The sequence below is a fragment of the Cytophagaceae bacterium ABcell3 genome (assembly GCA_030913385.1).
GTDB lineage: Bacteria > Bacteroidota > Bacteroidia > Cytophagales > Cytophagaceae > ABcell3.
This window is the reverse complement of sequence record CP133159.1, coordinates 1,906,272-1,963,942: the sequence shown is the minus strand read 5'-3', so window position 1 is coordinate 1,963,942 and position 57,671 is coordinate 1,906,272. Positions and strand designations below refer to the sequence as shown.

The window sequence follows — 57,671 nt, the reverse complement described above, 5'->3', positions numbered from 1 at the left end:
ATTGCCTCTCTGAGACTACATTATCCTTCTTCGACCTCACGAATCTCATACCTAACCGTAAACTTTTTTGGGTGCGCCTCATAATGGAAATATTGAATGTAATTTTTAATAAAGCAAATCCCATAATATAAAATAAATGAGCAGTAGAATATAAAGAGAAACAGTAAAGCCAATGAACTTGAAGCACCATATATGTCATCAATCTGACTATCAATTAAAAGTTGTCCTAAAATAAATTGACCGATAGAAAACAAAACAGCCGCTAAAAAAGCCCCAACCCATACTGGTTTCCAGGGAATAGCTATATCGGGCAAGAATTTGTAGACGCAAGCAAACCATACAGTAAATATACCCAAGGAAATAACTTGATTAAATATCCTCAAAGCCCATACTCCTACTGTTGGCAAACCTTCTACAAGTTCACTTCCTATAAAAGCCATAACAATATCAGACAAAAGAGCCAAAAGAAATAAAATGCCCGTCAAAAGAATAATGACCAAAGCTATCCCCCTGCTTTTTAGAACAAATTTAAAACGACGAGACTCTTTGGGTTTAATTTTCCATATTTGATTGAAAGAATTTAAGACGACAATAAATAAAGTAGAAGCAATAAACATTAAAAATATAAAAAAACCTATCGTTACGACCGTTTCAGCTTTAAGCTCTTGTATGTTCATCAGAATATTTTGGATTTGCTCTGCAGTATCTCCCCCTACCATACTTTCTAAGGCTTCAAATAACTCTCCTGTCACCATTTCCTCATCAAGGATAAGCCCAAGCAAGTTGATTAATAAAACAATAGCAGGAGTCAGAGAAAACGTAGCAATAAAAGCGGTAGCAGCCGCAAGCCTCAAAGGATCATTTTCTTTCAGATCTTGAAAGCTACCTTTCAACAAGCGCCCAAAAATAATAATTTGATTGGCCATTTAAATTCGTTTCCAATAAAAACTTTTTAGTATTAGCTTTGTTCGCACATTCTAAAAACCATAAGGAACAAGTCGAGTTAATTTATAAGAAGACGCTTTTTTTTTGGACTAAATGAAATCATACCCATTCTCTATAAAAATTACAGTATATCTATTATTTGTCATACTGGCCATTTTTGCACTTATACAGGCAAGAAACTTTCTATATCCAATATTTATAGCCATTTTAGTTGCATATTTATTGTTCCCTATAGCTAAACGGCTAGAAAGGCTTAAGATACCCCGTATACTGGCGAACTTTATCAGCATTATACTAGCTTTCGGGGTGATTTTTGCAGGGTTTTATTTACTATATCAACAGCTTATCGTATTTGCGGAAGATATTCCTACTTTTCGAGAACAGGCGATAAACAATATAAACCGAATAGAAGAAACAGCAATAGAACTTCTAAATATGGAACACCGGCCTGAAGAAGGCCTACTTAAGAAACACTTACTAGGTTTTCTAGAAGCCAGTGGATATTTTCTGGAAACAGCTTTAACTGCCACTGCTGGCACAATTGCCAAATTAGCTTTGGTCCCTGTCTATGTTTTTTTCATGCTTTATTACAGAAACAAATTTCATGATTTTATTTTATTGGTGACCCCATCGGAAAAGCATGTGAGAATGCAGACTGTAATACGGGAAATAAGCAATGTGACAAAAAGGTACATGGGTGGGATAGTCATTGTTGTATTGCTGCTATGTATACTCAATAGTATTGGATTAATGATAGTGGGCATCCAGTACCCTATTCTTTTTGGAATCCTTTCGGCACTCATGAATTTTATTCCATATTTCGGAACACTGATTGGCGGAGCTATTCCATTCTTGTTTGCCTTATTGACCGAAGAGTCACCGGGTTATGCATTAGGCGTAGTGATACTGTTCCTTATAATACAGTTTACCGAAAACAATATCCTTACCCCCAATATCGTAGGAGGGAAACTTAATATAAACCCGCTCTTCATTATATTAACTATTGTTATAGGAGGGGTTATATGGGGCTTACCTGGCATGATAGTTTCCGTACCATTTGTCGGAATGTTCAAAATATTTTGCGACAACATGGAATCTCTCAAGCCATATTCTTTTTTGCTCAGCTCGCAAGGTACAGAAAAGCATGCGATAACTATAAAAAAGTTAAAGCAAGTTTTTAAATCCAAAAAGCAAAAAGACAGTTCCTCAAAATAATTAATTGTATATTGAGTTTTAGTTTTTTTAAGATTTTATTGGGATGGCATATTTAAAAATAGCAGGCGCAGCTTTGAACCAAACTCCCCTGGATTGGGAAAACAACACCAAGAATATTCTTACAGCTATTGATGAAGCAAAAAATAAGCATGTAGAAATTCTGTGCCTACCAGAGCTATGCATTACAGGATACGGATGTGAAGACATGTTCCTCAGCGAATGGGTCCCCGAAAAAGCACTTGACATACTTATATCTATTATACCTCATACAGAAAACATTACAGTAAGCGTAGGTTTACCAGTAAAAATAAAAAACAACTTATATAATGCAGCCTGCTTATTAAGTAACGGAAAAATTTTAGGGATATCTGCGAAACAGTTTCTGGCAAATGATGGTGTCCACTATGAACCTCGTTGGTTTACGGAGTGGGAGGCAGGAAAAACAACCCATTTCAACTATAAAACTATTTCATGCGAATTTGGGGATTTAGTATACAAAACCCATGGAATAACGCTGGCCTATGAAATATGCGAGGATGCCTGGCGCTGTGACACAGAAAGACCTGCATGCAGACATGTTCTTAAAAATACCGACCTAATACTTAACCCAAGTGCAAGCCATTTTGCATTGGGAAAATCTGATTTTCGTTACCACCTAATAAGTTCTAGCTCAAAAACATTTAATTGCACATACTTATATTCAAACCTTCTAGGAAATGAAGCCGGAAGAATGATATATGACGGCGAAGTACTCATTGCAAAAGATGGGAAACTGTTACAAAGAAACAATCGCTTTTCTTTCAACAATGTAGACCTGGTCAGTTGCGAAATCGACTTCCAAACAGGAAAGGTCAAAGAAAATGCCCTAAACCCAGATTATAGAGAAAAAGAGTTTGAGTTTAGAGAAGCTATTACATTGGCACTATTTGACTATCTGAGGAAAAGCAAAAGCCAGGGTTTTGTTTTATCATTAAGTGGTGGAGCCGATTCTTCTGCCTGTGCAGTGGCCGTAGCTGAAATGATCAGGAAAGGCTGCAAAGAACTGGGAACAGAAAAATTCCTTATTAAAACAGGGAAACAGAACTTATATGCGCAGGTAAAAAACGAACCTAAAGATAAACAGCTACAATTGATCACTGCTCACTTTCTGACTTGTGTTTATCAAAGTACAAGAAATTCAGGAGAGGAAACTTTGGAGGCAGCCAAAGAACTGGCACTTTCTATTGGTGCTGTGTTTCATCATTGGAGTGTTGACGAAGAAGTAGAAGGATATAAGAAAAAAACTGAAATCGCCCTAGGGAGAAGCTTGTCTTGGGAAACAGATGATTTGGCCTTACAAAATATACAAGCCAGAACACGTGCGCCTGGCATCTGGATGTTAGCAAACATCAAACGGGCTTTATTGATTACTACCTCCAACAGAAGTGAAGGAGATGTTGGCTATGCGACCATGGACGGAGACACGGCAGGGAGTATAGCACCTATTGCCGGTGTGGACAAACCTTTTATAAGAAGCTGGCTATCGTGGGCCGAAAGGAATTTACATTATCCTGGACTTAAGTATGTCAATAGCTTGGCACCAACAGCAGAACTACGTCCACCTGAAGAAACCCAAACAGACGAAGCTGATTTAATGCCCTACCCTATTTTAAGAGAAATTGAGGTTTTAGGAATTGCAGAAAAACATTCGCCCCTAGAAGTACACCAAAGACTTAAAGAAAAACTTGACATAGAAGACTCGTTGTTGGCAAAATACATCATAAAGTTTTTCAAGCTTTGGTCCATCAATCAGTGGAAAAGAGAGCGTACAGCACCATCTTTTCACATCGACGCATTTAATATAGACCCTCGTTCATGGTGTCGATTTCCTATATTAAATGGAGGTTTTTCAGAAGAATTGGAACAGCTAAAGAAAAAATACATTACCAATAAAGTACATTAATGTGGAAGAAATAGGGTCAGCACAAAAAGTCAATCAAAACAGATTCACATAAAGATGTACTGAAAATACTTCGAATGTGAGGCCACAACCTGTCCTCTTCAATCTGTACCTTATGAAAATATATCAAAATGAATATTTCAGTATTTTCATTGCGTCCTAAACAATAGAAACTTTATTACCTGCAATAGAGTTTAGCTTTTTGTCTCCTCTTTTATATCTTTGAAAAATAATTAAAAAGAATTCATGTTAAACTTTATACTTTGGGAGGTTTCTCCTGAGCTCTTTCCTGACGGTTGGCTTCCCATTAGATGGTACGGGCTACTTTTTGCTACCGGTTTTCTTCTGGGACAACAAATTCTCATCAGAATATACAAAGGTGAGGGAAAATCTGAAAAACATGTAGAGACGCTTACAGTCTATATGGTTATTGCTACCGTCATAGGAGCACGTTTAGGCCATTGCTTATTTTATGAACCTGACCACTACCTAAGAAACCCTATTGATATTCTCAAAATTTGGGAAGGAGGACTAGCTAGCCATGGTGCGGCCTTGGGCATATTAATAGCAATTTGGCTTTATTCCAGAAGGGAAGTCGGACAAAGCTATTTTTATGTGCTGGACAGATTGGTGATTGTTATTGCACTTGCAGGAGCTTTGATCCGTACAGGAAACCTGATGAACCATGAAATCATTGGCCGGGAAACAGATGTTCCTTGGGCTTTCATTTTTACGGAAGAACCTAAAAACACCATTCTTGCCGTAGCGCAGGAAGGTAGGCCAAACAGCAGGTGGACTGCCTCTGCTATTGACTTAGATTTTAGGCACCGAGATACAACTTCGCACCACCATGACATTCTGTTGGCTGGATTAGAAATGGACATTCAGTTTAACAGGCAAGTCTCAGATGAAGAACTTCCTCAACTGCTTAACCAAGACCTGCGAAGGGTTTTCTACGATTACACGAGTGTGAGGGAACATTTAGTCTTCCCTTTGACAGAAGTTCAATATACTGCCAGAGAAACAGAACATGGCACCTTGGTAACGCTCAACATCTTTGGCATTCCCCGACATCCAGCGCAGTTATATGAAGCCCTATCCAGTTTTATACTCTTTTTGGCCTTGCTGTGGATGTATAGTAGAAAGAAAGGGAAAACCCCAGAAGGCCGTTTGCTAGGCTTGTTCATCATAGTCATATTCTCTCTGAGGTTCTTATACGAGTTCTTTAAAGAAGCACAAGTACCTTTTGAGGAAGATATGATGTTTAACATGGGGCAAATACTGAGTATTCCTTTAGTAATTATAGGCCTGTTTATTTTCTTACGTTCTTTCAGAAAAAAGAATGAAATAAACTAGCTAGAAACAACTAAATGCAAAAAGGGGAGGAACGGCATAATCGCGTTCTTCCCTTTTTTTGTGCTTAAATAAAAAATTCTCATCTATCAAATGCGTGGGTGCTTAGCGACTTATTTTTATTTCTTTGCTACAAAATAGAAAGTTCTATTGCATAAATAGCTTATCCAAGCTACATCCTTAACAACCTGCAAAATTAAGGTACTGGATCATGCCCACACCCACCCCATGGATGGCACCGAGCTATCCTTTTTATACCTAGCCATCCCCCTTTAAATATACCATGCTTATGCACCGCACCTATAAAATATGTTGAGCAAGTAGGTGTATACCGGCAAGAAGCTGGCAATATGGGCGATATGGCATATTTATAAAAATATACAGGCACTAGAAATAGAAACTTAAAAACTTTACGCATTATAACCTTCCTGCTTTAATCTCATCTACAACCCCTGGATCTACCAAAGTAGAAGTATCTCCTAAGTTAGAGGTATCTCCTTCTGCAATTTTCCTCAGTACCCTTCTCATGATTTTACCAGACCTAGTCTTTGGCAGTCCACTTACAATCTGGATTTTATCAGGTTTTGCAATAGGGCCAATCAGTTTTGTTATCAACCCTAATATTTCATTTCTAAGAAAATCTTCATCTTCAATCTTCCGGTCGCAAATAACATAAGCATAAATTCCTTGCCCTTTTATGTCATGCGGGTATCCTACTACAGCAGATTCCATTACTTGCGGGTGCTCATCTATGGCATTCTCAATTTCAGCTGTACCCATTCTATGTCCAGAAACATTTAGTACATCGTCTACCCTACCTAAAATCCTATAATTGCCTTTATCATCACGTTTACAACCATCGCCGGTAAAGTACTTATTTTTATAGGTCGAAAAATAGGTATTTTTACACCTTTCATGGTCTCCCCAAATAGTCCTGATGATAGAAGGCCATGGAAATTTAATACAAAGATTCCCTTCCACCCCATTTTCTGTAATTTCATTTCCTTCATTATCAACCAAAATAGGTTGGATACCCGGCAAAGGTAGAGTGGCAAAAGAAGGTTTGGCAGGCGTTATACCAGCAAGTGGTGCTATCATGATTCCAGCAGTTTCAGTTTGCCACCAGGTATCCACTACAGGGCATTTCTCCTTACCTATGTTTTTATGATACCAGTGCCAAGCCTCCTCATTAATAGGTTCTCCTACAGAACCAAGTACTTTTAAGGAGTCCAATTTATAAGGCTTTACAAAGTCAAGGCCACTTCCCATCAATGCCCGTATAGCTGTTGGGGCTGTATAGAAAATATTAACTTTATGTTTGTCTACCACTTGCCAGAACCTACCTGCGTCCGGATAGGTAGGTACCCCTTCAAACATAACAGTAGTGGCACCTGACAGTAATGGCCCATAAATTAAATAGGTATGCCCTGTAATCCAGCCAATATCAGCAGTACACCAGTAGATATCACCCTCCTCGTACTGAAAAACATTTTGAAAAGTATAACCGGCATAAACCATATACCCCCCACAAGAATGAACAACCCCTTTGGGTTTGCCGGTAGAGCCAGAGGTGTATAGGATAAACAGTGGGTTTTCAGCATCCATTTCAACGGCAAAGTTCTCCTCAGACACAGAAGACATCTCCTCATGCCACCACATATCCCTTCCCGGCTTCATTTCTACCTTCTCACCAGTCCTCTGGTATACCACAACACTTGATGTACATTGGCATTTTTCCAAGGCTTGGTCTACTACTTCTTTTACAGGAAGGTTTTTTGCGCCTCTATAGCCACCATCGGTGGTTATAACCATTTTAGCAGAAGCATCATTGATCCGTTCGGCAAGCGCATTGGCAGAAAACCCAGCAAAAACAACTGAATGTATAGCCCCTACCCTGGCACAAGCCAATACAGCAATGGCCAACTCAGGCACCATAGGCATGTACAAGCAAACCCTGTCCCCTTTTCCAATGCCATTTTTTATCAATACATTAGAAAACTTGGAAACTTCAAAAAGCAGCTCTTTGTATGTCAAAGTTCGAGAAGCTTCCTTTGGATTGTTTGCTTCCCATATTATAGCTGGCTTATCTGCTCTCTTATGCAGGTGACGTTCCAGACAGTTTTCGGTTATATTCAATTTACCATTCAAAAACCAGCGGACATCAGGCGTTTCAAAATCCCACTCCAGCACTTTGTCCCACTTGTGGCGCCATAAAAAATGAGAGGCCTTTTCATCCCAAAACTGTTCTGGGTTATTTATGCTTTTATTATATTCCTCTTGATACTCTTGAAAACTGGAAATTTTATATGGCATAGCGTTACAACTTTAAAAATTAATTAGAATGAAAAAACATATGCCTACATTTGGCTATTATTTAAACTAAAATATACCATGGTAGGCTGTATTAAGTTTATATTATTGTTTAATAATTAAAAACCCGGACTTTCCATAAGTTCTTCATCAATGGCAAAAGAAGCACCTGATACTGTATGCAAATACTGTTTAAACATTCGTACAGTTGATTGATGATTCTATAGCCACAAAAAGTTAGGTTTAAATCTACATAAAAAACACTTTCTTTTAAAAACGAAGCATGCCCCTTTTAATTATTTTATTACTTTTCCTATCATTTCCAGCAGTATCAGGGGGCACTGCAGAAGAGGGACCATATATCGTCATACAAGAAATTGTCATTGAAGGTAACAAAAGGACAAGAGACAAAATCATAAGACGGGAGCTGGATATTAGTGTTGGGGACACCATTCAAGCCCAACATATCCACCAACACTTTTTAACCAACAAAAACCGTGTATTCAACACCGGTTTATTTTTAGAAGTGGAAGTTTATATGCGAGGGAAATCTCCCATTGAAAAAGCGCTGGTGGTAGAGGTAAAAGAGCGTTGGTATACATACCCTATCCCCATTCTCGAACTAGCCGACAGAAACTTCAATGAATGGTGGGAAGTTCGAGACAGAGATATTAGAAGGACAAACCTAGGCATTGATTTCCGGCAGAAAAATATGCGAGGAATGAATGAGACCCTCAAGATTAAACTGCAAGGAGGTTTTGACAATAAAGCCGAAATGTTTTATGTCATCCCATATTTGGACAGTGCCCAGCAGTTTGGCTTAAACATGTACGTCTCTTATATAACCAACAAGCAAATTGCCTACCGTACTACCAACCATATGCTGGCCTTTCATGAAGACGAACGCTTTATAAAGCACCGTTTCAGCACAGGATTTATGTTTACCTATAGAAGAAAGTTCTACGAAACCCACCAATTAGGGCTTTCCTTCTATCACTCTTCCGTAGGAGACACTGTTGCAGTCCTTAACCCTGACTACTTTCTCGATGGCCGAACATCACAAACCATGTTGGCCCTGAAGTACGCATGGATAAACGACCGAAGAGATATTGTTTACTACCCATTAAAGGGGCACCTAATGATGGCAGAGGCTGAAAAACTTGGGCTAGGTTTGTTCAACGACATTAACCAGCTAGACCTACGTGGAGAATTTTCCTTATATAGGCCATTAGGGAAAAACTGGTTTTGGGCTGGTACTATTAGGCAAAAGCTATCCTTTCCTGGCCGCCAGCCTTACTTCAACATAAGGGGCTTAGGCTACCTGACCGATGTCGTAAGCGGCTATGAACTATATGTGATAGATGGGCAGCATTACTCTTTAGGTAAAATAAACCTAAAAAAGCGGATTTTTTACACAGAAAAAAAGGTCAATGCAATGCCCAACCAGAAATTTAAATCTATCCCTATTGGCCTATATCTTAAAGCCCATGCAGACGCAGGTTATGTCCACCACCCTTTTCCCGAACCTGACAACCTCCGTTTGACCAATACTTTACTCTACGGTGCCGGCATGGGATTGGACTTTGTAACTTACTATGACATAGTCGTTCGGCTCGAATATTCTCTAAACCGTATGATGGAAAGCGGATTTTTTGTACATTTCAAGGCATCAATCTGATAAAGCTATATAATGAGACCTGGAACTAAAGTAAGATTATTACATGGAAAAGAACAAGGGATTGTCAGAAACATAAAAGAAGGCAACTTGGTCGAAGTAGAAATTGAGGATGGCTTCATTATCCCTGTAATGAAAAAAGAGCTCGTCGTTGTTTCTGAAGAAGAGTCAGTTTCTTTTTCGGCAAGAGACGAAGACGTAACGATACCTGATACCCCAAGTGGACATGACGAAGGTATATACTTGGCATATATCCCTTTCAATGATAGAGTTTTCCATCAATACATTATCAACAATACAGGACATGAAATTCTGTTTACGCTTCATGAGCAAAACGGGTTCAAGTTTAATGGAAGCTACTCAGGACTAATAAGCAGAAAGTCTTCTATAAAAACCGGTGAAAGAGATGTTAGCCGCTTTGATGAATGGCCAACTATGATTTTCCAAGCGTTGTTTTATAATGTAAAACCAGGCATTGTCAATGAGCCACTGGTCAAGAAACTTCAACCAACAGCCAAATCATTTTATAAGCATAAAAGGCTATCGCCTATCTTAAACAAGGAAGGACATGTATTCCAAATAGACGAATCGGTTAAAGAGGTTGATCCAAACAAATTAAAAGAAGCACTCTCTGAAAAACAGCAACAGGAAAAGATCAGAACAGAGCGTCCTCCCTCAGAAGTAGACCTTCATATTGACCAACTGTTAAAAAAACCGGGCGTAACTACCGGAGTCAGTATTCTTGACATCCAATTGCGGGAGTTCGAAAAGTACCTTGAAAATGCTATCGCATCAGAAATGAAGCAAATCACTTTTATCCATGGAGTTGGCAATGGAACCCTAAAAAACAAGATCCATAATCATTTAAAAAAACATAAGCAGGTAAAGTCTTTTTCAGAAGCCCGCCCTGACAAATTTGGGTATGGAGCCACATTGGTTATATTTTACTGAACCTGACGAAACGATGAAATGTTAAAATAAAGGTTTATATTTAAAGCAACGAATGCAGGCCGTCTTATCGCTGCGGCATAATATTTGCCGGAGAGGAAAGTCCGGGCAACGCAGAGCACCATACTTCCTAACGGGAAGGGTTCCGTTTTTAACGGGATACAGCCAGTGCCACAGAAAATAACCGCCACCCTCAGCAATGAGGAGGTAAGGGTGAAAAAGTGAGGTAAGAGCTCACTCGTGGTCCCGGTGACGGGCCATTGGGGTAAACCTTATGGGTTGAAAGACCAAATAAACCCCACTTTCGACCGGTTTTGCCGGTGTAGACAGGGCTGCTCGTCCTGAGTTCTTCAATGAAATAGTGGGGAGGGTAGGTCGTTAGAACCCCGAAGTGATTCGGGGGCTAGATAAATGATAAGACTTCCGCTTCGGCGGCAGACAGAACCCGGCTTATAGGCCTGCATTCGTTTTTTTATTTATTTTTAAATTAACCGCTATATGTCAAAAATCCTCATTATTGATGACGAAAAAAGCATCAGAAGTACTTTAAAAGAAATTCTTGAATACGAAAGCTATCAGGTAGAAGAAGCAAAAGACGGAGAGGAAGGCTTGGGCATGTTAAAGAAAAACGATTACGACGTTGTTTTGTGTGATGTTAAAATGCCCAAAATGGATGGTATTGAAGTACTTGACAAAGCTCAAGAACTCGGAAAAGATGTACAGTTCATTATGATTTCTGCCCATGGCACCATTGACACTGCTGTAGATGCTACCAAAAAAGGAGCTTATGATTTTCTACAAAAGCCACCAGACTTAAACAGACTTTTGCTTACCGTAAAAAATGCACTGGACAAATCTTCGCTAGTAACAGAAACAAAGACACTAAAAAAGAAAATCAACAAAACCAGTGATATACTAGGCGAATCTGACGCCATAAAACAAGTACTAAAAACTATTGATAAAGTTGCTCCTACAGACGCAAGGGTTTTCATTACCGGCCCCAATGGTTCTGGTAAGGAACTGGTCGCAAGATGGCTACATTACAAAAGCGAACGTGCTAACGGTCCTTTAATAGAGGTAAACTGTGCAGCCATTCCTTCAGAGCTTATAGAGAGTGAGCTATTTGGACATGAAAAAGGCGCTTTTACCTCTGCGGTTAAGCAACGTATAGGGAAGTTTGAGCAAGCCAATGGCGGAACCCTTTTTCTTGATGAAATCGGTGACATGAGCCTTTCTGCCCAGGCAAAAGTCCTCAGGGCCTTACAAGAAAATAAAATAACAAGGGTTGGTGGCGACAAGGACATAAAAGTTGATGTGCGAATTGTAGCGGCTACCAATAAAGACATTAAAGAGGAAATTAAGGAAAACAGGTTCAGAGAAGACCTTTTTCACCGGATTGGGGTGATTCTTATTCACGTACCTCCGCTCAACGAAAGAAGAGACGATATTCCATCACTTATTGATAAGTTTTTGACTGATATTGCTGGAGAATATGGCAAACCAGTCAAGGAAATAGAGCCTGATGCAGTAAAATACCTGCAAGGGCTAAACTGGCCTGGCAATATCAGGGAATTAAAGAATGTGGTAGAGCGCTTGGTAATCATGAGCGACAAAACCATTACCCTAAGTGACGCAAAGGCATATACTGCGTTTAACAGATAGGCACAGTAAAAAGTCCTAAGAATCTTAGTTCTTAGGACTTTTTTATTTACGTTCACATCAATCTTCCTAAACCTGAAATATGCATTAGAACTTTCTATTAAGTGATGAAATCCATCGCATAATTTTAGGTTAAACCGTAGAAACCTTTGGGTGAAAATAGTTTTCTACCATTTTTACCACCCATTTATTTGGAAATAGCTTACTAAAATAAGCTCCAAGCGTATTACTAGTACCGGGAACAATTTCAGCAACTTTCTCTAAGGTTCCTTGAATGGCAGTTTCTGCGACTTCTTCTGGCGACATTTTAACCTCCTTAGAGTTAACCGGCAAACCAGCTAATCCAGATTTTTCGAAAAAATCGGTTGCTGTAGGCCCAGGGCAAACACAAGAAACATATACATTTTCCCCTTTTAACTCATTACGAATACCTAAACTAAAAGACTGCAGAAAGGCCTGAGTAGCCGCATAAACGCTCATATAAGGAATTGCTTGGTAACATGCCGTACTAGCCATATTTAAAATATAAGCCCGACCCTGTTCTTTAAGCATTGGCAGGAACGTATAGGTGAGATTTACTGTGGTATTGATGTTTAGGTTTACCACAGACATTTGTTCATCGTATGAAAGGTCATCAAATTTACCATAACAGGCTACACCTGCATTGTTGACCAGCATATTCACATCATAATCCTGAGCTTTGCACCAATGGAATAGGTCTTTTACACGTCCTGGGGAGGTAAGGTCTGCGGCAAAAGTTTTAATATCAACCTGGTGTTCATCCACAATTTCCTTGGACACTTTTTCCAGAGCCTCTGCCGACCTTGCCACCAATATGAGATTCATATTTGCCGATGCACAATATCTTGCTATTGCCTCACCTATCCCTCTGCTCGCTCCGGTTATCAACGTGTACTTCATCACAACACCACCCTTTCTTTAAAAATCCAACATCCCACATGTGGTTAGCTTTGTAAAGAAGCTTCCCTGTTTGAATAACCAGTGGAGAAGGAATATTGTTGTGATAAAGTTGCCCCGTCCCAAGGCCCTGAGGCATTTCCACATTAAACTGAGAAGTAAATTGAGCAATGGCATTTAAGCCAATATTGGACTCTAAAGCAGAAGTAATCCACCAACCTATACCGAATTTCTCGGCGCAACTGATCCAAGTTTCAGATGCCTGCATTCCTCCTAACAAGGTAGGTTTAAGAATAATAAACTGAGGCCTTATTCTATCCAACACCTCTTCCTCCCTCCCAGCCATGCCTATAAGTTCCTCGTCAAGCGCTACGGGCACAGGTGAATGTTTACACACTTCGTGCATTTTCTCAAACTGTCCTTGCTTGATAGGCTGTTCTATAGAGTGGAGGTCATAGACAGCCAGTCGATCCAGCTTTTTCAATGCATCATCCGGATCAAAGGCTCCATTGGCATCAACTCGAATTTCCATCTCACGGGCAGAATACTGAGATCGTATAAACTGAAGAAGGCGGCATTCAGCTTCAAAATCAATAGCCCCAATTTTAATTTTTATACATGCATACCCCTGTGCCAGCTTGTCCTTTAGCTGTTCAGCCATAAACTCCTCCGCCCCCATCCATATCAGGCCATTGATAGGTATACCTTCTTTCCCTTGAGAAAAAGAAGTATCAACAATCGTTTTCTTACCTCCGTTTTCCAAATCAGCAAGGGCTGTTTCCAAAGCAAATGCGATAGAAGGGAACTCATTGAAATTAATAGATGGCAAAGGTTGGCCTTCGTTAATCAACTGGCAAATAGTTGACAACTGCGTCTCAAAGTCTGGCCTATCATCTACACTCAACCCCTTCAATGGTCCAGCCTCTCCGAACCCAAACACCTCGGGGTTTTCAGGATGGTACAGTTTAACAAACCAAGTATTTTTATCCTTCAAGACCCCTCTTGAGGTACCTGCATCAAATTTAAACTTTAGATTATATTTCTGGTAAGAAGCTCGTAATTTCATAGTTAAAAAGATAGGGTTACCCACTTAAATATCTTATGTGTTATTAGCTTATTTAGGCTCGCTAAGTTACTTTTTGCCTCGCCGGCAGGGCCTTACTTTTTTTCTTAGACAAAAAAAGTAAGCAAAAAAGTCAAGGCCCTGAAATTTGCTAAACTTTATAACCATTACGCTATTCCGATAACTATCGGAATGAAACTCACCCTCCTTGCGTCGGGCTCAAACAGCAAATTTTTTGGCCGCTTCATGCTTATTAAGTTCTTAACCTGCCTTCGGCAGGCAGGCGCAATTTCATCAATGGCCGCCTTATTTTCTAACAATGGCACATATCGCCATTTAAAAAAGCAGTTTAAGGCATTTATTGTGTCGTACAAAAAAACATTACTTCCTGGAGACTTAAATGGGTAACCCTTTAAAAAGATTTAACCCTACCACCATCTACAGGAATACTGGTTCCGTTTACGTATGCAGCAGCAGGTGTTGCTAAAAAGGCCACAAGCGCTGCCACCTCTTCAGGGTCAGCAAAACGATTGGCAGGTGTTTCCCCCTTCATTTCTGTCTTAACCTCTTCTATGCTTTTCCCGGTTTTATCAGCTTTTGCCTTGATCAGGGACTGTAACCTAGGGGTAAAAGTATAGCCAGGCAAAACATTATTGACAGTAATGCCATCTGTCGCAAGTTCTCCAGATAAAGTTTTGGCCCATCCAGCCACTGCTGCACGGATGGTATTGGAAACCCCCAAATTAGGAAGCGGCTCTTTAACTGAAGTAGAAACAATATTAATTACCCTCCCATACCCTGCGCTCCTCATGCTTGGCACTAAAGCTTGAACAAGCAAATGATTGCATATTAAATGAGCGGAAAAAGCATTCTCAAACTCCTGAGTAGCAGCCTCAAAAATAGGCCCTCCTGCTGGGCCGCCAGTATTGTTCACAAGAATTTCTATTTGACAAGCCTCATCTGCCAAAAAATCATCCACTGTGTTTTTAACTCCTGCCGGATCGTTGAAATCGGCCACAAGGTACTTATGTTTTCGACCCGTCAGGTCTTTAAGTTCCTCCGCAAACAAACGAAGTTTGCTTTCATTTCTGGCTACAAGCACAATTTCTGCTCCCAACAAAGCCAGCTCTACTGCAGCAGCCTTTCCTATGCCACTGGTACTGCCGCATACCATGGCTCTTTTTCCCGATAGACTAAGATTCATGATTCTTATATTTTACACTTGCAATTTAGCCATTTCAAACATTCATCATAAATTCTGGTTCATTAAAAATATGAGAGGAGTATTATCATTTTTCTTTTTATTGATTTTTTCCTTTACCATTTTTTCCTGCTATAGGACCAAATCGTCTGATGGAGGCGGAAATATTAGCAAGGTCAAAGAAAGAACAATTAATACCGAAGACATTGCACTACCAGAAGGTTACCAAATTGAAGCAGTAGCCACTGGATTAACCTTTCCTACAGGTATTGCCCAAGACGAACAAGGGCTTTTATATGTGGTAGAGTCAGGATATGCTTATGGCGAAGTATGGACAGAACCTAGGCTTTTGAGAGTAACTCCTGACGGAGAAAAAACAGTAATGGTAACAGGTAATGACAATGGCCCTTGGAATGGCATAGATTATTATAATGGCCAATTTTATATAGCAGAGGGTGGTCAACTCGGAGGCGGAAAAATACTAAGAGTAGACTATGAAGGAATGATAGATACATTATTGTCAGATTTACCAAGTGTAGGCGACCACCACACCAATGGCCCAAAAGTCCACGATGGCTATATATATTTCTCGCAAGGAACAGCTACAAATTCGGCCATAGTAGGAAAAGACAACCAAGAATTTGGGTGGCTAGACCGACAGCCACACTTTCACGACATTCCATGTAAAGACATTACCCTAACAGGTCAAAACTTTGAAACGGATTATGTATTGTCCGCCAATGAAGATGACCGCGCACGTACAGGAGCCTTTGTCCCGTTTAACACCACCACCTCCCCTGGTGAAGTAATAGAAGGAAGCATACCGTGCACAGGTGCTATTTTAAGAATGCCCTTAGAAGGAGGCGAGCCAGAGCTAGTAGCCTGGGGACTTAGGAATGCTTATGGCATGGCATTTACTGACAACGGCCAATTATATGCTACCGAAAATGCGTATGACAACAGAGGCAGTAGGCCAGTTTGGGGCGCTGGTGATGTATTGTGGGAAATAATTGATGACCACTGGTATGGATTCCCGGATTTTTCTGCAGGAAAGCCCATAGATGATGATGAATTTAAAGCTCCGGGAGAACCTGCACCTGCACCACTTCTACAAGAAGTGCCCACGATCATTCCACAACCGACCGCTATATTGGGCGTCCACTCGTCTTCGAATGGGTTAGACTTTTCCAAAAATGATGAGTTTGGGTATAAAGGACAAGCTTTTATAGCCCAATTTGGGGACATGGCACCTCAAGTAGGCAAGGTAATGGCTCCGGTGGGTTTTAAAGTAGTAAGAGTAGACCCCGGGACAGGCCAGGTTTCAGACTTTGTTGTGAATAAAGGTAGAAAAAACGGCCCTGCCTCTTGGCAAGAGCATGGAGGCATAGAACGGCCAAATGACATTCTGTTCAGTGCAGATGGCCAAGCCATGTATATTGTAGATTTTGGGATAGTAAAAACGACAGACGACGGCCCTGAACCTCAAAAAGAAACAGGAGTAATATGGAAAGTTTCAAGAAAGCCTTGATCCTATTTACTGTCATAGGGCTCTGGCAAGCATGTGCGCCCAGAAAAAGTGAGCCTATTGCAAGCCCATTGGAGATAAAATCAGAAGAAGTTCTGGAAGGGCAAAAGCTTTTTATGCACTATTGCCATAAGTGCCACCCTCATGGAGAAGCTGGGTTAGGTACTGCCATAAACAACAACCCATCACCGCAATTTATGAAAAGGTTTCAGGTCAGACACGGCTTAGGTGTCATGCCATCTTTTGACACTGAAAAAATTTCCAGAGAAGAACTACGAAATATTTCCGCCTATCTACGTGCCTTACAACGCAATTAAAACAGTTTGTTATGAAGTTTTCCAAAGTTAAAAACTAATTTGCTATAAGGCTTTACAAAACGTATCCTCCATCCACATTGATAACAGATCCTGTTATATAGGAGGCTAAGTCAGAAATAAGAAACAGGTAAGCATTGGCAACATCCTCCGGTTTTCCCAGTCGCCCCACCGGAATTTTGTTTTTAATTGTTTTTAGGCTTTTCTCAGGCACCTGATGCATGTCTTTGGTTTCTATAAAGCCGGGCGCAATTACATTTACAGTAATATTATGCTTGCTAAGTTCTCTAGCCCACACTTTTGTAATTCCTATAACTCCTGATTTCGTGGCAGAGTAATTTGTTTGTCCCACACTTCCATATATCCCAGCCAAAGAACAAACATTGATAATCCTTCCAAATTCACCTTGAACCATATAAGAAGCAACCACTTTGGTACAATTGAACACGCCTGTTAAATTGACATCGATGATTTGCTGCCACTGTTCAGTAGTCATTTTTGTCAATGTAGCACAACGTGTAATGCCCGCATTGTTTATCAAAACATCTATGCGACCAAACTTACCAAAGACCACCTTGGCGGCTTCCTCCACCGAAACATATTTAGTCGTATCAACATGACAAAACATCACATTATCCTTTCCCAGCTCTTCGGCAAGTTTTTGGCCTTTTTCCTCATCTATGTCCCAAATCACTACTTTATCACAGCTTCCGGCAAGAAACTCAACAGCTTTTTTACCAATACCATCAGCCCCACCGGTAACTATTGCAATCTTTCCAGCTAAGTTTTTCAAATCTGCGGACATATTACCCAATAACTATTTTACTTATACTAAATAAAGAAAAATTAAATAAAAAACCATTGTCTAGGAAGCCATCTTAGCCAGCAAACAAAAAACCGGCACTAAAAATAAGTACGAAAAAGAAAGTAGAAATTGCTAACTGGCGCAAATAAGGATCTAGCTTGCCCCCTTTCTTATATTTGACAGCAGCCAAAATATTTTTAATAAACAAAGGCGTGGCCAATACAAACAGCCATTGCCAATAAGAGTACCCAACCATTCCAACAAAAACAATACTTAAAATAACCCCAAGTGAAATAAGGGTAACATGATAAGCAACTGATTTTTCAGGCCCCAGCCTCACAGGAATAGTCTTTTTACCTACAGGCTCATCAGACTCTGCATCCCTCATATTATTCAAATTCAACACCCCTACAGCAAATAAGCCACAAGAAGCTGCCGGGAGCAGAATCAGCCATGTAACATAGCCGGAATGAAGGAAAAATGTACCCAAAACTCCTGCTATACCAAAAAAACAAAATACAGAGATATCTCCTAGCCCAGCGTACCCATAAGGCTTTTTGCCAGCAGTATACTTAATAGCCGCTGCAATAGCCAGCAAACCGATCATTAGCATAATCAAAAAAGATATAGACAATGACAGGCTGACAAGCAACAAGGAAATACCTGAAACAAGAGACAGAAGTGCAAAAACAAAAATACCTTTTTTCATAGCGCCTGGCGAGATGCTTCCACTTTGGACTGCCCGTGCAGGCCCTACCCTACTTGTATTATCTGCTCCGTGTTGATAATCGCCATAGTCATTTGCGAGATTAGACAAAACTTGCAAAAAAACCGTAGTCAAAAGCGCCAACGTAAAAACACTTCCGCTAAAACTACCGTAAAACCATGCCAGTATGCTTCCCATGCCTATGCTGGACAAAGACAAAGGCAGGGTACGAAGACGGAAAGCCGAAATCCAAACTTTAACCTTCAAAACGTGAAATTATTTTTTTGCAAAAATACAAAAAACATAGGCCTGATTTACCTAAAAAGTAAATAAGCACAATTTTTTTTCGTTATTAACCCATATCGGGGAAATAAGATTAACAATCATTAAAAAAGTATATTAATTTTGCATCCCTATGAATAAAATATCCTAACAATGAAAAGATTTTTATCAACTTTCATCTTCTCTTTAATTATCCTTCAAGCCACTGCCGCTGAAAAAGAAGGGTATAAAATCAAAGCCCGTATCAAGGGGTTAAAAGATACCGTTTGCTACCTGGCCTACCACTATGGCGATAAGCAGTACCTAAAGGACACGGCACAAGTAGACTCAAAAGGCAACATGTTTTTTCAAGGAAAAGAGAAACTGCCTGGCGGTATTTATATGGTAGTACTTCCTGCCAAAAACTACTTCGAAATTCTCATCAATGACCAGTTCTTTTCATTGGAAACTGACACTTCTGACTATGTCAAAAACATGAAGTTTTCCAACTCAAAAGAAAATACCCTGTTTTATGAATACCTGAGGTATGTGAACAAAAAAGGCAGGGAGGCAGACAAGGTCAGGAAAGAGTTAGAAAAAATTAAAGACCAAGAAGATAACCCACAGATTCAGGAACTAAGAGAACAACTAGGTGAAGTTGAACGGGAAATAAACGAGTTTAGAGACAATTATATCAAAGAATACCCTGATTCTTTTCTGGCAACGGTCTTCCGTGGCATGAAAGACCCTGAAGTACCAGAGCCTCCCCTATTAGAAAATGGGAAAGTTGACTCTACATTTAAATTCAAATACTACAAAGAGCACTTCTTTGACAATATTGACTTTACAGATGACAGAATCCTTAGGACGCCGGTGTATCACGGCAAAATAAAGCAGTACTTTGAGAAACTTACCCTTCAGTACCCAGACTCCTTGATAGCTGCCGCTGATTATCTTATAGAGAAATCAAGAGCCAACAAAGAGCTATTCAAATACACCGTTTTCTATGTTACATATAATATAGAAACATCCAAGCTAATGGGGGCAGACAAAGTCTTTGTCCATTTGGCAGACAAGTATTATAAAACCAACCAAGCTTACTGGTTAGACTCGGCACAAACGGCAAGAATCGTGGACAAGGCCAAAAAACTCAAGCCAATATTAATCGGCAAAAAAGCGCCGGAGTTAAAAATGAGAGATATAAATGGAAATATAAAATCACTACATGGGGTAGATAAAAAATATACCATTATTTACTTTTACGACCCTAATTGTGGCCATTGCAAGAAGGTAACCCCTAAGCTTCGCGACTTGCGTACCCGTTTGAAAGACAAGATCGAAACATTTGCCGTATGCTTGGATCCAGACGAAGAGCAATGGAAAAAATACATAGAAGACAATAAACTTGACTGGATAAACGTAACGGATCCGTATAACCAGACAAACTTTAGAAAAACATACGACATCAACAGCACTCCTATTATTTACCTTCTGGATGAAAACAAAGAAATTGTTGCCAAAAGGATAGATGTAGAGCAATTAGGCGACTTACTGGACAGGCTACTGGAAAAAGACGAAGATGAACCTTTACTAGACACACCTCTAGAAATGAGACAGCCGAAATAACAACTTTGATGTTTTGCAAATAAAAAAAGGGCTAAATAGCCCTTTTTTATTTGTAAAAACTTTGAATCTGAAATATATTATCGCCCATCAGCTACGCTCTCTAAATAAAGACTGGTATGATGCCACTAAGCGCTCGTGCGCAAGCAAAACATTTTCTGGCACCTCTACAGGAGCAATGAAGCCTTTTCCATTAGGGCCATAACCATTTTCATCGTTTCTCAGGCGAGGTATTTCACCTAAAACAAGGTCCACAAACCGCTCAAAACTCCATAGCCCTAAAACATCATTATTTAAGAACTCATGTGTGTTTTCAGACTTAATTACTGACGGTACAAAAGGAGCATAACTTATAAACAAACAGTCCTCCTCAGCCCATTCTTTTAAAAATGAAGCATGTGTACGCAATTGCATGGTAGGATCTTGCAGTAGTAGCACGGAGCGCGGCACCTGGTTTATTCCCCTCAAAAGCTTTAAGGATTCGCATGCATTTGATCCACAGTTTGTAGAAAGGTTCTCTACTAAGACATCATTCTCATCAATACCATTAACCTGCGTGATAATCTTCTTGAAAATTTCTGCTTCTGGCAGGAGCTCGATACCTTCATCACCAACAATGGAAAGCTCCTTGACCTTATCTACTAAATATTTTGTAGAGTGCCCTAAACCACCTGATATCATTAACTTCTTTCCAATACCGCGACTCAATGCAGCAGCACCAAGCTGTGCAACATAGGGTATGCTACAGCCTAACACCAGCACCACATCAACTGTGGGAATTTGAAAATTTTCAATAAACGCTTCCTTGCTTAATTCAGGGATATCTCTCCTAGCCAAGAATCGGGCTACATCATTTAAATCATCAATAACAGTCCTTATCTCATTCATGTCAAGTTTCCCTCTGAAAGTTCACAAATAAATTAGCACGAAAGATTATGACTTAAAAAAATCTCCTAAAAATTTTAGAACCATCTATTATTTACCCCTTCCCTACATTAGGTATTTCAAGAAGCTTAAAATTTCCCCGACAGAACAACTCATTGCCATTACGGTAGCTATTCTTCTTGCAGACCTGGTTTTGCGCACAGCTTAATATTTTTATTAATCTCGCGGTATTCTTCAAGATCTTCTACTTCCAACAGCCTGTTGCAGAATTCATATTCTTCTGCTTCAATTGAAACATTGTAAGAACCTTTATTTAAAATAATGACAAATTTACCAGAAGCCCTGTTTGAGTTAAATACACCTATTACTTCATCAGAGTTTTTATCCGTAACAGTAATGGTGGCTTGAATAGGCTTCTGGGAAACAGAGTCAACCACCAAACCTTTCATTAACAGAACAGGAGATGTTTCATTGTAGACATTGGCATAATAAATATCTATGTCTCCCTCACTATTTTCTCGATAGGAAGAAAAGTATGCGGTAGTACCATCGGCAGACCAGGAAAAGTAAACATCGTCGTGCGGGGTATTGATAGGATATCCAACATTGACCGGAGTCGACCATTCCCCTGTTTCTTCATCAAGTTCAGAATAAAAAATATCAAAACCACCCATACTTTTATGGCCATTGGAACTAAAGTATAAAGTTTTACCATCGGGGTGCATAAATGGGGAATCCTCATTAAAAGGGGTATTTATTTTATCGCCAAGGTTTCTAGGAACTGCCCACTCCCCATTTGGAAGCTTCTTTACATAATAAATATCAGTTCCACCGTATCCGCCTTTTCTATCACTGGTAAAATACAAAGTTCTTTCATCAGCAGAAAACGAAGCACTAGGCTCCCAGTCCTTGCTATTGATCCCTTCAGGGAGTTTTACAGGCTTTGTCCATTCATCACCTTCCAACTCACTCATATACAAATCCCCACTAGACAAAGAAAGTATCCTATTATTTTCGGATCTATAAATCAATAGCTTTTGTCCATCTGCACTTAAAGCCACTGCCGCATTATGCCCATTCGAATTGATATTATCGCCCATATGTTCAGGCGCCCCCCAGCCAGAATCAGTTTTGTGAGAGACATAAATGTGCTCCATATTTTCAAATGCATCATTCAAAAAACCACCAGTTTGCCTTGGTCTATCAGAAGTAAAAATAAGCATAGACTCATCTGCCGAAAGTACAGGGCCATAATCAGCATAGGGAGAGTTTATGTTAGAACCCACACTTTTAATTTCGATGTCCAAAGGGTTTCCAACAAGTTCCTTGGCATTGTCACACATTAAAATATCCCTATCCACAATACGCAACAATTCTTCATCTACTTTCTTCTTTTTGCTCAAAGAGTTCCTGTAGGCTTGGTAGAGCGATTTAGCTTCATCAAACTTATAATTTAAGTGGTGTGCTTTGGCTGCATATAAATAAAAGTCTACAGGCATTTCACTTTCAATATCCAATGCATGCTCCGCCACGCCCAAAGCTTTTATATATTTGTTAGCGCCTATACAGCTTACCAATAAAGGGAAAAGATACGGAGGGTAAAAAGGCTTTATACTGTCAAGCTTGGCAAATAAAGGAATTGCTTCGGCAAATTGCCTGTTATCGAAAAAGTCTATGGCATGAGCTTCTAGCTTGCGAATATCTCTTTTCTTGAAAGCCTGGGCATTGGCATTTGAAAAAACACTACATAAACATAGTGTAAATATAAACCCCAGAATACTGTTCCTTAACATAATCCTAATACTAATGAGTTAACCATGAATATACCATGAAAAATATTAAACCTGAAATATGCATTAGAACTTTCTATTGCGTGGCAAAATAACTTTAAATCAGACGCTTCGCTCGTATTTGGTTTTTAACTATAGAACCACTATGCTTTGCAAACCTAATACGCTGTTTTTTTGTTCTTTTGCCCCTCATAACGAAATCTAATCCATAGCCCAGGTTAAAAACTTGGACAAGGCAACCTTTTCATTTTCTTACGTTTTTTAGGTTGACGATTATGAACATAAGTTAGGTTAAATTCATGGGCACCGAAAGTATTTACCGTTGATAAGCGGGAAACCACGATATCATAGCTATAGCTAAAGCTAAAATTACCAAATTTCACCCCGCCTAGCAAGACCACCGATTCATGGTTACGTAAAAAACTGTCGTACTTTTTGATAGGAATACCCCTATACCACACACCTGCCATCACCATGTCATACATAGCGTAAACCCCAACGTCTAATTGGTCAGAAGGCCCTTGCATTTTATAGTGAACCGTAGGAACGATAGCCCTCTCAGGCTCCGACTGTAGATAAGCGAGATATTTTTGCTTGGATTTTAAACGAATTTTGTAACCTCCGACAAAAGAGTACTTAATAGCCTGTCGGGCTACATCGCCCGTAAAAGACTGATTAGGGCGGTTCATATGGTGGGCAGAAGCTCCTACCCAAAAGTCCTTAGAATAAAGGATACCGCCCGAACCTATATCTACATAATGTATTCTATTACCTAAGCCATAAGGGTTTCCAAAATCATGCTGCCCCTGATCATCAACCTGCTGCGGGAATATTAACCCTGAATAATCTACTGTTCTTGACACATACCCTAGTTGCAACCCAGGGCGAAAAGTAATATTTTCGTTTATGTGCACTTCATAAGCATATTGCAACACGACATCTGTAGACATAAAGTCCGCCCCACCCATAATGTCTTGGACGACCATCACCCCTACCCCACTTTTGTATTCAGGGAAGTAAGTATCGGCAGAAATCAACGAGGTGGTATATGTAGCATCTAAAGATGGCCACTGAAGCCTGTTGTGCAAGGTTCCTCTAGTCTGGTGCGCACTACCTGCAAAAGCAGGATTTAAATGCATAGGCACATTATAGAATTGAGAGAACTGAACGTCTTGCCCCCGAGACTCAAATACAACCCCAGCCAATAAAATGGTCAATATACTTAAAAATGTAGCCCTTAACTTCATCACATGATATATCTACTGATTTAATAAAAATCAAACGGGCCTGGATTCTTAACAGTCTTTTTCTTGTTTTTCTCTGACCCTGCTTTTGCAGCTTCTTTATTATCCTTACGCCGCTTTCTTTCGGCTTTTCTTTCCCGTTTCTTTTTATTCTTTTTGCCTTTTGAAATGATAGCATTGGCGGTCTTTGCATGATAATTCTTATCATCTTTCTTACCCTCCCCAGAGCTATCAACATACGCTCTTGAAACACAAGAAGATAAAAACACAACTAGCAAAAAGACTATATAATGTATTCTCATAGGCGATCTTTTAAGTGTTTAATTACGATATATCTTAAAAAGGGTTTTAGCAATGTATTTTTTAATACAATTACGTACATTAATGTAATTATAAATAATCTAAAAAATATACAAATTAAAATAATTTCATAATTTTGACGCTTTAATAAATAAATGGAATCTTTTTCCGCTTCCATTGGTTTAGAGAAATTAAAAAAGGAATATATAATTGTCATGAAAAGAAATCCCCTGCCGCGTATCCTTTTAATATTTTTATTGACTGCTACTGTTTTGGGCGGTTACTACCTTGTAGAGAAGTATACCTTAGATAACGAACCTACAGTAGAGACAGAAGAAACCATTAATGAGCAGATCGAAGAAAAGCTGCCCGAGCCAACTATAGAGTACGGAATGATCATAGACTCTATGCTCATTGAGAAGCACAAGGTCAAGCGAAATGAAAACCTGAGCCAGATATTCCGGAAGTTCAACATTCCATATGAAGCTATTAATGAAATAGCCAACTTATCTAAAGATGTCTTTGACCCGAGGTATATTAGGGCAGGTCATGAATATACTATTTACACGAACAAAGACTCTCTAAACACACCACAATGCCTGGTTTATGACGCCAATCAGATAGAGCGCATTGTTTACAAATTTGATTCTTTGCAGGTATACAAGCACTATCGTGATGTAGATACCATACGCCGCGAAATAGGTGGAGTAATATATTCATCAATATATGAAACATTAAATGAAAATAATGCTTCGCAGTTAGCAGCAATAGAACTCTCTAAAATCTTTGCTACACAAGTAGACTTTTTCCGCTTACAAAAAGGTGAACGCTTCCGCATGATTTACGACGAACTTGTATTAGACGGCCAACCTATCGGCATAAGCAATGTAGCTGCTGCCAGCTTCGACCACAGAGACAGAACTTTTTACGCTTTTAACCATCCTGAAAACGGCGTAAGTGCTTTTTATGACGAAGAGGGAAACAGTACCCAAAAAGGAGGCTTCTTAAAAGCACCGTTAAAATATTTCCGTATCACCTCTCACTATACAAAGAGAAGGTACCATCCCGTTCAGAAAAGGTTCAAAGCCCATTTGGGAACAGATTATGCTGCACCTACGGGAACTCCAATCATTTCTGTTGGAGACGGAGTAGTGGTAGAAGCCAAATACTCTAACTATAACGGCAACTATGTTAAAATAAAACATAACAATACCTACTCCACCCAGTACCTACACATGTCAAAAATAGCCAAAGGCATGAGACCTGGCGTAAGGGTAAGCCAAGGACAGGTTATAGGATATGTAGGAAGTACAGGTTTAGCAACAGGCCCACATGTCTGCTTCAGATTCTGGGAAAATGGAAAACAAGTGGATGGAACCAAAGTTAAAGTGATCAAAAAAGAACCTATAAAAGCTTCAGAGAAAGAGAGCTTCATGAAACAAATGGCTGTGCTCAAAAAGCAGCTTGACAAAATACCATACCTTGAAAAAGACGACAAAAAGGAAAATGAAGAGGAAGAAGAGACTGAAGAAGAAGCTATAGCAAAAAAATAAATAAAATTTACGTCAGCTTTGCGCTTTGCGACAATATAATTTGCACAAAAAAAGAGGAGCCTACCGCCCCTCTTTTTTATTTTTTAGCTAATTTGCGCTTTCATTAATTAGTTTCCCAACAACAGATGAAATATACTTTTGCTTATGGTGCCGCAGCAGGAATTGCAATGGGCATAATTGACGGAGTTATCTATAATTATCTTTACGACACAAAAATAGCCGCCTACGGAATACTCATCAACCTGATCGTAATGGTAGCGATAATGCTGCTAGCAATCAAGCATATTTCCAAAGCAAAGCATGATTCACAAATCAACTACTTTCAGGCAACATTAGCTGGAATAATGGTAGCAACACATGCGGGAGTCTTTTTAGGGCTCTTTACATATATTTATTTCAGCTTTGGAAACCAAGAATTTATACAACACACCTTAGAAATGGGCGCTGAAGTATTAGCAGAACAAGACCTAACCGAAGAAGAAGCAGAAGAAAAACTCTCAGAACTTAAAAGAAGCTTCACCCCTTTAAGGCAAGCGCTATCGTCTTTCCAGGGCACTTTTATTATAGGAACCTTTCTAGCACTGATTATCGGCTTTTTTACTAAAAAGAAAAATGCCGCCAGTTCAACCTGAATTATTAGGTGCAAAGGTTTTTCGGCTATTTCAAATTTTCCGTGTACAGTAACTTGAGAAGTTTTTAATCATTACTACTTTTTGGGCTAGCCACAAGCGCACAATCTACTTTATGGCCTTCCAATACGACTCTTGTAAGGCCATGCGTAGTGTAGCCACAAGGCATGCCTTTGGCTACACACACTTATTACTTTTCCAACAGCCCCTACACTAGTTCCTATTATACTGTATGGCATAAAAAAAGGCCGCACTTGCGGCCCTAAAACGAGTAAAAGTAAATTGCAAACAGTTTTTTAGGTAAAATTACATCAACAAGAAGCTTTTAACTTGCGCTTTGATAGTTTCTTTATTAAGACCTTTCATTAAATCCATGGTAATTTTTCTGACTAAAACGCCAGCTATAGCAGGTCTTACACCTGACTTGCGTGCTATCTCAATGCAGAAGTCCATTTCCGCATCTTCAATTTTTCCTTCAACCAACATTAACTGTACAAGGTTAAAAATCTCATTAAACCTTTCATCGTCATTAGAAGGTTTAACAAAGTCATAAACAGAAACATCTTCAAGCACAGCTTGAGTATCTTCATACTTCAAACCCATTTTATCACCAACACGGAAAATGTATTCAATTTCCGAATCAGACATAAAACCATCTGTCTTAGCAAGTGCAATCAGATTTCTAAGATGGCTTTTCTGATGTTTGGTCTTTTTAGTCTCGAAAAAAGTTAGCATAAACATATGGGTAAATTTTTGAGGTTTCTTATTCCGTTATCTACAGTACAAATGTAGGTAAAATTATATTACAGACAAAACACGACTTTGTTTAAAAAAACTAAAAATAGACTATTTTTAGCAAAAAAAGTCTGAGACACTAAAATAATAAATATTTAATAAACAACACCTTAGCAATAACACAATTAGAAATAGTACAATTTCAGCTCAATAAAACACAAGAACAAATAAAATAAACATTCTTTATAAAATACAAAAAGTATTATATTATATCCAATAATTATTTCAAGGTGTATGTACCAGGGAAACGTTTAATGGCATCTGATAGGAAAAGACAGGCCTGATGCTTATAAAAAGGATAGTCTTGAGAGAGTGCGTAAATAGCATTTTCCATCCCAGAATCAAAAGAGGTTCTCCGGCTTAACCCCTCCAAAGACTTCTGTACCCCGTAGAGTTTTGAGTAATTATACAACCAATCGTTTGAGATCATGTGAGGAAGCAACTTTTGGAATTTCAAAGGCAGGGACTCGCTATTATACTCCAGCAACCTATATACACGCTGAGTAAACACAGTCAAAGGCATAGAGGAAAAAGCATTCCAGCCATTGGCCAAAAAATGGTCAATATAAATATCAGCAATAACACCTGAGTAATGCCGATAAGATGTGGAAAGTCGACGCTTCATATTTAGAAACGCAGGGTGGCTATCTGTATAACAATCTATTTCACGGTGCAACAAGATACCTGCTTTCACCAATGAAGGATAATCGTTAACAGCCTTACCTTTTACAGCGTCTGCTATAAAGTTGCCAATAAGGATATCGTCAGACCCTGAAAGAAGTGCATGGCCAAGGTAGTTCAATTAATCAGCGTATTCTATTTCTTTGGAATAATTTCTAAAAAAATTAATGCCTATAGAAAACTCAAGATATGGCATCCATTCCCCATAAGCTTCCCGCGACAAAAACGCTCCGTCCCGCTCCCTATTAACCCCTTCATACCGTGAATGGATCACCCCAACTTGCAAATAACTATAGAACCTTGACCCAAAAAGTAATTTAAGTCCGGTAAGCGCTGCAAAACGGTGGGCATCCTCTGAAGAAAAAATAAAAGTACCTACTCCCGGCCAAGTACCATCATATTTACTCCTAATATAATAAAAGGATCCAACCCACTTCCATTGGTAATACACTTCCGATATAGGCAGTATTTCTTGGGCCACACCCACAGACATATCCCTAAACCCTGGCGAGACCCTTAAGGAGGTAGTCCGGTAGCTCATATCAACAGAAGGGAAATAAGAATAGCTGGCACCGCCCAATCCTGCTGCGACTCCAATATTTAAAGACCTTCTCTCTGGAAGCGGCAATTGAGCGCTAGCATGATGAGAAAGTATACACAATAAAACAATTAAGGCAATTACCGGTTTACTCATTTTAAATCGAAGAAGCATTATTCAGTAAAAATAACTAAAAATGCGATGAGTTACACACTTTGATCCAGATTATGCAATATAGTTCCTCATGAGCGACAAAAGACAAAGTAGGTAAAACATAGGAACACCGAAAAAAACACATAGAACTTCTTTTGTCAACTACAAAGGCTTGGTTGCGAATCAGGATCTAATAAAAAATCGAACTATGAGTCAAAAAAAGAGCTTTAAAGATTTAATCCAATCAGACAAACCAGTATTAGCAGACTTTTACGCTGATTGGTGCGCCCCATGCAAAATGCTTACCCCTACCCTAGAACAGCTCTCTAAAGAGTCAGAGGACCTAAAAGTGGTAAAAATAGATGTCGACAAAAACCCTTCGGCAGCCACACAGTTCGGGATTAATGGTGTACCAACTTTAATATTGTTCCGCAAAGGAAAAATTCTCTGGAGAAAATCTGGAGTTATGGACATTATGTCTTTACGAAAAGAACTTGCCAGTCACATGTAACTTTGTGCAACAAATTCCCCTCAAAATGGTTATTAATGTAACTAATAATTTCATTCAATTTATTATAAAGGGGGGCGCAAAGATGGAAACGGTTGCAAAAACAAAAGAAAACAAAGATCTCTCTCTAGCTATGAGCCAATTCTTTAAAGTGATTTACATCGATTTTGGTATCGAGAGGATCAACAACAAGATTAAAGATTGGTATAAGTTAAGCTGGGATGAATTTGAGAGAGAACTTAACAATCATCAAGTAAAATACTCTGATTGTATGATGAAAGATTGGCGCGAGTTCTTTATCAATCATAAGAGAAAAGTACTTAAGCTGATGGAAAAAAACGGGTAAATACTTTTACCGAATCACCAAGCAATCCTAGTAAAGGATAACGGGTTATAGACCACAAACCCGGCTTATGCAACAATGCTTCTTAGATAGGCATCTTATTGCATAGTCCGGGTTCTTTTGTTAACCGCCAATCAATTTACCATCTAACAATATAATTGCACCTTCAGCACCTAACCTTCCGGCGAATGCCTTAGCATAAAAATCACCCAGCTACATTAATCTTGACTTACAATAGATTCGGTTATGAGAAGCAAAAAATAACGCAAAGGATAACAGCGCTATGGTCAATACATAAGTAGGGCGAAGAGGTTGATCTGAGGTCATTTTTCTATAATCACCTATTTCAGGTTAGACCCAATAAGGAATCCGGTACAAACACTAAGGGGCTAGGCAATCTCTTGAAGTAACCGCAAAGAAGCGTAATGACACAAATCCATGTAACAGGTCCTGGAATTAACGAAACCAGGCTCTTGTCAGGTTTGTTAATATTGAAAAGGAGGTATTTTATGGAGAGCACAAAAATGAAGGAAATGGATTATGTGCAGCATGAGTTTATCAAAACCTTGCTGTCAGATTTTGGGCCTTTAGAGATTAATGAACAAATAGAGAACTGGTACAAAATGGATTGGCCAGATTTCAAGCATGAGTTAAATAAACAAAACATATCATTAGATGGCTCTACAACGCGTGACTGGCGGGAGTACTTTAAACTTCAGAAGATAAAAATGGATCATATATTAGAACACTAATGGCCCAGCATGCTTACTGTGCAGTGTACTAACAGTAGTGATATTATATTAGCAAAAACGGTTGACCTGATCAACCGTTTTTTGCGTTTTCCTCCGTAATTAACTTTTGTTGTCAACGTTTTAGAAGCTTATAAGCAAATAGCTTAACAATTAAGCACATGTCTGCTAGCTATAAGCACCCTATCAAACATCAACCGGTTTTAAATATATAGAATCATCAAAATGATACCAATAACTTCAGCACCCAGATGTGCAGCAGGTAAAAATTTAGGCTGTGGCCTACCTACTACTTTGTCAACCACAAACATACCAATAACTATAGCTGCTGCAAGCCCTAAGAATATTGATGACAAATCCGGACTAGCGCTTATATCTGTCGCTTCAAGACCTATATACCAGGTCAACATACCAAGACCAGTAAATTCAAATACCGCTTGAATAAACACCAGAAATATGGGTCTTTTACCTCCCTTCCATACAATTGAGGCAAGCCACAAGGCAAGCGCAAGAGAGATAACATACACAATAATTACATGATAAATCTGCATAGGCTTAAAAAAAGTTATTAAAAAGGTAAAAATCGAATCTCTTATGATTATAACCTCATGTTAAAGTTTTTGTTTTCAGTGATGGTGAAGCCTTATGGAGTCAGAAACTTTTTTAAGATTCATTTCTTCCTTTTGCAAAGCCTTATTAATAACCACACCGGCGCGAGCACCTTCGGCAGCAGCCATAATCACCAACTGAACATCTTTAGAAACATCTCCTGCAACAAAAACCCCGTTAACAGAAGTTTGTTGAAACCTCGAACTTTTTATTCCTCCTTTACGAGTAAAATCACACCCTAATTGAGCAGCCAGGTTGCTCCTTTGGTACTGGTCTGTGGTAAAGAACATGGCACTTCTTTCTATTGATGTACCATCAACAAAGACAATCCGTTCTAGCAATCCATGATCGCCCTCTAGCCGCATTACAGGTTTGTCAATTATTTGAATATTTTTCAGTTCTAATCTTTGCAATTCATCGTCGGTCACCGTACTTCCATTGGTCAGCAAAACGACATCATCAGACCAGCTCGTCAAGGAAAGTGCCAAACCACTGCCACTCCTACCTTTTCCTATCACAGCCAAAGGCTTCAACCTCACTTCCCAGCCATCGCAATAGGGACAATGGTGTACACTAGAGCCATAAAATTTATCAATGCCATCTATTTCAGGAATATCGTCCACCATTCCAGTGGCGATAAGGACTTTTTTAGCGTAATATCGATTATGATCAGCGTCGACAAGTTCGAAGGAATTGTTGCTGACTTTTTTAGCCTCTACAACTTCTTGGTACACAAAATCTACAGGATATTGCTTTACTTGTTCTCTGGTAATCCTCAAAAACTCCCGTGGATCTGAGCCATCTCTGGATATAAAACCATTCATCTGCTTGGCCCTAAAGTTCCTTGGCTTGCCAGTGTCAAAGACCAATACCGACCGGACACATCTTGCAAGAATAAGCGCTGCACTCAACCCAGCGGGTCCTCCCCCTATAATCACCACGTCATATAATCTCTTCTGAAACATTTCTCCCCTCCTAATTTACTAATTTAACCGCCCATCTTCTTATAATGTTATCATGTCAACAGAGCAAAAAACGCCTTTATTTCCCAATACAGGCAGAAAACAAAAAAAATCACCAGTCTCCCGCAGAATATTTCCTGAAAATCTTTCCATAAATTTCTTTTTTATTATAAAAAATGAGGAAATTTGCAGTTCTTACTCATGCGGTAACATTAATCCATGGAAAATAACAACAAGTATTTTATCATCGACTTCGACAGCACCTTTACAAAAGTAGAGGCCTTAGACGAATTAGGAGAGATTTCTCTTAAAGACCATCCCAATAAAAATAAAATTCTTCAGGAAGTAATAGACCTTACCAACTCCGGAATGGAAGGAAAAAGCTCCTTTACTTCAAACCTGAGCAAAAGAATAGAGCTTTTACAGGCAAACAAAAGACACCTGCCACTTCTAATAGAAAAGCTACAAGGGAAGGTCAGTGAATCGGTAAAAAGAAACAGAGACTTTTTCGAAAGGTTCTCTAACAATGTCTACATTGTTTCCAGTGGCTTTAAGGAGTTCATTACACCGATTGTGACCGAATATGGAATTAAAGAAGAGAACATTTTTGCCAATACCTTTACGTATGACGAAAATGAAAACATTGTTGGTTTTGACAGGAGCAATGTGCTTTGCCTAGACAAAGGGAAAATACAACAGCTAAAAACCCTTAATCTCAAAGGTGATGTATATGTTATTGGCGACGGGTACACAGACTATGAAATTAAAGAGGCCGGATTGGCCAATAAGTTCTATGCCTTTACTGAAAATGTAGAGAGGCAGGCAGTACTTGAAAAAGCAGAACATATCGCACCTAGCCTGGACGAGTTTCTTTACCAGAACAAACTTCCAATGGCTATTTCTTATCCTAAAAATAGAATCAGTGTATTGATTCTAGAAAACATTCACCCAGAGGCCATGAGGATTTTTAAATCTGAGGGCTATAAAGTAGAGGTATATTCTGGTGGACTGGACGAGGATGAACTTTGCGAAAAAATAAAGAACGTTTCTATTTTATGTATACGCTCAAAGACACGTGTTACCAAACGCGTTTTAGAGCATGCAAATAAACTAATTGCTGTTGGGGCGTTCTGTATAGGAACAAACCAGATTGACCTAAAAAGCTGTTTGTCTCGTGGTGTAGCTGTTTTCAATGCACCTTATAGCAATACCCGAAGCGTGGTAGAGCTTGCTATAGGCGAGATTATCATGCTTTCAAGAAATATACCTAGCCGCAGTGAAAAAATGCACAAGGGCGGCTGGGAAAAGTCCGCGAAAAACAGCTATGAAATAAGAGGCAAAAAGCTCGGAATCATAGGCTATGGAAATATCGGCGCACAGCTGTCAGTTTTAGCCGAAGCTATGGGTATGGAGGTGTACTACTATGACATAGTAGAAAAACTTCAATTGGGTAATGCTAAGAAATGCTCTTCTTTACAAGAGTTGCTAGGCATAGCTGACATTATTTCACTGCACGTGGACGGAAGACCTTCCAATAAAAATCTTATTGGCCGAAATGAGTTTGCCCTTATGAAAGAAGGCACTATTTTCCTAAACCTTAGCAGAGGACATGTTGTTGACATAGAAGCATTGGCTGAAAGCATGCGCTCTGGAAAAATCCTAGGAGCTGGTGTTGACGTTTTCCCTGAAGAGCCTAAAAATAACTCAGAAGAATTCCAAAGCGAACTAAAAGGCCTAAACAACCTGATCCTAACACCACATATAGGGGGTAGTACAGAAGAAGCACAAAACAACATTGCCCATTTTGTACCAAGCAGGGTTATTGATTATATCAATACAGGTAACACCTTCCAAAGCGTCAACTTCCCGAACCTACAGCTTCCGGAGTTAAAAGATGCCCATAGGTTAATTCACCTACACGAAAATGTGCCTGGCATATTGGCTTCTATTAACAATGTCTTGGCCAAACATAATATCAATATCCTTGGGCAGTACTTAAAAACCAACGAGCAAGTAGGTTACGTAATCACTGATATTAATACTAAATATGCAAAAGAAGTGATAAACGACCTAAAAAGTATCAAGCATACGATCAAATTTAGAATTTTATACTAAAAGTGAACAATAAATTATATTTCACCCCTGGACCTTCAGAGCTATACCCTACAGTTCCAGGGCATGTCCAAACTGCACTAACTGAAAAAATTGGTGTAATTTCACATAGAAGCAAACAGTTTCAGGACATTTTTAAAAATACAACTGATGGGCTCCGGCAACTACTTAGCTTGCCGGACAACTTTCATATATTTTTCTTGGGCTCTGCTACTGAGGTCTGGGAAAGGATGATACAAAACTGTGTAGAGAAAAACACTTTTCACTGCGTGAATGGCTCTTTCTCTAAAAGGTTTTATGAATTTTCAGGTGAGCTTCAAAAGAATGCGGTAAAAGCAGAGGTTCCGTTTGGAGAGGGTTTTTTTGCGAAAAACTTAACCATTCCTCAAGAAACAGAGCTTATCTGCCTTACGCATAATGAAACTTCCTCTGGCGCCTCAATGCCTGTAGAGGAAATCAATAAAGTTAGCGCACTCAATAAGGATGCACTTATATGTGTTGATGCCGTGTCGTCTCTTCCTTATCCAGCTTTTGATTATAGCAAGATCGACTCAGCATTCTTTTCAGTTCAAAAATGCTTTGGCCTTCCCGCTGGACTAGGCGTATGGATCTTGAACGACAGGTGTGTGGAGAAAGCAGAAGCTTTGGTAAACAGAGGTATTGCTACAGGTACATACCACAGTATTTCTTCGTTACTATCCAAGGCAAAATCAAACCAAACACCAGAAACCCCTAACGTCTTCAATATATTCCTATTAGGAAAAGTACTTGAAGATATGAATAAAAAAGGTATTCAAGCGATCCGTAAGGAAACGGAAGAAAAAGCTGATGCCATCTATGACTTCATAGAGCAATCAGAGGTATTTTCTAATGGGGTAAAAGAGCCATTGCACCGTTCCAAAACTACCATCGTTGCCAATACAAACATACCATCTCCAAACATCAATGAACACTTGGCTCCTGCCGGAATGGCTGTTGGTACGGGATATGGAAGTTATAAAGAGAAACAAATTCGAATTGCAAATTTCCCTACACATACGCCTGAGCAAGTGGAAAAGCTATTAAAAAAACTCGGAGAAATAAAAAATTAAACAATTAAATGGAAACCGGCCAATGTTATTCTGAAAAATTTTCTTTTTCACAAGAAGATGTTATTCGCTTTGCGGAATTAAGCGGCGATAAAAACCCTATACACCTTGACAATGACTTTGCATCTACTACTATCTTTAAAAAACCCATCATTCATGGGGTGCTTGGCATAAGCGTCTTTTCAAAGATATTGGGAGTAAAATTTCCAGGACAAGGAACCATTATCATGAAACAGGAAATCAGCTTTAAAAGGCCACTCTTTGTCGGCCATGAATACGAAGCGTCTATTTCTGTATCAGAACTTTACAAAGAAAGAAGCATGGCAGTTTTGGAAGCAAAGGTATTGGACACCCAAACAGGAAAAATAAACATGACAGGTACTGTTCATGTAATTAACAAAGAAAAAATCATGTAGGGCTTGTTGAAAAAGTCTCAAGTGTGCAAGGTACGCATGGCCTTACATGAAGACGTATTGGAATACTTCGAATGTAAGGCCATAAAGTAGACTGTGCACTTGTGGCTAGCCCCAAAAAAGTATTGGATTAAAAGTTTCTCACCGAAAACCCCTTGCACCTATAACTCATAATCTTTACACAAACATAAACAGATCAATATTTTGGGCGTTTTTCAGCGCGCCCTATGTAAAGGCGGCGCATTGACCACCTTTACTTTTATGAAGCTAGGTACTCGACCAAAGCATCCTTTAGGTTTGTAAATATCTGGGTCAGCAATTCTTCATTTTCCTCCAACAGAGTAATTCTAAACCCTTTTAGTTCTGAACAGAAAGAAGATATAGGCACTACACATATACCTGTAGCACCGAGCAAGTAGTACACAAAGCGTTTATCAAGGTCTACATCAGGCTGTTCGACCCAAGACTCTACCATTTTCTGTATTTTAGGGTCTTTTATCTTCAATTTTTGCTTGCTGTGCAAAACCCCCTCTTCAAAAGTAATGGTGTTATAAAAAGCACCATAAGTTTCATTAAATTTAAGTTGGGGTATTTGACCTAAAATATCTGCAATAATTTTACTCCTTCTACCAATACTTTCGTTTTGAGCCTTTCTATACGCCTTATATTTAGGATCCTCCATAATAATAGGTATAGCGAGCTGGGGAAGCGTAGTGGAGCAAACCTCTATCATTTTAGCATTGTCCAATACAGCGCAGAATTTTTCAAACTGCGGATCTTTGCCCCTGTTATAGAATTCCATCCAACCACAACGTGAGCCAGGCCATGGGAGCTCTTTGGAAATACCCTTTAAAGCAATGCCTGGCACATCTTCAATTACTTCCGCCAGTGAATATGCCCGCGCCCCGTTATACGTGATGTTAAGATAAATTTCATCACTGATTAGCATTAAGTTAAACTCTTTGGCAATTTCAACAATCCTCTTTAGTGTCTCATATGGATAAACCATTCCAGTAGGATTGTCTGGATTAATAATCAAGATGCCAATAATATTAGGATTGTACTTAACCTTATTGTACAAATCGTCCAAGTCAGGGTACCAATGATTGTCAGGATCTAGCTTATAGGTTATAGGCTCCTGATGTGCATGTGCAGCTTCCGCCGACGAATGGGTAGAGTAAGCAGGCGAAGGCCCTATAACACGTAGGCTTGTATTTATAAACTGATATACCTTGCCGATGGCATCTCCCAGTCCATTGAAAAACAGCACATCGTCTGAAGTAATTTGAGCTCCGCCCTTTGAATTGTTAAGATTTGCAAGATACTTTCTAGTATCAAGATTCCCTTTAGAGTGGCAATAACCATAACTCTTGTTTTCCAGTACTAAATTACTGACAATCTCTTTCATCCACTGGGGCACTATACAGTTTTTCTGAATAGGGTCACCTATGTTTTCCCAATATATAGTTTGGCCAGCCTCTTGAATTATCTCAGCTTTTTTTACAATTTCCCGGATTTCATAACTTAGTTCTTTTGCTCCGGCACTTAATATCTTCTGTCTCATTTTTTTGAATAAGCTTACGGAAAGCGAAATTAGAAATTTATTTTGTCAATAAAGAACAGGATTATGTTTTTAATAAAGTAAAACCTCATTTCTCCTGTCTATTTTTCCAAAGTGACCATAAACATCTCATGCTATACAAGGTTTTCATTTATAACGACAAACCGTAATAAAGATGAAAAAACTTTTAGTTTTAACCTGTTTGCTTTTTGCAGTTCACACCATAATCGCTCAAGAAGATGACCCTCGGACTCAGTATGATAATTATGTAGGAATCAGAGCTGGTGTCAATTACACAGGCCTAACAGAAAGCCCCTTTGGTTTTGGGCAAAGTGGTCAAATTACCCCAAATATAGGTATTTATTCTGAATCTAGATTCTTTAACAGCATCTATTTAGTATGGGAGGCTAATTACTCTGGCAAAGGCGGCGATTTCGAGGATGAAATTTCTGAAGGCGAGTTAAACCTATCTTACTTAGACATGCCTTTAATGCTGGCATGGTATCCAACCCAAACCTTAGGCCTTCAATTTGGGGTTCTGCCTTCTTTTTTCCTTGCAGGTAATTATTCAAGACCCGAAGGTTTTGAAGGTGGCGATGCGACAGACCTACTTTTCCACAGAATGACCGTAGGCCTTGTGCTCGGGGTGAACTTAAGAGTCACAGACGCTATAAACGTCGACTTTAAATACAACCCGCTCAATTCTCTACTTTTCGATTTGCACACCCAGCCACAGCTAAGGCCTAATACCGCTACCTTACGCATAGGCTACTCATTTATAAGAGAAAACTAAAAATTTGATAGTGAAACTATATAACAAATACACAAAAAAAGAAAAGCCTACTTCAATCAAGAAGCAGGCTTTCTGGTAAATATAGGTTAACAAAATGGAGCTGTAGGGGAAGGATTCGAACCTCCATGGGGCAGTTAGCCATAGCTCAGAAAGATCAATTAGTGGTCAACCCGTTAAGCTACGTTTGTTCCGTTAGTCCCCACCCCCGAGACAGGAGGGCATGTCTGCCAGTTTCATCACCCTACAGTGTGTAGTTAGTTTTCAATTTGTAAATCAAGCCAGCGTCTCCGGCTTTTGTTTTGCTGTAGGGGAAGGATTCGAACCTCCATAGGGCAGTTAGCCATAGCTCAGTAAGATCAATTTAAGTGGTCAACCCGTTAAGCTACGTTTGTTCCGTTAGTCCCCACCCCCGAGACAGGAGGGCATGTCTGCCAGTTTCATCACCCTACAGTGTGTAGTTAGTTTTCAGTTTGTATTTTCAAAGCCAGCGTCTCCGGCTTTTAGTTTTGCTGTAGGGGAAGGATTCGAACCTCCATAGGGCAGTTAGCCATAGCTCAGTAAGATCAATTTAAGTGGTCAACCCGTTAAGCTACGTTTGTTCCGTTAGTCCCTACCCCCGAGACAGGAGGGCATGTCTGCCAGTTTCATCACCCTACAGTGTGTAGTTAGTTTTCAATTTGTAAATCAAGCCAGCGTCTCCGGCTTATGGTTTTGCTGTAGGGGAAGGATTCGAACCTCCATAGGGCAGTTAGCCATAGCTCAGTAAGATCAATTTAAGTGGTCAACCCGTTAAGCTACGTTTGTTCCGTTAGTCCCTACCCCCGAGACAGGAGGGCATGTCTGCCAGTTTCATCACCCTACAGTGTGTAGTTAGTTTTCAATTTGTAAATCAAGCCAGCGTCTCCGGCTTTTGTTTTGCTGTAGGGGAAGGATTCGAACCTCCATAGGGCGGTTAGCCATAACTCAGTAAGATCAATTTAAGTGGTCAACCCGTTAAGCTACGTTTGTTCCGTTAGTCCCTACCCCCGAGACAGGAGGGCATGTCTGCCAGTTTCATCACCCTACAATATAAATACTTCAACATTACCTAAGCCATCTGCTTTTCGCCACTTTCCCCCTCTGAAGTATTACAAAGTTAACATAAAGGATTTTTTATTCAAAATTTATTAAATAATTAGCTTAATATTTACAATATTTTTAATTTTAAGACCGATTTATTAAAAAACGCAAAATTTAACATACATTATATGCAAAAAAATTTAGAAATTGATAATACCGATTTAAAGATACTTTCTATACTGATGGAGGACGCCAGTATTCCATATACAGAAATAGCCAAAAAGGTATTTGTATCTGGGGGGACTGTCCACGTGCGGATGCGAAAACTAGAGCAAATGGGTATAGTAAAAGGTACACAGTTAAAAATAGACCCAACTGCACTAGGTTATGATATTACCGCTTTTCTAGGCATATACTTAGAACAAAGTTCATGGTATGACCAAGCCCTAGAAGGGCTAAAAAATATACCAGAGGTTGTCAATGTCCATTATACAACAGGAAACTATAGTATGTTTGTCAAACTAATATGTAGAGACACCAATCACTTAAGGGAGATTTTGCATGACAAGATCCAAAAAGTACCAGGCATCCAAAGAACAGAAACTATTATATCTTTAGAAGAATCAATCAACAGGAACATTCATATTGTTGAAAAAAAATAATACAAATGGCATGGTTTGTGCGGAACTTTTCGAGTATTTTTGAAATTGATAGTAATACTTTCAAAAAACAAATAATTACCATCACCAATGACCGCTGTACTTAAGATACACCTCAATGACAAGCTTTACCTTAAAGATCCAGACGACACAGAGTTGGGCAGAAAAATCGTACAAAAGAGTATAGAAATAATAGAAAAGCTAGGTTTTGAGCAATTTACCTTTAAAAAATTAGCATTGGCGATCAACTCAACGGAAGCATCTATTTACAGATATTTCGAAAACAAGCACAAACTATTAATATATATTATCTCTTGGTATTGGGCATGGCTTCTATACAGGATCGAGTATGAAACACATAACATCCAGGACGAGCATGAGCAGTTAAAAAGAATTCTGAGGGTTATTTCTGAATCTTCCAGGCCTGAAATGACTTTAGTATACATTGACCCTAGCCTTCTTCACAGAATAGTTGTAGCAGAAGCGGCTAAAGTGTATCTTACAAAAAATGTGGATGAGGACAATAAGATAGGATTATTTAAAGAATATAAAGCACTATGCTATAAAATAGCCAGCACTATATTAAAAATAAAACCAACATATAAATATGCACATTCTCTCGCAAGCACCATTATTGAATCTGCCCACCAGCAACTGTTTTTTGCACGGCACTTTAAGACCATTACCGAACTAAACAACGGCAATAACCTTTATAGAAATGTTGCAGAATTTATAGAGCATTTAACTTTTTCAGCCCTCAACGACCAAAAACATTAATCCAGTTATTTTATGAACCTAAAGAACATACAATATATACATGAATTTTTCCTGAAATTTCTGGAGATAGACTATAACCCTCTGGAGTTAGCTAAAACTATTAACTTACCCAAGAGCGCAAGAGAGGGCATCGATATCCATTCCTATATGGGCTACCTTACCGAAACAGGTGGCAACATAGATCTAGCCTATATAAAGAATGAAATATTACTTGCCAAACTGGAGGCTACTATTCTAGAAAACCATTTTCCGGTTCTTTTGTTTAGAAAATTTTCAGATCGAATAGAACCAGTAATTGTTTACAATGACCAACATAACCAAGTACACCAATATGTAATTAAAGAGGGCGGAGAAATAGAGGACACCAAATTATCTAGCCTCCACGACCTTCTTGATACTATATATACGTATGAAGTCAAGCCAGGGTTGACAGAAACTATATTTTTGACTGTAGTCAAAAACGAAAGCATGTACACCCCCGATTCGGACGATGCGAAACCTCAGCCAATGTCCCCAGTCAAAAGGCTCTGGTTAGTGCTTTTGTCCGAAAAGAAAAGCATTTATTACTTATATGTCTATGCCATATTGGCAGGTCTCATAAGCCTATCGCTACCGTTGGGTATCCAGGCCATTATTGGTTTCATTACCAGCGGACAGGTTTCCACCTCTATAGTTGTATTGATATCTTTTGTAAGTATAGGGGTGCTTTTGAATGGAGGACTCCAGATTATGCAACTGTCCCTTACAGAGCATATCCAACAAAGACTGTTTCTTAAAACTGCTTTTGATTTCTCATACAGGCTTCCAAAACTAAAACAAGAAGCCATGTTGAAATATAATGCAACAGAACTTTTAAACAGGTTTTTTGATGTGGTAACTGTACAGAAAGGTGTGGCCAAAATGCTAATAGACCTTACGGCAACAGCCGTCACTATTGTCTTTGGCCTAACACTGTTGGCCTTTTATCATGTTTCGTTTATAATGATTGGTGTGCTCCTCATGGTTGTTTTGTACTTCCTTATTAAGTCCATTGCACCTAAAGCCTTAAAAACGAGTATATACGAATCAAAGAATAAATATAAGGTAGCCAATTGGCTGGAAGAAATGGCAAGGACATCCAAGACATTTAAACTGGCTGGGTACTCAAACCTCCCATTAGAAAAAACTGATTATAATGTAAGCAACTACCTTTATTATAGGAAAAACCACTTTAAGCACCTGGTCAGCCACTATAAAAGTTTTGTGGGTTTTAAAACGCTCTTTACTGCTGGGCTTTTAATTGTTGGTTGTATCCTCGTAGTTAATGAAGAGATAAATATTGGACAATTTGTCGCAAGTGAGATCATCATTATTTTGATCATATACTCTATTGAAAAGCTTATCTCCACCATGGAGGTCATTTATGATGTACTGGCCAGTGTCGGCAAACTGGGAGACGTTACTGATGTGCCTATTGAGAAAATGAAAGGCATTTATGTAAAAGATATTGTCGAAGAAAATGAGGGGCTTAAAGTAAACTTTAGAAATGTAAGTTACCGGTATCCTGAAACAAGTACTAAGGCAATAAGCAACATCAATTTGACAGTAAACCCTTCTGAACATATATGTTTAGCAGGTTTCGGAGGGGCAGGTCGCTCAACATTGGTCAATGTGATGCTAGGCTTTTATGGCTCGTTTCAAGGCACCATAGAATATAACAGAGTGTCTCTCCGCGACTTAAACAAAAACAGTCTTTTAAACCAGATTGGGGACAATATCCACTATGAGAATATTTTTGAAAGTACCATAGAGGAAAATATCACCATGGGCCGCAAAGATATACCTATAAAAGACCTGTTTTGGGCTATTGAACATGCTGGGCTTGCAGAGTATATAAACGACTTGCCTGATGGGCTGAAAACACAAATCATATTTGGTCACAGACACTTACCGACAACAATAGCCAAAAAAATCATCTTAGCCAGAAGTATTGTCAAAAGACCTAAGCTCTTGATAATTGATGAAATGATGTTGAACATGGACATCAAAGAGAAAATAAGGATTCTTAAATTCCTCTTTGACCCATCGCATCACTGGACAATCATCATTCTTTCAAACGACCCTGGCATAATGAAAATGTGTGATAAGGTAACTGTAATGAAACAAGGACAAATTGTCCAGGAAGGACACTATGAAGTGATCAAGAACGATGAAAATATAGTAGAACTAACAACAAGCCTGTTAACTGCTGAGCAATGAAAAACGAAGTAAAAGATTATAACAACGCAGAAAAATTCAATAGTGTTAAAATTCTGCACAATGCCAATTTTGCAAAACTTTTGGCAAAATGGTCATTAATGCTTCTGGGACTACTGACATTGTTCATGTTTTTTCCATGGACTCAGAACATACGGTCCAATGGCGTTTTAACCACTTTAAGCTTACAAGAAAGACCGCAAACGATCCACAGTGTTATCGCTGGTCAGATTGCCCATTGGCATGTAAATGAAGGCGCCGAAGTGAAAAAAGGAGATACCATTGTAACTATATCAGAGATCAGAGAAAAGTTTTTCGATCCTGAGCTTTTGACCAGGCTTGACGAGCAGATTAATGCCAAAGAAGGATCTAGAGAAGCTACAGCCTCCAAAGCTCAAGCTTTGCGCAGGCAAATACAGGCTTTGAAAGAAGGAATGGACTTTAGCCTTAACAAAGCGAAAAACAGGGTTCAGCAGGCTGAACTACTAGTACAAACAGACAGTATCGACTTAGAGGCTGTAAAAATAGACTACGAAATAGCCCAACTACAGTTTGAGCGTCAAGAAAAATTATACAAGCAAGGGCTTAAATCCTTAACCGAGTTCGAGCAACGGAAACTCAGATTTCAAGAAAGTACTGCTAAGTTGAATGCAGCTAGAAACAAGTTTGATGTAGCTAAAAACAACTTAATGAATGCGAATATTGAGTTAAGCTCTATATTGGCTGAATATCAAGACAAAATAGCAAAAGCAGAATCTGACCTAAACTCGACAGAGGCCTACTTTCATGAAGCGGGGGGCGAAATTGCTAAAATGAGAAATGAATACTCCAATATGAAAATACGGAGTTCATTTTATCATATAGTAGCTCCCCAAGACGGGTATGTAGTGCGAGGGCTTCGGGCTGGTCTTGGAGAAACAGTCAAAGAAGGTGACCCGGTAACCACCATCATGCCATCCAATGCCAAATTGGCCACTGAGCTTTACGTAAGACCGTTGGACATTACACTTTTGAAGCCGGGAAGCAAAGTTCGTTTACAGTTTGATGGTTGGCCAGCACTGGTTTTCTCCGGTTGGCCCAATGTTAGCTTTGGTACTTTTGGTGGAAAGGTAGCCGTTATAGACAATATAGATACTAATGGCAAATACCGTATCTTGGTTACCCCAGACCCTGACGAAGACCCTTGGCCACGTCAGTTAAGAGTGGGGTCCGGTGCATATGGCTGGGCCTTGCTTAATGATGTGCCAATTTGGTACGAACTTTGGCGTCAGCTCAATGGCTTCCCACCTGACTGGACTGAAGGTCTAGAGCATTTCCATGAAAAGAAAAATAATAAATATAAATAAAGACTCATAAAAATGATCTTTAACTTTAGAGAGTACCGTTTTATATATATAACTGTAGTTGCTGTGCTACTGCTCGCAGCCTCAGGCAAAGCAAAGGCGCAGGGTGATACTTTGACCACGTTGACATTTGAGCAGTATTTTCAACTGATCATACACCATCACCCTGTAGCCCGACAAGCACAGTTACTCTCTGAAAGGGCGCAGCAAGATTTACGTATTGCAAGAGGCTTGCTTGATCCTACCATAAACTCTTATTTATCACGAAAAGAACTAGACGGGAAACGGTACTATAACCTTTGGGACAATACATTGTATATTCCAACATGGTTTGGTGCCGATTTTCATGTCGGGTATGAAAGAAACCTTGGAGATAATGTAAACCAACAGGTAGTTACACCTTCGCAAGGTTTAGGATATGCCGGCATAACCGTACCACTTGGCCAAGGATTAATCATAGACCAGAGACGTTCTGCTATTCGTCAAGCGCGCTTGCTTCCCGATCTTGCAGAAGCGGAGCAGGTAATCCAAATAAACAGACTCTTATTAGATGCCGCAAGGGAGTATTGGAACTGGGCATACTTCTACAACCGCTTTTTGCTACACGACCAAGGATTCGAATTAGCGTCTTTTAGAGCTAATGCTATCAGAGAGCAGGTGATTCAAGGAGATTTGGCGGCTATCGACTCTGTCGAAGCCAACATTGAAGTGCAAACCAGACACCAGTTGCGCAGAGAGGCTGAAGTTCAGTTCAGAAATGTCACTTTGTCCCTATCAAATTTCCTATGGGATGAAGGAGAAGTACCTTTAGAGTTATCCGAAAATGTCATTCCAGACATGCAAGGGAGTGAGTTTGTGACAATTACCCCAGACTCACTGGAACAGCTAAGAATGGTGGCATCAGAAGCACACCCTATTATAAGAACACTAGACCTAAGGCTTCAACAACTAGACGTAGAGAGGCAATTCCGAGCAGACAGGCTAAAACCAAGGGTTAACCTAACCTACCAATTACTGACGAGGCCACAAGAGTTGACAGAGCAAAACTTCGGAAATGGCTTTTTAACCAACAACTACAGGTATGGTGTATCTTTATTTTTCCCTATATTCTTGCGTCAAGAAAGAGGCCAATTGCAGTTGACCAAAATTGAGCAACAGCAAACTACTTTGTCGTTACAACAAAATAACCGTGAAATATTAAATACCATCAAAATCGCTTATAACGACCTGCAGGTTTACGAAAACTTAATTACTACCCAGCAAGAGATGGTCAATAATATGCAACGATTAAGGGATGGCGAACAAAGAAGGTTTGAAGCGGGCGAAAGTTCTGTCTTTTTAATCAACACCCGAGAAATCAACTTAATTACCGCACAAGTTAGGCTTCAAGAACTTATATCCAACTACGCTATTGCAAGGACTACCCTCGCATGGGCAGCTGGTAAAATTTATTAGTTAATAATTTTTATCGGAATTATAATTATAGTAATTTTGTACTTTAATTAGAATCATTCTAAATAAAGCGCTTATGAGCGAAGAAAATAAAATCCTTGAAGAAATAACCTCTTCAGATTATAAATATGGTTTCACAACCAAAATAGAAAGCGAGAACGCTCCAAAAGGTTTAAATGAAGAAATAGTTAAGTTTATTTCTGCTAAAAAAAACGAACCTGAATGGATGTTAGAGTGGCGATTGAAAGCCTACAGGCATTGGCTTACCATGAAGGAGCCAAAATGGCCGAATGTAAATTACCCTAAGATTGATTTTCAAGACATCATATATTATTCAGCGCCCAAGCAAAAGCCAAAGCTAAAAAGCATGGACGAGGTAGACCCTGAATTAAGGGAAACCTTCAACAAGTTGGGAATCTCGCTGGAGGAGCAAATGCGTCTTTCGGGTGTAGCGGTAGATGCAGTAATGGACAGTGTGTCTGTTGTTACTACCTATAAGGAAAAACTAGCTGAAAAAGGTATTATTTTCTGCTCAATTAGCGAAGCACTACAGGAACATCCTGATCTTGTAAAGAAATATATCGGCTCTGTTGTACCGACTACAGACAATTATTATGCGGCACTTAACTCCGCAGTATTTTCAGACGGCTCTTTTGTTTATATCCCTAAAGGGGTACGTTGCCCAATGGAACTATCAACGTATTTTAGGATAAATGCGGCAAACACTGGGCAGTTTGAAAGAACATTGATTATAGCTGAAGATGACAGCTATGTGAGCTACCTTGAAGGTTGTACCGCCCCTATGCGTGACGAAAATCAATTGCATGCAGCAGTGGTAGAGCTGGTAGCTTTTGACAATGCAGAAATCAAATACTCTACAGTACAAAACTGGTACCCTGGCGACAAAAATGGGCATGGTGGTATTTACAATTTTGTTACAAAAAGGGGTATTTGCGCAGGTGTAAATTCCAAAATTTCATGGACTCAGGTAGAAACGGGTTCAGCCATTACGTGGAAATACCCTAGTGTGGTGCTTAAAGGAGACAACTCTATAGGAGAGTTTTACTCTGTAGCCGTTACCAACAACATGCAACAGGCAGACACCGGTACTAAAATGATACACATTGGTAAAAACACAAAAAGCCGAATTGTGTCAAAAGGTATTTCTGCTGGAAAATCCCATAACAGCTACCGGGGTTTGGTAGAAGTAATGAAAAGGGCAGATAATGCCAGAAACTTCTCCCAATGTGACTCGCTACTTATGGGAGACAGGTGTGGTGCCCATACTTTCCCTTACCTAGAGGTTAAAAATAACACTGCCCAAATTGAACATGAAGCTTCTACCTCGAAAATAGGTGAAGACCAAATCTTCTACTGTAACCAAAGAGGCATTAAAACCGAAACAGCGGTTGCGCTCATTGTTAACGGATATTGTAAAGAAGTCCTGCAGCAGTTGCCAATGGAGTTTGCTGTAGAAGCTCAAAAACTTCTGGCCATTAGTTTGGAAGGAAGTGTAGGATAAAGTTTTTGTTTTTTTAAGTGATACAGAATATGCTGACTATTAAAGACCTTAAAGCCAAAATTGAAGATAAAGATATACTGAAAGGTATCAACCTAGAAGTTAAACCCGGAGAAGTGCACGCTATCATGGGACCTAACGGATCAGGCAAGAGTACACTAGCTTCTGTTCTTGCAGGACGTGAAGACTATGAAGTGACCGGTGGATCTGTGGACTTTAACGGAAAAGACCTTTTAGACTTAGCTCCAGAAGAGAGAGCTGGCGAAGGCGTTTTTCTTGCATTCCAATACCCTGTAGAAATCCCAGGGGTAAGCACAACAAACTTTCTAAAAAGTGCTGTAAATGAAATAAGGGAATACCGTGGGGAAGAAGCCTTGGATGCTGTTGGCTTTCTTAACATGATGAAAGAAAAGACCAAACTTGTCGACATAGACCCTTCCCTACTTAAAAGGTCACTAAACGAAGGTTTTTCTGGTGGTGAGAAGAAAAGAAATGAGATCTTCCAAATGGCTATGCTTGAACCTAAGCTAGCTATACTTGACGAAACAGATTCCGGACTTGACATAGACGCATTGAGAATCGTTGCCGGTGGCGTAAACAAGCTTAAGTCCAAAGACAATGCTGTAATAGTAGTAACCCACTACCAAAGACTTCTTGACTATATTATTCCTGATTTTGTACATGTATTGTACAATGGAAGAATAGTAAAATCCGGCACCAAAGAACTTGCCCTCGAACTAGAGGAAAAAGGATATGACTGGATTAAAAATGAAGCTAATACGGGTACTTCTGTAGCATAAGTATGGACACAACATTGAACACTGTAGAATTACAAGATATATTAAATGGCGCAACACAACCAGTTGCGCAACCAAGCATTCCTTCTAATCTGTTAAAGAAAAGAGAAAACGCTTTTGCTTCTTTCAGAGAAATAGGATTGCCTAAGGTAAAAGACGAGGAATTTAAGTATACGAACTTCGGGAAGGTTTTAAAAAACAATTTTTCTTTTCAGCCTTCATCAAAAGTAGCCGAAAGCGAAATTTCCGATTTCTTCATAAAAGATACTGAAGCTTTTAGGTTAGTTTTTATCAATGGAAGGCTGTCTGAAGAACTTTCAGACATAGCTGGTTCAGAAAGCGCCCTTGAGGTTTCTGACATCAACACGGTGCCTTCTGAAGAAATTGACAAATATTACGCACAGGCCGGAAGCGATCAGGCTGATGGATTTACCTTGCTGAACAACGCCCTTTCGGAAAATGGCGTTTTTATCAAGGTCAAGAGAAATAAAGTAGTTTCTCGTCCTGTGGTTCTGTACTATATTACCGACACAAAGCAAGGAAATGCATTCGTTCAACCGCACAACATTATTGTTGGCGAAGAAAATGCAGAAGCAAGCTTTGTACAGTCTTTTCATTCCATAGGATCGGATAAAAGCTTCAATAATATTGTAACAGAGGCTTACCTAAAAGAAAGCGCAAACATTCAGTTATATACCATACAAAATGACCGTGAAGAGTCTTATCAGGTAAACAGATGTTTTGCGCATCAATTGGGAAAAAGTAGGTTTTATGCCAGCACCATTACCTTAAACGGATCAATGATAAGGAATGACCTGAACATTCTTATGAAAGCAGAGCATTCCGAATCTGAGCTATATGGACTGTATCTATTAAAAGATAATGCCCATGCAGACAACCATACACTGGTAGATCATGCCGTTCCAAATTGCTATAGCAATGAGCTTTATAAAGGTATTTTGGACAACAAATCTACAGGTGTATTTAATGGCAAAATCTATGTAAGGCTGGATGCTCAAAAAACTAATGCTTTTCAATCAAACAAAAGCATCTTATTGAGCAAAGATGCCACAATGAATACAAAACCTCAGTTGGAAATCTTTGCTGACGATGTTAAATGTACCCACGGAGCAACTATAGGTCAGCTAGATGAAGAGCCTTTATTCTACCTAAGATCTAGGGGGATAAAAGAAGAAACTGCTAAGAAGTTGCTTGTTTTGGCTTTCGCACAAGACATTGTCAATAATATCAGAAATGTGCAGTTAAAGCACATTCTGACAGATTTAATTACCAAAAGAATAAGTTAATATGTCTATAGGATCAGAGCAGCCCACACAAGCGCTTTCAGAAAATAGCTTGGACAAAATTCTGAAAGCCAGAAATGATTTCCCGGTGTTATCTCAGGAAATTAATGGGAAACCACTGGTCTATTTCGATAATGCCGCTACAACACAAAAACCGAAGGTTGTTACAGATGCTTTGGTAAACTACTATAGCGGTTACAATGCCAATATACATAGAGGCATCCACACACTGGCAGAGAAAGCTACTTCTGAATTTGAGTCAACAAGGGCGGTGGTGAAAGAATTTATCAACGCTCCTTCTACAGAAGAAGTTATTTTCACTAAAGGAACTACCGAAAGCATCAATCTGGTAGCGTCTACCTTCGGAAGAAAATATATAGGAGAAGGTGACGAAATAATCGTTTCGGCCATTGAGCACCATTCAAACATGGTTCCATGGCAAATCCTTGCCGCTGAAAAAGGTGCTAAAATCAAAGTGATCCCTATCAATGACGAGGGTGAACTATTGATGGGCGAATATAAAAAGTTGCTTAACGAGCGTACCAAGTTAGTAGCTGTAGTACACGTAAGCAATACCTTAGGAACGATCAACCCAGTTAAAGAGATAGTCAGTCTGGCAAAGGAAAAAGGCATAACTACTCTTATTGATGGAGCACAGGCAACTTCCCATCTTGATATAGATGTTCAAGACCTCGATACGGACTTTTACGCATTTTCAGCGCACAAGGTCTATGGTCCCACAGGAACAGGGATATTATACGGGAAAAAAGCTATTTTAGAAGACATCCCTCCTTATCAAGGTGGTGGAGAGATGATACAAGAGGTAAGCTATGAAGGCTGCTCGTTTAATGTTCTTCCATATAAATTTGAAGCAGGCACGCCAAACATTGCTGATGTCATAGCATTCAAACATGCCTTAGAGTATGTAAACAGCCTTGGGAAGAGCAACATCAGGGCATATGAAAACCAATTGTTGGAATATGCCAACGAAAAGCTTTCGGAAATTAAAGGCCTGACTTTTGTGGGAACAGCCAAGGAAAAGGTGAGTGTTATTTCATTTCTCTTAGAAGGCATTCACCATCAAGATACTGGCATTATATTGGATCAGGAGGCGATAGCTATCCGTACTGGACACCACTGTACGCAACCGCTTATGCAGCGTTTGAACATTAGTGGTACAGCACGTGCATCATTTGCACTTTACAATACAAAGGAGGAAATAGACCGCTTGGTAAAAGGAATCCTTAAAGTACAAAAAATGTTAGCATCATAGAAGAATATTAAATGAGCGAGACAGCAAGCATAGCAGATATAGAAAATGAAATTGTAGAAGAGTTTAGTTTTCTCGATGATTGGGACGACAAGTATACCTATGTTATAGAGCTGGGTAGGAAACTAGAACCTTTTCCAGAAGAACACCGCAAGGACGAAAATATAATAAAAGGATGTCAGTCAAGGGTTTGGCTACATTCATATACAGAAAACGGTAAAGTATACTTTAAAGCCGACAGCGATGCGATGATCGTTAAAGGTTTGGTCTATCTTTTAGTAAGAACCCTTTCAGGCCATGCACCTGACGAGATTATTAAAACAGACTTAAGCTTTCTAGACAAAATTGGCATGAAGCAGCACCTGTCCCCTACCCGCTCTAATGGGCTATTGGCCATGGTGAAACAAATGAAACTGCATGCCTTAGCTTATAAATCCAAAATATCAGAATAGTATGGCGGAAGAAAATACAACAAAATATACGGAAGAAGATCTGAAAGCCAAAGTAATAGAGGCTATCAAAACAGTCTATGACCCTGAAATACCAGTGGACGTATATGAACTAGGGCTGATATACGAGATCAGTATATACCCTGTCAACAATGTTTATGTCAGAATGACCCTGACCTCTCCTTCCTGCCCGGCAGCGGGAGAAATACCAAGTGAGGTAGAAAACAGCATCAAAAAAATAGAAGGCGTAAAAGATGTCAATGTAGAGTTGACCTTTGACCCTCCTTATCATCAAGACATGATGTCTGATGTAGCTAAGCTTGAATTAGGTTTTATGTAATTTTTTATAATCTAAACACTATAAGATATGTATCCTGAACAATTAACAGCACCAATGCGCCAGGACCTGGTATCTGCAGGTTTTAAAGACCTTAAAAGTCCTGAAGACGTTGAGGATCTTTTAAATAATGAAAAGGGCACTGTGCTTTTAGTAATAAACTCTGTATGTGGCTGTGCAGCTGGTGCTGCTAGGCCAGGTGTAAAACTAGCAGTAGAACAAAGTGCTAAGAAACCAGATGTTCTTGCCACTGTTTTTGCTGGTGTAGACAAAGAAGCTGTACAGAAAGCTAGAGAATTTACAGCGCCATTTCCTCCGTCGTCACCATCTATCGCATTATTTAAAGATGGAGAGGTTGTACATTTTGTTGAAAGACATCACATCGAAGGAAATTCAGCAGAAATGATCGCACAGCACCTTGAAGCGGTATTTAATGAGTTTTGTTAATATTTAACATAAAATATGCAATAGAATTTTCTATCAAATAGCAAATAACTTCAAATCAGTCGCTTTGCTCGCATTTGAGTCTTAACCCATAGCGCAGCGACCTAAAAGTGTTGATATATTGTCATTTTGTTCCTCATGATAAAATCTATAGCATAATTTAGTTTGAAAAGGGAAGTATCTAATAAATACTTCCCTTTTTTTGTTCTTTTTTCCCTCCATATTGCGTAATTTGTTATCTGCATAACGTTATATCAATTATTCCCCCTAATAAGCAGAATACATTTACAGTGAAACAACAACGGCTTGAGGATATAAATGAACTGATCATTCAGATTGCCAGTGGTAATTACGACATAAAAAAACCAATCTCAGAAAATAAGGATGATTATGATGCTTTGATAACTGGCATTAATATGCTAGGTGACGAATTGAAGCACACTACGGTTTCTAAAGATTACCTTAAAAGTGTATTTAGCGGTATCGTAGACCTACTCCTTATTACCAGTACCGACCACAACATCATAGAGATCAACTCTTCTGTCACCAAGCTCCTCCATTATAATACAGGCGACTTAAGCGGGAAGTCTGTTGCTACTATTATGAAAGGGAGCAACAAAGCACTAAAAGGAATTAACACGAAGCTGGAAAACGGAGATTGTTGTCAAAGTATAGAAAGGGAGTTCAGGACCAAGTCAGGAGAGTATATCCCCGTGTCTTGCTCTGTATCTTATTTATATGATAAAAATAAAAACAAAACGGGCATACTATATATCAGGGCTGACGCATTTAAGTTTCAGGGTGTAAGGAACTGCCTTACAGGGCGTTCCGCAAGTCTCATAACCTTTATTGGGTTTATTTAATATATGGGTGCCTTACGGGGCACTGATGATACAAATATAATAATTTTTAATTGATAATCAGTGTTTTAACATTTTTTGCTTGACTTTTTTCTATATAGAGAACTCAATTAAAAAATTCAGTTTCCGATTCATTTGTTCGTATATTTGGCACTGTGTCAGAACCAAGAAGAACCATCAAAGGCAATTTCAAATATCCGCTGCAGGAGATCCTTTTTCTGTGCGTAAGTGCCGTTGTCAGCAATGCGGGGGACTGGCATGAGATTGTTACATTCGGCAAAGAAAAAATTGAATGGCTACGTAAATTTTTTCCTTACCGTAACGGTGTCCCTTCGCACGATACCCTGGAAAGGGTATTTGCAAAGATAGTACCGGATGAATTTGGCGAGTGTTTTGTAGAGTGGGCATCAACCATGTTCAGACCAGTCGAAAACGAGACAATCAATATTGACGGGAAGCGGATCCGTGGATCGTATGACAACAGAAAGGGCGCCAATGCATTGCACATGGTATCGGCTTATGCCACCGCTAACCAGCTTACCCTCGGTCAATTGGCCGTGCCAGACAAAAGCAACGAGATCACAGCCATTCCCAAGCTTTTGGATATGATAACTGTTGAAAACACAACAGTGACAATAGATGCCATGGGCTGCCAAAAAGATATTACGGAAAAAATAATCCGGAAAAACGGTGATTATGTAATTGCTGTAAAGAACAACCAGAAAGAGCTATTCCAGCAAATAGACAGGGCTTTTAAAAAACAGGTAATTGCAGATGTGCACAAACAGATAGACACGGGACATGGCAGGTTGGAGAGCCGCACCTGCAAACTGATAAATGACCTGAGGTTCATAGATGCAGCACATCAATGGTGCGGCATAAAGTCAGTGGCAAGGTTAGAGTCAGAGCGCTATAACAAGCTTACAGGAAAGCAGGAGCAACAGGTGAGGTATTATATAAGCAGCCATGACAAGACCGCTGAATGGCTTAACGGTACAATACGCAACCACTGGGCAATTGAAAACAAGCTGCACTGGAGCCTGGATGTGGTTTTTGGGGAAGATAGTTCCAGAAGAAGAAAGGGATATACAGCACAAAACTTCCACATCTTAAATAAAGTGTCCCTGATCTTGTTACAAAAACATAAATCTAAGGAAACAAAACCCAAAAAAAGGTATAAGGCAATATTCAATGATGCTTTCAGGGAAGAAATTTTAGATGTATTTTAAATGCGTCAGCCCTGTACTATATATAGCAAAAGATATTAGTCCTTTAAAAAGAATCGAACAACAGCTTATTAGTAAAAATCAAGAATTAGATACTTTCGTTTACAAAGTTTCTCATGATCTAAAAGGGCCATTGTCTTCTATATTGGGGATCACTAGCCTTGTAGAAGATGAGATAAAAGATCAGGCAGCCCTTAATTACTTCAAGCTGATCAAGAAATGTTCTGAAAGCCTAGATACAATACTAAAAAACCTACTTGATCTAGCCTTGATGGAGCGTATGAGAAAGGAAAAATCTAAAATATGCTTCAATCAGTTTATAAAAAATATTACCGATATTTATAGCCTTTCTCCACATTCACATAAAAACCATATTCGAATTACGGTCGCTCAGAAAAGGGATTTTTTTAATAACGAGAAAATGCTCCATTCTGTCATCCAAAACCTTGTAGACAATGCCGTAAAATATAGAAAGCCGGGCCAATCTGCCGAAATTGACATTGCTGTCACTGAAAATAAAAATGGTGTCATCATTATTATAAAAGACAACGGAATAGGTATAAGAGAAGACTTACATGATAAAATATTCAATATGTTTTATAGGGGCCCTCATACGTCTGAAGGGAGTGGTTTGGGTTTATATATGGCGAAATCATATATAGAAAAAATGGGTGGCGAGATATCTTTTCTTAGTACAGAAAACATTGGTACAGAGTTCATCATTACACTTCCTTGTTTAAAAAACAATAAGTAGCAATATGGAAACAGAAAATTTGCCAAAAAGCCAATACATCAGCATTAAATTAGTAAATGGTATAATCCATATAAACTTTAATGACTCTACCGAGGTGGACATAAATGTGGCCAAAGAGATATTTGCTTACTCGACCAATACCATCAAACTAGAAAACAGGCTGTTGCTCGTTGACGTTAGAAATTTGAAACTAGTCACACAAGAAGCTAGGAGATACTTTGCAGAAGAAGACCCTAAGCAAACGGTAAAAGCCATTGCTTTTTACTCAGAAAACATACTACATAAAATAATTTATAGCTTTTTCAAGCATGCCAACAATCCTCCCTATCCGGCAAGGTTTTTCAAAAGCTATGAAGAAGCCGTACATTGGCTAAACCAATACAAGAAAGCATTTACTATATAGCTCCCTCCCAAACAAACGAACATAAAAAATTGCTAGCTTCCCTAACGGTGTAAAACAAAAAACAATTATTTACTTTCCTGCTTTTCGTACTTAGAGAGCTTCAATCCATACAAAGCTATATAGAAATAGCATATCACAGGAATGATAAAAGCTACCTCATAATTAACATAGGAGAAATTTCGTACCATAAAAGGGATTACAGCGCCTCCCACTATAAACATAACCAATACTGCTGCACCTTCTTCAGCATACTTACCAAGCCCGTTAATGCCAAGTGCAAAAATAGATGGGAACAATATAGAGTTAAATAAGCCAATCAAGGTAATTATCCAGATAGATACTTCACCGCTAGTTAAAATTGAGAGTACCACAAACGTGCAGGCCATAATGGCACAAAAACCTACAGCTTTCCCAGGCTTGACTTTTACAAGAATGTAGGCTCCAACAAACCTACCAAACATGGCCAATCCCCAGTACCAAGCTACTTTATTCTGAGCAAAGTCAAACAAATAAGTAGCTAAGGCCACTTCCGCACCCACATAAGCAAAAATGGCAAAGGCCCCTAATCTCAATTGAGAAAAGTGAAGCACGTGCCTCCGACGTAATGAAGTAATTTTATTTAAGGGTTCAATATTGGATGTATCTATATGTGGGATCTTATTAACTTTAAGAACAATGGCAAACAGAACCATTAACCCTGCAAGTATTAAATAAGGAATGTGAACAAAAGATGCTTCCATAGCAAAAAGATTCTCGGCTGGCATTTGGTCTATAACCACATCAGACACACCTACCGATCGCCAAAGGATTTGATAGGCAAAAAAAGGTGCCACAAAAGTACCCAGTGAATTGAAGGCCTGCATGAGTGTAAGCCGGCTTGCGGCTGTTTTCCTGCTTCCCAGAATTACCACATACAAATTAGCGCCTACTTGAAGAATGGTAAACCCGCCGGCAAGAACAATAAGTCCTAAGAGAAAAATATTGTAATTGATTAAATGAATGGCCAAAGACATGACCAAACACCCTGTAATAGCGGCAGTCCACCCTATGAAAATCCCCTTTTTAAACCCAAGATCATTAAACAGCTTTCCGGCTGGTATGGATACAATAAAATAAGTACTAAAGAAAGTAAGCCCTATAAGGGTAGATAAGCTATAAGTAAGGTCAAAAATATAGGATAAATGTTTATCCAGTACCTCATTCATTACAGTCAAAAGCCCCCACATAAAAAAAAGCACAACAAATATCGAAAGTACTTTTTTGTTACTCCTCTTAACTAATTGCTCCTTAAGTCCCAGGGTTTCCATTTAAACTGTAAATATTTGGAAAATTACTTAAAATTATTCAAATATATCTAGTACTATTGATATTATTTACAACTTTAGCATCTATATATCAACAATGTATAAATACAGGAATATTGACAGATATAAATTCATACGTAAAAAATAGCAGTATGTTGAGGAGAGTTAATTAAAAATGAATCAAGGTTTGTAGCAGGCTCTCTCCAAGTCTTTTTCCTATTTTATTATACTAAGAGGATAACGTTGCTAAAAAGCACATTAGGTAAAAAAAAGCTGCATGGTCCATGCAGCTTTCTGTAAGTTAGGGCGCGCTGAAAAACGCCCAAAATATTGGTCTGTTTATATTTATATAAAAAAGATTAGGTATAGGTGCAAGTTTTTTTCGGTTATTTCTTATTTTTCCGTGCACAGTAAATTCAGAAACTTTTAATCCAATACTTTTTTTGTGCAGCCACAAGGCATGCCATGTGGCTACACAAACTTTTGACTTTTTCAGCAGGTCCTAAGTAAATATCAGTTGCTTTGAGAAGTAAAGGCAAACCGGTCTTTAAAGGCAAGCAGTTCTTTTTTAAAATCAGTTTCAGGCAGCGCTATATATTTAGATAGCTTAGTTTCAGGGTTAACCTGCAACTCTCTTAGTTCAAGGTGTTGGTTGATAAAAATAAATTCAAGATCCGGGTATATTTCTTTTAAAACGTCTACCAAATCCAGAATTTCCATGTTTTTATCAATAAGATTATAAACATCAGAAGGCATATCATTATTTCTCATCTCCACAAGGGAGCTAACCACCTTATTGACATTTATAAAAGAACGTGTCTGTTTTCCAGATCCATGAATACTAATCCTGTTATTAAAATTAGCATCGAACATAAACTTATTAATAACAGAATCAAAGCGTATAGACGGGGTGTATCCATAAGCGTTACCGCACCTGATAATATAAGTTTTTTTCTTATCAAGCAATCTTTTCACGTGCTCCTCTCCCCTCATTTTACTGATGCTATAAAATGTCCGAGGATTAGGGGTAGAAGATTCATCTAACAATGTTTTAGAAGCTCCATAAACGGAAGTACTGCTCAGAAAAATCAACCTAGAAATACTAGGGGTATCTTCTACTGCATATACCAATTCAGCCGTGCCCCAGTTGTTAACCTGCTCAAAAAAGTGAGAGTCCACATTAGAAAAAGGCGTAGACACACGGGCTGCAAGGTGATAAACCACCTCTACCCCTTTCATTACCTTTCTCAACTTCCTAGAATCCAAAAGATCGCCAAACTCAAACTTGACTTTGTTATTACCGATCCTATTGC

General features: G+C 39.1%; 54 protein-coding genes and 1 other RNA gene (1 of these 55 only partly in view). 35 read left to right on the top strand and 20 right to left on the bottom strand.

Annotated features, from left to right (window positions below):
* Positions 1-20 precede the first annotated feature (20 nt).
* Complete coding sequence (locus RCC89_08000) at positions 21-926, bottom strand: YihY/virulence factor BrkB family protein (protein ID WMJ73101.1); 906 nt, start codon at positions 924-926, stop codon at positions 21-23.
* Between the two features lie 112 nt (positions 927-1,038).
* On the opposite strand from RCC89_08000, the gene RCC89_07995 reads away from it, so the two are divergent.
* From RCC89_07995 to RCC89_07985, 3 genes are all read left to right on the top strand, one after another.
* Positions 1,039-2,160, top strand: coding sequence for an AI-2E family transporter (locus RCC89_07995; protein WMJ73100.1), 1,122 nt, complete (start codon positions 1,039-1,041; stop codon positions 2,158-2,160).
* A 43-nt stretch (positions 2,161-2,203) separates the two neighbouring features.
* Positions 2,204-4,102, top strand: a complete 1,899-nt coding sequence (nadE, locus tag RCC89_07990) for an NAD(+) synthase (GenBank protein ID WMJ73099.1) — start codon at positions 2,204-2,206, stop codon at positions 4,100-4,102.
* Positions 4,103-4,345: 243 nt separating this feature from the next.
* Entirely contained in the window at positions 4,346-5,455 is a 1,110-nt protein-coding gene (locus tag RCC89_07985; protein ID WMJ73098.1) for a prolipoprotein diacylglyceryl transferase, read from the top strand.
* A gap of 193 nt (positions 5,456-5,648) precedes the next feature.
* Here the strand turns inward: RCC89_07985 and yidD are convergent, their stop codons facing one another.
* Both yidD and acs read right to left on the bottom strand, forming a co-directional pair.
* Positions 5,649-5,870 carry a membrane protein insertion efficiency factor YidD gene (gene yidD, locus RCC89_07980; protein ID WMJ73097.1) on the bottom strand — a complete coding sequence of 74 codons (222 nt, stop codon included), beginning with the start codon at positions 5,868-5,870 and terminating at the stop codon, positions 5,649-5,651.
* Positions 5,870-7,765: an acetate--CoA ligase gene (acs, locus tag RCC89_07975; GenBank protein WMJ73096.1), complete on the bottom strand. Its 1,896-nt coding sequence runs from the start codon at positions 7,763-7,765 to the stop codon at positions 5,870-5,872. Before acs ends, yidD begins: the two co-directional genes overlap by 1 nt.
* 280 nt (positions 7,766-8,045) lie before the next feature.
* On the opposite strand from acs, the gene RCC89_07970 reads away from it, so the two are divergent.
* The 4 genes from RCC89_07970 to RCC89_07955 all read left to right on the top strand — a co-directional run bounded on the left by RCC89_07970 (position 8,046) and on the right by RCC89_07955 (position 12,047).
* Entirely contained in the window at positions 8,046-9,440 is a 1,395-nt protein-coding gene (locus RCC89_07970; GenBank protein WMJ73095.1) for a BamA/TamA family outer membrane protein, read from the top strand.
* A gap of 12 nt (positions 9,441-9,452) precedes the next feature.
* Complete coding sequence (locus RCC89_07965) at positions 9,453-10,388, top strand: DUF2027 domain-containing protein (protein WMJ73094.1); 936 nt, start codon at positions 9,453-9,455, stop codon at positions 10,386-10,388.
* 51 nt (positions 10,389-10,439) lie between these two features.
* An RNA gene (rnpB, locus tag RCC89_07960) (RNase P RNA component class A) lies at positions 10,440-10,854 on the top strand.
* Between the two features lie 29 nt (positions 10,855-10,883).
* Complete coding sequence (locus RCC89_07955) at positions 10,884-12,047, top strand: sigma-54 dependent transcriptional regulator (protein WMJ73093.1); 1,164 nt, start codon at positions 10,884-10,886, stop codon at positions 12,045-12,047.
* A 129-nt stretch (positions 12,048-12,176) separates the two neighbouring features.
* Here RCC89_07955 and RCC89_07950 read toward each other — a convergent pair whose 3' ends face one another.
* The 3 genes from RCC89_07950 to RCC89_07940 all read right to left on the bottom strand — a co-directional run bounded on the left by RCC89_07950 (position 12,177) and on the right by RCC89_07940 (position 15,229).
* Positions 12,177-12,965, bottom strand: coding sequence for an SDR family oxidoreductase (locus RCC89_07950; GenBank protein WMJ73092.1), 789 nt, complete (start codon positions 12,963-12,965; stop codon positions 12,177-12,179).
* A complete protein-coding gene (locus RCC89_07945; GenBank protein WMJ73091.1) occupies positions 12,922-14,028 on the bottom strand; it encodes an o-succinylbenzoate synthase in 1,107 nt (368 codons plus the stop codon). Before RCC89_07945 ends, RCC89_07950 begins: the two co-directional genes overlap by 44 nt.
* A 409-nt stretch (positions 14,029-14,437) precedes the next feature.
* The gene (locus tag RCC89_07940) at positions 14,438-15,229 is read right to left on the bottom strand and encodes an SDR family oxidoreductase (protein ID WMJ73090.1); all 792 of its coding nucleotides are present in this window, start codon (positions 15,227-15,229) and stop codon (positions 14,438-14,440) included.
* A 70-nt stretch (positions 15,230-15,299) separates the two neighbouring features.
* On the opposite strand from RCC89_07940, the gene RCC89_07935 reads away from it, so the two are divergent.
* Together RCC89_07935 and RCC89_07930 are read left to right on the top strand one after the other, a co-directional pair.
* Positions 15,300-16,754, top strand: coding sequence for a glucose dehydrogenase (locus RCC89_07935; GenBank protein WMJ73089.1), 1,455 nt, complete (start codon positions 15,300-15,302; stop codon positions 16,752-16,754).
* The gene (locus tag RCC89_07930) at positions 16,730-17,068 is read left to right on the top strand and encodes a cytochrome c (GenBank protein ID WMJ73088.1); all 339 of its coding nucleotides are present in this window, start codon (positions 16,730-16,732) and stop codon (positions 17,066-17,068) included. The genes RCC89_07935 and RCC89_07930 overlap by 25 nt, the downstream gene beginning before the upstream one ends.
* A gap of 52 nt (positions 17,069-17,120) precedes the next feature.
* Here the strand turns inward: RCC89_07930 and fabG are convergent, their stop codons facing one another.
* Both fabG and RCC89_07920 read right to left on the bottom strand, forming a co-directional pair.
* Positions 17,121-17,870: a 3-oxoacyl-ACP reductase FabG gene (gene fabG, locus RCC89_07925; protein WMJ73087.1), complete on the bottom strand. Its 750-nt coding sequence runs from the start codon at positions 17,868-17,870 to the stop codon at positions 17,121-17,123.
* A 73-nt stretch (positions 17,871-17,943) separates the two neighbouring features.
* Positions 17,944-18,843 (bottom strand): 1,4-dihydroxy-2-naphthoate polyprenyltransferase, encoded by a 900-nt coding sequence (locus RCC89_07920; protein WMJ73086.1) that lies wholly within the window; start codon positions 18,841-18,843, stop codon positions 17,944-17,946.
* A gap of 168 nt (positions 18,844-19,011) precedes the next feature.
* Here RCC89_07920 and RCC89_07915 point away from each other — a divergent pair, with 168 nt between their 5' ends.
* A complete protein-coding gene (locus RCC89_07915) occupies positions 19,012-20,463 on the top strand; it encodes a thioredoxin-like domain-containing protein (GenBank protein WMJ73085.1) in 1,452 nt (483 codons plus the stop codon).
* 87 nt (positions 20,464-20,550) lie between these two features.
* On the opposite strand, the gene RCC89_07910 is transcribed toward RCC89_07915, so the two are convergent.
* The 4 genes from RCC89_07910 to RCC89_07895 all read right to left on the bottom strand — a co-directional run bounded on the left by RCC89_07910 (position 20,551) and on the right by RCC89_07895 (position 24,681).
* Positions 20,551-21,348: a YdcF family protein gene (locus tag RCC89_07910; protein WMJ73084.1), complete on the bottom strand. Its 798-nt coding sequence runs from the start codon at positions 21,346-21,348 to the stop codon at positions 20,551-20,553.
* Between the two features lie 167 nt (positions 21,349-21,515).
* Complete coding sequence (locus tag RCC89_07905) at positions 21,516-23,138, bottom strand: hypothetical protein (GenBank protein WMJ73083.1); 1,623 nt, start codon at positions 23,136-23,138, stop codon at positions 21,516-21,518.
* Between the two features lie 215 nt (positions 23,139-23,353).
* The gene (locus tag RCC89_07900; GenBank protein ID WMJ75648.1) at positions 23,354-24,382 is read right to left on the bottom strand and encodes a type IX secretion system membrane protein PorP/SprF; all 1,029 of its coding nucleotides are present in this window, start codon (positions 24,380-24,382) and stop codon (positions 23,354-23,356) included.
* 20 nt (positions 24,383-24,402) lie between these two features.
* On the bottom strand, positions 24,403-24,681 hold the full coding sequence (locus RCC89_07895) for a hypothetical protein (protein ID WMJ73082.1): 279 nt from the start codon (positions 24,679-24,681) through the stop codon (positions 24,403-24,405).
* 153 nt (positions 24,682-24,834) lie between these two features.
* Between RCC89_07895 and RCC89_07890 the strand changes: the two genes are divergently transcribed.
* Both RCC89_07890 and RCC89_07885 read left to right on the top strand, forming a co-directional pair.
* Positions 24,835-26,232 (top strand): peptidoglycan DD-metalloendopeptidase family protein, encoded by a 1,398-nt coding sequence (locus RCC89_07890; GenBank protein WMJ73081.1) that lies wholly within the window; start codon positions 24,835-24,837, stop codon positions 26,230-26,232.
* A gap of 125 nt (positions 26,233-26,357) precedes the next feature.
* Positions 26,358-26,864, top strand: a complete 507-nt coding sequence (locus RCC89_07885; GenBank protein ID WMJ73080.1) for a DUF4199 domain-containing protein — start codon at positions 26,358-26,360, stop codon at positions 26,862-26,864.
* Between the two features lie 303 nt (positions 26,865-27,167).
* Here the strand turns inward: RCC89_07885 and RCC89_07880 are convergent, their stop codons facing one another.
* The 3 genes from RCC89_07880 to RCC89_07870 form a co-directional block, all read right to left on the bottom strand.
* On the bottom strand, positions 27,168-27,596 hold the full coding sequence (locus tag RCC89_07880; GenBank protein WMJ73079.1) for a TerB family tellurite resistance protein: 429 nt from the start codon (positions 27,594-27,596) through the stop codon (positions 27,168-27,170).
* Positions 27,597-27,876: 280 nt separating this feature from the next.
* The gene (locus RCC89_07875) at positions 27,877-28,458 is read right to left on the bottom strand and encodes an ACP phosphodiesterase (GenBank protein ID WMJ73078.1); all 582 of its coding nucleotides are present in this window, start codon (positions 28,456-28,458) and stop codon (positions 27,877-27,879) included.
* A complete protein-coding gene (locus RCC89_07870) occupies positions 28,459-29,031 on the bottom strand; it encodes a hypothetical protein (protein WMJ73077.1) in 573 nt (190 codons plus the stop codon). It abuts the gene before it with no gap.
* Between the two features lie 205 nt (positions 29,032-29,236).
* On the opposite strand from RCC89_07870, the gene trxA reads away from it, so the two are divergent.
* From trxA to RCC89_07855, 3 genes are all read left to right on the top strand, one after another.
* Positions 29,237-29,539 carry a thioredoxin gene (trxA, locus tag RCC89_07865; GenBank protein WMJ73076.1) on the top strand — a complete coding sequence of 101 codons (303 nt, stop codon included), beginning with the start codon at positions 29,237-29,239 and terminating at the stop codon, positions 29,537-29,539.
* A gap of 130 nt (positions 29,540-29,669) precedes the next feature.
* Positions 29,670-29,882, top strand: coding sequence for a hypothetical protein (locus RCC89_07860; GenBank protein WMJ73075.1), 213 nt, complete (start codon positions 29,670-29,672; stop codon positions 29,880-29,882).
* 422 nt (positions 29,883-30,304) lie between these two features.
* Positions 30,305-30,631 (top strand): hypothetical protein, encoded by a 327-nt coding sequence (locus RCC89_07855; protein ID WMJ73074.1) that lies wholly within the window; start codon positions 30,305-30,307, stop codon positions 30,629-30,631.
* 200 nt (positions 30,632-30,831) lie between these two features.
* Here the strand turns inward: RCC89_07855 and RCC89_07850 are convergent, their stop codons facing one another.
* Both RCC89_07850 and RCC89_07845 read right to left on the bottom strand, forming a co-directional pair.
* Positions 30,832-31,179, bottom strand: coding sequence for a hypothetical protein (locus RCC89_07850; protein ID WMJ73073.1), 348 nt, complete (start codon positions 31,177-31,179; stop codon positions 30,832-30,834).
* 75 nt (positions 31,180-31,254) lie between these two features.
* Positions 31,255-32,202 (bottom strand): NAD(P)/FAD-dependent oxidoreductase, encoded by a 948-nt coding sequence (locus RCC89_07845; protein ID WMJ73072.1) that lies wholly within the window; start codon positions 32,200-32,202, stop codon positions 31,255-31,257.
* Between the two features lie 216 nt (positions 32,203-32,418).
* Between RCC89_07845 and serA the strand changes: the two genes are divergently transcribed.
* From serA to RCC89_07830, 3 genes are read left to right on the top strand one after another with little or no spacing between them, the layout of a single operon-like run.
* Entirely contained in the window at positions 32,419-34,314 is a 1,896-nt protein-coding gene (serA, locus tag RCC89_07840; GenBank protein ID WMJ73071.1) for a phosphoglycerate dehydrogenase, read from the top strand.
* A gap of 2 nt (positions 34,315-34,316) precedes the next feature.
* Positions 34,317-35,402: an aminotransferase class V-fold PLP-dependent enzyme gene (locus RCC89_07835; GenBank protein ID WMJ73070.1), complete on the top strand. Its 1,086-nt coding sequence runs from the start codon at positions 34,317-34,319 to the stop codon at positions 35,400-35,402.
* An 8-nt stretch (positions 35,403-35,410) separates the two neighbouring features.
* A complete protein-coding gene (locus RCC89_07830) occupies positions 35,411-35,815 on the top strand; it encodes a MaoC family dehydratase (protein ID WMJ73069.1) in 405 nt (134 codons plus the stop codon).
* A gap of 256 nt (positions 35,816-36,071) precedes the next feature.
* On the opposite strand, the gene RCC89_07825 is transcribed toward RCC89_07830, so the two are convergent.
* On the bottom strand, positions 36,072-37,376 hold the full coding sequence (locus RCC89_07825; GenBank protein WMJ73068.1) for a pyridoxal phosphate-dependent aminotransferase: 1,305 nt from the start codon (positions 37,374-37,376) through the stop codon (positions 36,072-36,074).
* A gap of 172 nt (positions 37,377-37,548) precedes the next feature.
* On the opposite strand from RCC89_07825, the gene RCC89_07820 reads away from it, so the two are divergent.
* From RCC89_07820 to RCC89_07740, 17 genes are all read left to right on the top strand, one after another.
* A complete protein-coding gene (locus tag RCC89_07820) occupies positions 37,549-38,166 on the top strand; it encodes a porin family protein (protein WMJ73067.1) in 618 nt (205 codons plus the stop codon).
* A gap of 1,247 nt (positions 38,167-39,413) precedes the next feature.
* The gene (locus RCC89_07815) at positions 39,414-39,887 is read left to right on the top strand and encodes an Lrp/AsnC ligand binding domain-containing protein (GenBank protein ID WMJ73066.1); all 474 of its coding nucleotides are present in this window, start codon (positions 39,414-39,416) and stop codon (positions 39,885-39,887) included.
* 87 nt (positions 39,888-39,974) lie between these two features.
* Positions 39,975-40,661 carry a TetR/AcrR family transcriptional regulator gene (locus RCC89_07810; GenBank protein WMJ73065.1) on the top strand — a complete coding sequence of 229 codons (687 nt, stop codon included), beginning with the start codon at positions 39,975-39,977 and terminating at the stop codon, positions 40,659-40,661.
* Positions 40,662-40,673: 12 nt separating this feature from the next.
* Complete coding sequence (locus RCC89_07805) at positions 40,674-42,899, top strand: ATP-binding cassette domain-containing protein (GenBank protein WMJ73064.1); 2,226 nt, start codon at positions 40,674-40,676, stop codon at positions 42,897-42,899.
* Positions 42,896-44,242, top strand: a complete 1,347-nt coding sequence (locus RCC89_07800; protein ID WMJ73063.1) for an HlyD family efflux transporter periplasmic adaptor subunit — start codon at positions 42,896-42,898, stop codon at positions 44,240-44,242. The genes RCC89_07805 and RCC89_07800 overlap by 4 nt, the downstream gene beginning before the upstream one ends.
* Positions 44,243-44,254: 12 nt before the next feature.
* Positions 44,255-45,694: a TolC family protein gene (locus RCC89_07795; protein ID WMJ73062.1), complete on the top strand. Its 1,440-nt coding sequence runs from the start codon at positions 44,255-44,257 to the stop codon at positions 45,692-45,694.
* Between the two features lie 73 nt (positions 45,695-45,767).
* Positions 45,768-47,213 carry a Fe-S cluster assembly protein SufB gene (gene sufB / locus RCC89_07790; protein ID WMJ73061.1) on the top strand — a complete coding sequence of 482 codons (1,446 nt, stop codon included), beginning with the start codon at positions 45,768-45,770 and terminating at the stop codon, positions 47,211-47,213.
* Positions 47,214-47,242: 29 nt separating this feature from the next.
* Complete coding sequence (sufC, locus tag RCC89_07785) at positions 47,243-48,010, top strand: Fe-S cluster assembly ATPase SufC (protein ID WMJ75647.1); 768 nt, start codon at positions 47,243-47,245, stop codon at positions 48,008-48,010.
* Between the two features lie 2 nt (positions 48,011-48,012).
* Positions 48,013-49,314: a Fe-S cluster assembly protein SufD gene (gene sufD, locus RCC89_07780; protein WMJ73060.1), complete on the top strand. Its 1,302-nt coding sequence runs from the start codon at positions 48,013-48,015 to the stop codon at positions 49,312-49,314.
* 1 nt (position 49,315) lies between these two features.
* Positions 49,316-50,584, top strand: coding sequence for a cysteine desulfurase (locus tag RCC89_07775; GenBank protein ID WMJ73059.1), 1,269 nt, complete (start codon positions 49,316-49,318; stop codon positions 50,582-50,584).
* A gap of 11 nt (positions 50,585-50,595) precedes the next feature.
* Positions 50,596-51,033: a SufE family protein gene (locus RCC89_07770; GenBank protein WMJ73058.1), complete on the top strand. Its 438-nt coding sequence runs from the start codon at positions 50,596-50,598 to the stop codon at positions 51,031-51,033.
* A 1-nt stretch (position 51,034) separates the two neighbouring features.
* Positions 51,035-51,370, top strand: a complete 336-nt coding sequence (locus RCC89_07765) for an SUF system Fe-S cluster assembly protein (protein WMJ73057.1) — start codon at positions 51,035-51,037, stop codon at positions 51,368-51,370.
* Positions 51,371-51,397: 27 nt separating this feature from the next.
* Positions 51,398-51,814 (top strand): BrxA/BrxB family bacilliredoxin, encoded by a 417-nt coding sequence (locus RCC89_07760; GenBank protein WMJ73056.1) that lies wholly within the window; start codon positions 51,398-51,400, stop codon positions 51,812-51,814.
* Between the two features lie 287 nt (positions 51,815-52,101).
* Entirely contained in the window at positions 52,102-52,674 is a 573-nt protein-coding gene (locus RCC89_07755) for a PAS domain-containing protein (GenBank protein ID WMJ73055.1), read from the top strand.
* A gap of 152 nt (positions 52,675-52,826) precedes the next feature.
* Positions 52,827-53,900 carry an ISAs1 family transposase gene (locus RCC89_07750; GenBank protein WMJ73054.1) on the top strand — a complete coding sequence of 358 codons (1,074 nt, stop codon included), beginning with the start codon at positions 52,827-52,829 and terminating at the stop codon, positions 53,898-53,900.
* Positions 53,890-54,651: a HAMP domain-containing sensor histidine kinase gene (locus RCC89_07745; protein ID WMJ73053.1), complete on the top strand. Its 762-nt coding sequence runs from the start codon at positions 53,890-53,892 to the stop codon at positions 54,649-54,651. Before RCC89_07750 ends, RCC89_07745 begins: the two co-directional genes overlap by 11 nt.
* 4 nt (positions 54,652-54,655) lie before the next feature.
* Positions 54,656-55,054 (top strand): hypothetical protein, encoded by a 399-nt coding sequence (locus RCC89_07740; GenBank protein ID WMJ73052.1) that lies wholly within the window; start codon positions 54,656-54,658, stop codon positions 55,052-55,054.
* Positions 55,055-55,119: 65 nt separating this feature from the next.
* On the opposite strand, the gene RCC89_07735 is transcribed toward RCC89_07740, so the two are convergent.
* Together RCC89_07735 and RCC89_07730 are read right to left on the bottom strand one after the other, a co-directional pair.
* Positions 55,120-56,361 (bottom strand): sugar MFS transporter, encoded by a 1,242-nt coding sequence (locus RCC89_07735; protein WMJ73051.1) that lies wholly within the window; start codon positions 56,359-56,361, stop codon positions 55,120-55,122.
* A 510-nt stretch (positions 56,362-56,871) separates the two neighbouring features.
* Positions 56,872-57,671, bottom strand: partial view of an SDR family oxidoreductase gene (locus RCC89_07730; protein WMJ73050.1) — the 3' portion only. The gene runs 139 nt beyond the window's last position; 800 of the gene's 939 nt are visible here — the last part of the coding sequence; the start codon falls outside the window, past its right edge — the gene reads right to left on this strand; it ends in the stop codon at positions 56,872-56,874.

Coding starts and splice junctions, on each gene's coding strand:
- RCC89_08000 (WMJ73101.1), bottom strand. CDS start 926: ATGGCCAATCAAATTATTATTTTTGGGCGCTTGTTGAAAGGTAGCTTT.
- RCC89_07995 (WMJ73100.1), top strand. CDS start 1,039: ATGAAATCATACCCATTCTCTATAAAAATTACAGTATATCTATTATTT.
- nadE (WMJ73099.1), top strand. CDS start 2,204: ATGGCATATTTAAAAATAGCAGGCGCAGCTTTGAACCAAACTCCCCTG.
- RCC89_07985 (WMJ73098.1), top strand. CDS start 4,346: ATGTTAAACTTTATACTTTGGGAGGTTTCTCCTGAGCTCTTTCCTGAC.
- yidD (WMJ73097.1), bottom strand. CDS start 5,870: ATGCGTAAAGTTTTTAAGTTTCTATTTCTAGTGCCTGTATATTTTTAT.
- acs (WMJ73096.1), bottom strand. CDS start 7,765: ATGCCATATAAAATTTCCAGTTTTCAAGAGTATCAAGAGGAATATAAT.
- RCC89_07970 (WMJ73095.1), top strand. CDS start 8,046: ATGCCCCTTTTAATTATTTTATTACTTTTCCTATCATTTCCAGCAGTA.
- RCC89_07965 (WMJ73094.1), top strand. CDS start 9,453: ATGAGACCTGGAACTAAAGTAAGATTATTACATGGAAAAGAACAAGGG.
- RCC89_07955 (WMJ73093.1), top strand. CDS start 10,884: ATGTCAAAAATCCTCATTATTGATGACGAAAAAAGCATCAGAAGTACT.
- RCC89_07950 (WMJ73092.1), bottom strand. CDS start 12,965: ATGAAGTACACGTTGATAACCGGAGCGAGCAGAGGGATAGGTGAGGCA.
- RCC89_07945 (WMJ73091.1), bottom strand. CDS start 14,028: ATGAAATTACGAGCTTCTTACCAGAAATATAATCTAAAGTTTAAATTT.
- RCC89_07940 (WMJ73090.1), bottom strand. CDS start 15,229: ATGAATCTTAGTCTATCGGGAAAAAGAGCCATGGTATGCGGCAGTACC.
- RCC89_07935 (WMJ73089.1), top strand. CDS start 15,300: ATGAGAGGAGTATTATCATTTTTCTTTTTATTGATTTTTTCCTTTACC.
- RCC89_07930 (WMJ73088.1), top strand. CDS start 16,730: ATGGAAAGTTTCAAGAAAGCCTTGATCCTATTTACTGTCATAGGGCTC.
- fabG (WMJ73087.1), bottom strand. CDS start 17,870: ATGTCCGCAGATTTGAAAAACTTAGCTGGAAAGATTGCAATAGTTACC.
- RCC89_07915 (WMJ73085.1), top strand. CDS start 19,012: ATGAAAAGATTTTTATCAACTTTCATCTTCTCTTTAATTATCCTTCAA.
- RCC89_07910 (WMJ73084.1), bottom strand. CDS start 21,348: ATGAATGAGATAAGGACTGTTATTGATGATTTAAATGATGTAGCCCGA.
- RCC89_07905 (WMJ73083.1), bottom strand. CDS start 23,138: ATGTTAAGGAACAGTATTCTGGGGTTTATATTTACACTATGTTTATGT.
- RCC89_07900 (WMJ75648.1), bottom strand. CDS start 24,382: ATGAAGTTAAGGGCTACATTTTTAAGTATATTGACCATTTTATTGGCT.
- RCC89_07895 (WMJ73082.1), bottom strand. CDS start 24,681: ATGAGAATACATTATATAGTCTTTTTGCTAGTTGTGTTTTTATCTTCT.
- RCC89_07890 (WMJ73081.1), top strand. CDS start 24,835: ATGGAATCTTTTTCCGCTTCCATTGGTTTAGAGAAATTAAAAAAGGAA.
- RCC89_07885 (WMJ73080.1), top strand. CDS start 26,358: ATGAAATATACTTTTGCTTATGGTGCCGCAGCAGGAATTGCAATGGGC.
- RCC89_07880 (WMJ73079.1), bottom strand. CDS start 27,596: ATGCTAACTTTTTTCGAGACTAAAAAGACCAAACATCAGAAAAGCCAT.
- RCC89_07870 (WMJ73077.1), bottom strand. CDS start 29,031: ATGAGTAAACCGGTAATTGCCTTAATTGTTTTATTGTGTATACTTTCT.
- trxA (WMJ73076.1), top strand. CDS start 29,237: ATGAGTCAAAAAAAGAGCTTTAAAGATTTAATCCAATCAGACAAACCA.
- RCC89_07860 (WMJ73075.1), top strand. CDS start 29,670: ATGAGCCAATTCTTTAAAGTGATTTACATCGATTTTGGTATCGAGAGG.
- RCC89_07855 (WMJ73074.1), top strand. CDS start 30,305: ATGACACAAATCCATGTAACAGGTCCTGGAATTAACGAAACCAGGCTC.
- RCC89_07850 (WMJ73073.1), bottom strand. CDS start 31,179: ATGCAGATTTATCATGTAATTATTGTGTATGTTATCTCTCTTGCGCTT.
- RCC89_07845 (WMJ73072.1), bottom strand. CDS start 32,202: ATGTTTCAGAAGAGATTATATGACGTGGTGATTATAGGGGGAGGACCC.
- serA (WMJ73071.1), top strand. CDS start 32,419: ATGGAAAATAACAACAAGTATTTTATCATCGACTTCGACAGCACCTTT.
- RCC89_07830 (WMJ73069.1), top strand. CDS start 35,411: ATGGAAACCGGCCAATGTTATTCTGAAAAATTTTCTTTTTCACAAGAA.
- RCC89_07825 (WMJ73068.1), bottom strand. CDS start 37,376: ATGAGACAGAAGATATTAAGTGCCGGAGCAAAAGAACTAAGTTATGAA.
- RCC89_07820 (WMJ73067.1), top strand. CDS start 37,549: ATGAAAAAACTTTTAGTTTTAACCTGTTTGCTTTTTGCAGTTCACACC.
- RCC89_07815 (WMJ73066.1), top strand. CDS start 39,414: ATGCAAAAAAATTTAGAAATTGATAATACCGATTTAAAGATACTTTCT.
- RCC89_07810 (WMJ73065.1), top strand. CDS start 39,975: ATGACCGCTGTACTTAAGATACACCTCAATGACAAGCTTTACCTTAAA.
- RCC89_07805 (WMJ73064.1), top strand. CDS start 40,674: ATGAACCTAAAGAACATACAATATATACATGAATTTTTCCTGAAATTT.
- RCC89_07800 (WMJ73063.1), top strand. CDS start 42,896: ATGAAAAACGAAGTAAAAGATTATAACAACGCAGAAAAATTCAATAGT.
- RCC89_07795 (WMJ73062.1), top strand. CDS start 44,255: ATGATCTTTAACTTTAGAGAGTACCGTTTTATATATATAACTGTAGTT.
- sufB (WMJ73061.1), top strand. CDS start 45,768: ATGAGCGAAGAAAATAAAATCCTTGAAGAAATAACCTCTTCAGATTAT.
- sufC (WMJ75647.1), top strand. CDS start 47,243: ATGCTGACTATTAAAGACCTTAAAGCCAAAATTGAAGATAAAGATATA.
- sufD (WMJ73060.1), top strand. CDS start 48,013: ATGGACACAACATTGAACACTGTAGAATTACAAGATATATTAAATGGC.
- RCC89_07775 (WMJ73059.1), top strand. CDS start 49,316: ATGTCTATAGGATCAGAGCAGCCCACACAAGCGCTTTCAGAAAATAGC.
- RCC89_07770 (WMJ73058.1), top strand. CDS start 50,596: ATGAGCGAGACAGCAAGCATAGCAGATATAGAAAATGAAATTGTAGAA.
- RCC89_07765 (WMJ73057.1), top strand. CDS start 51,035: ATGGCGGAAGAAAATACAACAAAATATACGGAAGAAGATCTGAAAGCC.
- RCC89_07760 (WMJ73056.1), top strand. CDS start 51,398: ATGTATCCTGAACAATTAACAGCACCAATGCGCCAGGACCTGGTATCT.
- RCC89_07745 (WMJ73053.1), top strand. CDS start 53,890: ATGTATTTTAAATGCGTCAGCCCTGTACTATATATAGCAAAAGATATT.
- RCC89_07740 (WMJ73052.1), top strand. CDS start 54,656: ATGGAAACAGAAAATTTGCCAAAAAGCCAATACATCAGCATTAAATTA.
- RCC89_07735 (WMJ73051.1), bottom strand. CDS start 56,361: ATGGAAACCCTGGGACTTAAGGAGCAATTAGTTAAGAGGAGTAACAAA.